44 protein-coding genes are annotated in these 57,671 nt (G+C 65.4%); 24 read left to right on the top strand and 20 right to left on the bottom strand.

The window, feature by feature from the left end; translation table 11 throughout:
- Window positions 1–398 precede the first annotated feature (398 nt).
- A complete protein-coding gene (locus tag ACODRW_RS04990; RefSeq protein WP_235089556.1) occupies window positions 399–2,207 on the top strand; it encodes a carbon starvation CstA family protein in 1,809 nt (602 codons plus the stop codon).
- A 242-nt stretch (window positions 2,208–2,449) separates the two neighbouring features.
- On the opposite strand, the gene ACODRW_RS04995 is transcribed toward ACODRW_RS04990, so the two are convergent.
- The 5 genes from ACODRW_RS04995 to zigA form a co-directional block, all read right to left on the bottom strand.
- Window positions 2,450–4,438: an exotoxin A binding domain-containing protein gene (locus ACODRW_RS04995; protein WP_488905282.1), complete on the bottom strand. Its 1,989-nt coding sequence runs from the start codon at window positions 4,436–4,438 to the stop codon at window positions 2,450–2,452.
- 1,577 nt (window positions 4,439–6,015) lie between these two features.
- Window positions 6,016–7,353, bottom strand: coding sequence for a dihydroorotase (locus ACODRW_RS05000; RefSeq protein WP_488905283.1), 1,338 nt, complete (start codon window positions 7,351–7,353; stop codon window positions 6,016–6,018).
- Complete coding sequence (locus tag ACODRW_RS05005) at window positions 7,354–7,914, bottom strand: LbetaH domain-containing protein (protein WP_488905284.1); 561 nt, start codon at window positions 7,912–7,914, stop codon at window positions 7,354–7,356.
- Window positions 7,915–8,065: 151 nt separating this feature from the next.
- The gene (folE2, locus tag ACODRW_RS05010; RefSeq protein ID WP_488905285.1) at window positions 8,066–8,950 is read right to left on the bottom strand and encodes a GTP cyclohydrolase FolE2; all 885 of its coding nucleotides are present in this window, start codon (window positions 8,948–8,950) and stop codon (window positions 8,066–8,068) included.
- The gene (gene zigA, locus ACODRW_RS05015; RefSeq protein ID WP_488905286.1) at window positions 8,947–10,188 is read right to left on the bottom strand and encodes a zinc metallochaperone GTPase ZigA; all 1,242 of its coding nucleotides are present in this window, start codon (window positions 10,186–10,188) and stop codon (window positions 8,947–8,949) included. The genes folE2 and zigA overlap by 4 nt, the downstream gene beginning before the upstream one ends.
- 314 nt (window positions 10,189–10,502) lie before the next feature.
- Between zigA and ACODRW_RS05020 the strand changes: the two genes are divergently transcribed.
- The 9 genes from ACODRW_RS05020 (at window position 10,503) to ACODRW_RS05060 (ending at window position 23,662) form a co-directional block, all read left to right on the top strand.
- On the top strand, window positions 10,503–14,204 hold the full coding sequence (locus tag ACODRW_RS05020) for a nitrate reductase subunit alpha (protein ID WP_488905287.1): 3,702 nt from the start codon (window positions 10,503–10,505) through the stop codon (window positions 14,202–14,204).
- Window positions 14,201–15,751 (top strand): nitrate reductase subunit beta, encoded by a 1,551-nt coding sequence (narH, locus tag ACODRW_RS05025; RefSeq protein WP_107798999.1) that lies wholly within the window; start codon window positions 14,201–14,203, stop codon window positions 15,749–15,751. The genes ACODRW_RS05020 and narH overlap by 4 nt, the downstream gene beginning before the upstream one ends.
- An 11-nt stretch (window positions 15,752–15,762) precedes the next feature.
- Complete coding sequence (narJ, locus tag ACODRW_RS05030; RefSeq protein WP_235089547.1) at window positions 15,763–16,404, top strand: nitrate reductase molybdenum cofactor assembly chaperone; 642 nt, start codon at window positions 15,763–15,765, stop codon at window positions 16,402–16,404.
- 22 nt (window positions 16,405–16,426) lie between these two features.
- A complete protein-coding gene (gene narI / locus ACODRW_RS05035) occupies window positions 16,427–17,113 on the top strand; it encodes a respiratory nitrate reductase subunit gamma (RefSeq protein WP_107799001.1) in 687 nt (228 codons plus the stop codon).
- Between the two features lie 204 nt (window positions 17,114–17,317).
- A complete protein-coding gene (locus ACODRW_RS05040; protein WP_107799002.1) occupies window positions 17,318–17,644 on the top strand; it encodes a YMGG-like glycine zipper-containing protein in 327 nt (108 codons plus the stop codon).
- Between the two features lie 143 nt (window positions 17,645–17,787).
- Window positions 17,788–19,767, top strand: a complete 1,980-nt coding sequence (locus ACODRW_RS05045; RefSeq protein WP_488905288.1) for a methyl-accepting chemotaxis protein — start codon at window positions 17,788–17,790, stop codon at window positions 19,765–19,767.
- Between the two features lie 237 nt (window positions 19,768–20,004).
- Window positions 20,005–20,979, top strand: coding sequence for a GTP 3',8-cyclase MoaA (gene moaA / locus ACODRW_RS05050; protein WP_235089544.1), 975 nt, complete (start codon window positions 20,005–20,007; stop codon window positions 20,977–20,979).
- Window positions 20,980–20,989: 10 nt separating this feature from the next.
- A complete protein-coding gene (locus ACODRW_RS05055; RefSeq protein WP_107799005.1) occupies window positions 20,990–22,924 on the top strand; it encodes a type IV pili methyl-accepting chemotaxis transducer N-terminal domain-containing protein in 1,935 nt (644 codons plus the stop codon).
- Window positions 22,925–22,993: 69 nt separating this feature from the next.
- The gene (locus tag ACODRW_RS05060) at window positions 22,994–23,662 is read left to right on the top strand and encodes a response regulator (protein WP_488905289.1); all 669 of its coding nucleotides are present in this window, start codon (window positions 22,994–22,996) and stop codon (window positions 23,660–23,662) included.
- A 52-nt stretch (window positions 23,663–23,714) separates the two neighbouring features.
- Here the strand turns inward: ACODRW_RS05060 and kdpE are convergent, their stop codons facing one another.
- The 7 genes from kdpE to ACODRW_RS05095 all read right to left on the bottom strand — a co-directional run bounded on the left by kdpE (window position 23,715) and on the right by ACODRW_RS05095 (window position 32,470).
- Window positions 23,715–24,416 (bottom strand): two-component system response regulator KdpE, encoded by a 702-nt coding sequence (gene kdpE / locus ACODRW_RS05065; RefSeq protein WP_488905290.1) that lies wholly within the window; start codon window positions 24,414–24,416, stop codon window positions 23,715–23,717.
- A gap of 14 nt (window positions 24,417–24,430) precedes the next feature.
- A complete protein-coding gene (locus ACODRW_RS05070) occupies window positions 24,431–27,121 on the bottom strand; it encodes a sensor histidine kinase (protein WP_107799006.1) in 2,691 nt (896 codons plus the stop codon).
- 53 nt (window positions 27,122–27,174) lie between these two features.
- A complete protein-coding gene (gene kdpC / locus ACODRW_RS05075) occupies window positions 27,175–27,747 on the bottom strand; it encodes a potassium-transporting ATPase subunit KdpC (RefSeq protein ID WP_253315319.1) in 573 nt (190 codons plus the stop codon).
- Window positions 27,748–27,767: 20 nt separating this feature from the next.
- The gene (gene kdpB, locus ACODRW_RS05080) at window positions 27,768–29,888 is read right to left on the bottom strand and encodes a potassium-transporting ATPase subunit KdpB (RefSeq protein WP_304502854.1); all 2,121 of its coding nucleotides are present in this window, start codon (window positions 29,886–29,888) and stop codon (window positions 27,768–27,770) included.
- Window positions 29,889–29,910: 22 nt separating this feature from the next.
- Window positions 29,911–31,734: a potassium-transporting ATPase subunit KdpA gene (gene kdpA / locus ACODRW_RS05085; protein ID WP_253315318.1), complete on the bottom strand. Its 1,824-nt coding sequence runs from the start codon at window positions 31,732–31,734 to the stop codon at window positions 29,911–29,913.
- Window positions 31,735–31,736: 2 nt separating this feature from the next.
- Window positions 31,737–31,826, bottom strand: a complete 90-nt coding sequence (gene kdpF / locus ACODRW_RS05090) for a K(+)-transporting ATPase subunit F (RefSeq protein WP_019103745.1) — start codon at window positions 31,824–31,826, stop codon at window positions 31,737–31,739.
- 452 nt (window positions 31,827–32,278) lie between these two features.
- Window positions 32,279–32,470, bottom strand: a complete 192-nt coding sequence (locus tag ACODRW_RS05095; RefSeq protein WP_146176613.1) for a hypothetical protein — start codon at window positions 32,468–32,470, stop codon at window positions 32,279–32,281.
- A gap of 307 nt (window positions 32,471–32,777) precedes the next feature.
- On the opposite strand from ACODRW_RS05095, the gene ACODRW_RS05100 reads away from it, so the two are divergent.
- Window positions 32,778–33,548 (top strand): sulfite exporter TauE/SafE family protein, encoded by a 771-nt coding sequence (locus tag ACODRW_RS05100; RefSeq protein WP_227107460.1) that lies wholly within the window; start codon window positions 32,778–32,780, stop codon window positions 33,546–33,548.
- A gap of 363 nt (window positions 33,549–33,911) precedes the next feature.
- On the opposite strand, the gene alaS is transcribed toward ACODRW_RS05100, so the two are convergent.
- The 4 genes from alaS to recA all read right to left on the bottom strand — a co-directional run bounded on the left by alaS (window position 33,912) and on the right by recA (window position 38,599).
- Window positions 33,912–36,545 (bottom strand): alanine--tRNA ligase, encoded by a 2,634-nt coding sequence (alaS, locus tag ACODRW_RS05105; RefSeq protein WP_488905291.1) that lies wholly within the window; start codon window positions 36,543–36,545, stop codon window positions 33,912–33,914.
- Window positions 36,546–36,621: 76 nt separating this feature from the next.
- Window positions 36,622–37,080, bottom strand: a complete 459-nt coding sequence (locus ACODRW_RS05110) for an SRPBCC domain-containing protein (protein WP_227107464.1) — start codon at window positions 37,078–37,080, stop codon at window positions 36,622–36,624.
- Between the two features lie 2 nt (window positions 37,081–37,082).
- Window positions 37,083–37,538: a recombination regulator RecX gene (gene recX, locus ACODRW_RS05115; RefSeq protein ID WP_235089538.1), complete on the bottom strand. Its 456-nt coding sequence runs from the start codon at window positions 37,536–37,538 to the stop codon at window positions 37,083–37,085.
- Window positions 37,539–37,546: 8 nt separating this feature from the next.
- Window positions 37,547–38,599 carry a recombinase RecA gene (recA, locus tag ACODRW_RS05120; RefSeq protein WP_043591738.1) on the bottom strand — a complete coding sequence of 351 codons (1,053 nt, stop codon included), beginning with the start codon at window positions 38,597–38,599 and terminating at the stop codon, window positions 37,547–37,549.
- Window positions 38,600–38,909: 310 nt separating this feature from the next.
- Here recA and hrcA point away from each other — a divergent pair, with 310 nt between their 5' ends.
- The 6 genes from hrcA (at window position 38,910) to recR (ending at window position 44,516) form a co-directional block, all read left to right on the top strand.
- Window positions 38,910–39,932 (top strand): heat-inducible transcriptional repressor HrcA, encoded by a 1,023-nt coding sequence (hrcA, locus tag ACODRW_RS05125; protein ID WP_107799013.1) that lies wholly within the window; start codon window positions 38,910–38,912, stop codon window positions 39,930–39,932.
- Window positions 39,933–40,062: 130 nt separating this feature from the next.
- Window positions 40,063–41,073, top strand: a complete 1,011-nt coding sequence (mltB, locus tag ACODRW_RS05130; protein ID WP_227107469.1) for a lytic murein transglycosylase B — start codon at window positions 40,063–40,065, stop codon at window positions 41,071–41,073.
- A 73-nt stretch (window positions 41,074–41,146) separates the two neighbouring features.
- Window positions 41,147–43,036: a DNA polymerase III subunit gamma/tau gene (gene dnaX, locus ACODRW_RS05135; RefSeq protein ID WP_235089537.1), complete on the top strand. Its 1,890-nt coding sequence runs from the start codon at window positions 41,147–41,149 to the stop codon at window positions 43,034–43,036.
- A gap of 7 nt (window positions 43,037–43,043) precedes the next feature.
- Window positions 43,044–43,382 (top strand): YbaB/EbfC family nucleoid-associated protein, encoded by a 339-nt coding sequence (locus tag ACODRW_RS05140; protein ID WP_081547734.1) that lies wholly within the window; start codon window positions 43,044–43,046, stop codon window positions 43,380–43,382.
- Window positions 43,383–43,452: 70 nt separating this feature from the next.
- Window positions 43,453–43,908, top strand: coding sequence for a hypothetical protein (locus ACODRW_RS05145; RefSeq protein WP_488905292.1), 456 nt, complete (start codon window positions 43,453–43,455; stop codon window positions 43,906–43,908).
- Window positions 43,909–43,913: 5 nt separating this feature from the next.
- Window positions 43,914–44,516: a recombination mediator RecR gene (gene recR / locus ACODRW_RS05150; protein WP_048412399.1), complete on the top strand. Its 603-nt coding sequence runs from the start codon at window positions 43,914–43,916 to the stop codon at window positions 44,514–44,516.
- A gap of 256 nt (window positions 44,517–44,772) precedes the next feature.
- Here the strand turns inward: recR and hcnC are convergent, their stop codons facing one another.
- From hcnC to ACODRW_RS05170, 4 genes are all read right to left on the bottom strand, one after another.
- Window positions 44,773–46,044, bottom strand: a complete 1,272-nt coding sequence (hcnC, locus tag ACODRW_RS05155) for a cyanide-forming glycine dehydrogenase subunit HcnC (protein WP_253315247.1) — start codon at window positions 46,042–46,044, stop codon at window positions 44,773–44,775.
- Between the two features lie 2 nt (window positions 46,045–46,046).
- The gene (locus ACODRW_RS05160; protein WP_107799019.1) at window positions 46,047–47,444 is read right to left on the bottom strand and encodes an FAD/NAD(P)-dependent oxidoreductase; all 1,398 of its coding nucleotides are present in this window, start codon (window positions 47,442–47,444) and stop codon (window positions 46,047–46,049) included.
- Window positions 47,441–47,719 (bottom strand): (2Fe-2S)-binding protein, encoded by a 279-nt coding sequence (locus ACODRW_RS05165; protein ID WP_304529379.1) that lies wholly within the window; start codon window positions 47,717–47,719, stop codon window positions 47,441–47,443. The genes ACODRW_RS05160 and ACODRW_RS05165 overlap by 4 nt, the downstream gene beginning before the upstream one ends.
- A 549-nt stretch (window positions 47,720–48,268) precedes the next feature.
- Window positions 48,269–48,964 (bottom strand): GntR family transcriptional regulator, encoded by a 696-nt coding sequence (locus tag ACODRW_RS05170; protein ID WP_107799021.1) that lies wholly within the window; start codon window positions 48,962–48,964, stop codon window positions 48,269–48,271.
- 353 nt (window positions 48,965–49,317) lie between these two features.
- Between ACODRW_RS05170 and ACODRW_RS05175 the strand changes: the two genes are divergently transcribed.
- The 7 genes from ACODRW_RS05175 (at window position 49,318) to ACODRW_RS05205 (ending at window position 57,627) form a co-directional block, all read left to right on the top strand.
- Complete coding sequence (locus ACODRW_RS05175; protein WP_227107477.1) at window positions 49,318–50,319, top strand: 4-hydroxyproline epimerase; 1,002 nt, start codon at window positions 49,318–49,320, stop codon at window positions 50,317–50,319.
- Between the two features lies 1 nt (window position 50,320).
- Window positions 50,321–51,565: an NAD(P)/FAD-dependent oxidoreductase gene (locus ACODRW_RS05180; RefSeq protein WP_235089533.1), complete on the top strand. Its 1,245-nt coding sequence runs from the start codon at window positions 50,321–50,323 to the stop codon at window positions 51,563–51,565.
- A 211-nt stretch (window positions 51,566–51,776) separates the two neighbouring features.
- Complete coding sequence (gene nhaC, locus ACODRW_RS05185; protein ID WP_107799024.1) at window positions 51,777–53,186, top strand: Na+/H+ antiporter NhaC; 1,410 nt, start codon at window positions 51,777–51,779, stop codon at window positions 53,184–53,186.
- A 43-nt stretch (window positions 53,187–53,229) separates the two neighbouring features.
- The gene (gene dapA, locus ACODRW_RS05190; protein ID WP_107799025.1) at window positions 53,230–54,105 is read left to right on the top strand and encodes a 4-hydroxy-tetrahydrodipicolinate synthase; all 876 of its coding nucleotides are present in this window, start codon (window positions 53,230–53,232) and stop codon (window positions 54,103–54,105) included.
- Between the two features lie 12 nt (window positions 54,106–54,117).
- The gene (locus ACODRW_RS05195; protein ID WP_488905293.1) at window positions 54,118–55,599 is read left to right on the top strand and encodes an aldehyde dehydrogenase; all 1,482 of its coding nucleotides are present in this window, start codon (window positions 54,118–54,120) and stop codon (window positions 55,597–55,599) included.
- 73 nt (window positions 55,600–55,672) lie between these two features.
- The gene (locus ACODRW_RS05200) at window positions 55,673–56,806 is read left to right on the top strand and encodes a branched-chain amino acid ABC transporter substrate-binding protein (protein WP_107799027.1); all 1,134 of its coding nucleotides are present in this window, start codon (window positions 55,673–55,675) and stop codon (window positions 56,804–56,806) included.
- Between the two features lie 20 nt (window positions 56,807–56,826).
- Entirely contained in the window at window positions 56,827–57,627 is an 801-nt protein-coding gene (locus ACODRW_RS05205; protein WP_107799028.1) for an inositol monophosphatase family protein, read from the top strand.
- Window positions 57,628–57,671 lie beyond the last annotated feature (44 nt).

Consider the following 57,671-nt stretch of genomic DNA (forward strand, 5'->3'; position numbering starts at 1 on the left):
CCTGTTTACGATCTGCTGCGCGTCGGCGATACGGCGTTAAAACCGCCTTCGAAATGCTCATGTACCATCCGTACATTCCGCTTCCTCAGCCGGTTTCGCCTTGTCTCGCCCTAGCTCGCGAGACTTTGAACAGGCCCTGAGGGCCTGTTTACGATCTGCTGCGCGTCGGCGATACGGCGTTAAAACCGCCTTCGAAATACTCATGTACCACGCGTACATTCCGCTTCCTCAGCCGGTTTCGCCTTGTCCCGCTCAAGATCGTCAGCACATTCCGGGAACCGCTCGCCCCGCTCTGGCCGCCGCTGGCGACGCCATGCGGCCGCTGAGCCGCTTTCCGCCCCACGAAGACCGCGCCCGCGCGTAAGTTCCGGGTGAGACTATCACCGGAGCTGACAAAAATGGATCACGCATTGACCTTCGTGATCGCCACCCTTTGCATACTTGCCATCTGCTACCGCCTGTACGGGGTGTTCTTCACGCGCAAGGTATTGGGTGTCGATGATAGCGCCGTGACCCCGGCGCATGAGTTAAAGGACGGCAAGGACTATGTGCCCACCAGCAAGTGGGTGGCGTTTGGCGGTCACTTCGCCGCCATTGCGGCGGCCGGCCCGCTGGTGGGACCGGTGCTGGCCGCCCAGTACGGCTATCTGCCCAGCATGTTGTGGCTGTTGATAGGCTGTGTGATCGGCGGCGCGGTGCACGACACCGTGGTGCTGTTCGCCTCGATGAAGCATCACGGCAAATCGCTGTCGGAAGTGGCCAAGACCGAGCTGGGCCCCTGGGCCGGCTGGTGCACCGGCCTGGCCATGCTGTTCATCATCACCATCACCATGGCCGGCCTGTCCATGGTGGTGGTGCACGCGCTGGAGCGCAATCCCTGGGGCGCGTTCGCGGTGAGCATGACCATTCCCATCGCCATCGCCGTCGGCTTGTGGGAGCGCGTCACCGGCAGCATGAAGAACGCCAGCTATGTCGGCGTCGCCGCCATCATGGCCTGTGTGTTCGCCGGTCCCTACATCCAGGGCACCGCGCTGGGCGAGCTGCTGACGCTGAAGGCGTCCACCGTGTCCCTGCTGCTGCCCGTCTACGCCTTCTTCGCCACCGCGTTGCCGGTGTGGATGCTGCTGACCCCGCGCGCTTGTCTGTCCAGCTTCATGAAGATAGGCGTGTTCGGTCTGTTGGTGGTGGGCGTGGTATTCATCAACCCGCAAATCCAGTTCCCGGCCGTTACCCAGTTCATCCACGGCGGCGGCCCGGTGCTGGCCGGCCCGGTATGGCCGTTCATCTCCATCACCATCGCCTGCGGCGCCATTTCCGGCTTCCACGCCTTCATCGGCTCCGGCACCACGCCCAAGCAGATAGACCGCTGGAGCGACATCCTGCCGGTGGGTTTCGGCGCGATGCTGGCCGAATGCGTGGTGGGGGTGATGGCCTTGATCGCCGCCACCGCCTTGCACCCGGCGGATTACTTCGCCATCAACTCCGCGCCGGACACCTTCGCCAAGCTGGGCATGCAGGTGGTGAACCTGCCGCAGCTGTCCCAGGAGATCGGCCTGGACCTGTACGGCCGCACCGGCGGCGCGGTGACGCTGGCGGTGGGCATGGCGGACATCTTCACCCGCATTCCCTGGTTCCATAATCTGGCGTCCTATTTCTTCCAGTTCATGGTGATGTTCGAAGCGGTGTTCATCCTCACCGCCATTGATTCCGGCACCCGCGTCGCCCGTTATCTGATCCAGGATTTCGTCGGCGACGCCTGGGCGCCGCTCAAGCGCACTGACTGGATGCCCGGCGCTATCGGCGCTTCGGTGGTGGCCTGCCTGCTGTGGGGCTATCTGCTGAACTCCGGCGACATCAACTCCGTGTGGGCCTTGTTTGGCGTGTCCAATCAGCTGATGGCGTCCATCGGCCTGATCATCGGCGCCACCATCATCCTGCGGCTGTCGCACAATCGCGCCTACATGATGACCTGCCTGCTGCCGCTGGCTTATCTCTACGTCACCGTCAATTACGCCGGTTACTGGATGATCAAGCACGTTTACCTGAACCCGGCGGCCAAGGGCTACAACCTGTTCAACGCCGCCATCTCTATCGCCATGCTGGCGCTGGGCCTGGTGATCCTGCTCTCCGCCTGCCGCAAGTGGATGGAGCTGCTGGCGCGGCCAGCGCCGGATGCGCGGCGCGAACTGGCCGCCACGGAGGCTTGAGCCGCTTGATTAAAATTGGGGTAAGACTTGGCCCGCTGGAAACAGCGGGCTTTTTTTGCGTCAGGGCCGTGAGAGTCTGTTTAGGTTCTTGCGAGCAAGAGCGAGACAAGGTGTTGCGGCTGAAGAAGCGGAATGTACATAGGGTACAGGAGCATTCTGAAGCGGTACTCACCGTGTAACGCTCCACGACGCACAGCAGATCGTAAACAGGCCCTGAGAGCTTTCCCAGGGCCTGATGGTGGTCAGCGCTTGGTGACGTAGTCAGGCAGGCCGCTGATCTTCTTCTCGTAGTCCGGCACATTGATGGGCCGCACGCTGTTGTTGCCCTGAATCATCGACGGAATCGCTACCGCGTGTTCCGCCAGATCCCAGCCCAGAATGGTTTCATCCGCTTCGCCGGGGTCTTGCGGCCCGGTGATCGACTCATAGCCCAAGAGGCTGTTCAAGGTGACGTTGCGGCCGAGCAAGCGGCTGATCTCTCTGAGCGCCGCGGCCTCGTCGCTGAGCGGCTGGCTGGTGCGGAACAGGCGGGAGAGGGCGGTTCTGGGCACGTAGACGCGCATCATGATGCCGGTGGCGCCGGAGTCGTTGTCCAGCGCGTAGCCGTAGGCGACGTTCGGATCGCCGGCGATATAGAGGCCGCGCCAGATCGGCTGCAGATCCTGGGAACGGCGGGTGATGCCGGCGGTGACGATGCTTGTGGCGGCGGCGCGGGAGCCGCCGTGATAGCCGGCGAAGACATAGCCCTGGTCCAGCAGCTGCTGATGGGTGGCCAGCAGGCGCTCCTGGCTCCAGTTGCTGGTGGTGCCGTTGGCGAGGAATTCCACCGGCTCGCCCGGCGCGAAGAAGCTTGAGCCGGGGTGGTACTCGCGGTTGACGTGGGCGCCGTCGGCGTTGGCGGCGGCGCAAGGCTCGCTGTCGGCCGGGCAAGTCAGGGACAGCACGTCCGCTCTTTGCGCGTCGTCGGCGCTGGCGCCGGCGTGGTTGGCGCGATAGGCGTTCAAGCGCGCTTCCGCCTCGGCCAGGCCTTCGCGGGCCAGTTCCGGCGTTTCGCGCACCGCGGTGCCCAATTGCTCCAGCGCCTCCGGATCTTGCGCGCCGCTGACCGGGCGGGAATGGATCAAGTCATCGACCACCTGGCGGAAACGGTCGAAGGACAGCCGGGTGGCGATGTACAGCCCGACGATGTTTTCCACCCGGAAGCCGCAAGCGGACAGCTCTTCCCATCCTCTGGGCTGGCGGCTGCGGGCCAGGGATTCCAGCGGGATGCCGCAGACGCGGTGGGCGGACAGCGCGCCCAAGGCGTTTTCCTTGCTGAAGTGCACCCGGTGCTGGATGGGCGCTTTGGCCAGCGGTTTGAATTCATTGATCTGCGGCTTGCCGGCCACCACCTGGTACAGCTTGCCTTCCCAGGTCTTGTTCAACTGGCAGCGGTTTTGGGTGACATAGTTGTAGATGGCGTCCAGCGGGTCCAGCCAGCACAGCAGGACGCCGCTATGCCATTCGCTCCAGCGCTTTTGCCGGTTGTGCTGCGTGGGCGCGGCGGTGTAGCCCACGCCCGGCCAAGACAGGATGATGTCGTTTCTTGGATTGGCGGAGCTGAACGCCAGCTTGGCCTTGTCCGGCCAGCGCGCCAGCGCGGCGTTGTCCAGGTCCACGCTGTACAGCGGCGAGTGATCGACGATCTTCTTATTGCTGTCCATGTCCATGATGAACAGCTTGATGCTGGTGGGCGCGTCTTTGCCGATGGGCACCACCCAATTCAGCGTGAACCATTCGGTGCGGCGCTTATGGGTGAATGTCTTGACCTTGCCGTCCGGGGCTGCCAGTTCAATGGTCAAAGTGCCCGGCGCGTGGCCGGTGCTTTGGCCGTCGTTGATCCGGACCTTGGCGAAGTTGTCGATCTTGATGGTGGCGCTATTATTGGCCGCGGCGATGAGACGGTCTTGCACGAACATCGAGTAATACAGCACGCCTTCGTCCGGCGACGGGGTGATTTGCAGCGGCAATGAGGTGCTGATGAATTTACCCGGTTCCGCCGGCGAGAGAATGCAGTTGTCCGCGCATTGCTTGAAGATTTCGAAATCGGTCTTGATGACGGAACTGGCGGCCTGCTTGAAACTGGCGGTCTGTACCGATCCGGTGGAAAAGGGGCTGGCTTCGTCGGTCTCGCACGCGGACAATAAGGGAATCAGGCCCGCGGCAAGGGCAAGGCTTTTATACAATCGCATATGGCGCTCCTAAGTGATGGAATGAAGCGAGCGAGCCATTGTTGTGATCATTTTTGTAAATGATTGAATTTTATATTTACAGTATTCCGGTGTTTGTTTTTTAAGGTCAATGGTAAATAATTACAGACCTATGTCATTGATTTTAATTGTTAAATTGCTTTATGGGAAAGTATTAAATAAAGATGGTTTTGTAAGGACTTTATTGTTGTTTCTATTTATATGATGTATAGATATTTAAATGTGGGTGGCATTTTATTGGCCGCGGGTTTTTATTGAGGGGAGGAGGCGGAATGGCGATGCGGTTTCAATTAGACCGCCTTGGCTTGACGTATTTGGCCGTTTAGCCAACCCTTTTCGCCATGCTATCGCGCGGCATGGTCGGTATCGGCATAAGTGTTAATGGCGGGCGCTGGCGGGGAGCCCTCACGGGCTGCCGGTTCCGATATGCCGGTCTGTCAACCCTGTTAGGCGTCTGCCGCCTCCATTCTGCGTTGTCTTGAGGTATCCGGCTGGCTTGCCAACCGATTCTGTCAGCCGTCGTGTGGCATCGTTCATGTCGGAGCACGAGTCAATGGCGGGCGCTGGCGGGGAGCCCTCGCGGGCTGCCGGTTCCAAGATGCCGGTCTGCTAACCCTGCCAGACGCCTGCCGCCCTTGTTTGAGGGGCCAAGATGGTGCCGGTGCGACAAATGCCCGAGACGGTCAGGCCGTGGGCCGCGCCGCCTTGACTTATCCTCCCCGCTCGCCAACAATCCCCGCGTGCCGTCGCAATCTCGGCACAAGTGGGTTTAGCAGCTCCTAAAAGCATATCGGCAGACAATGCCGCCTCCGCGCGGCATTGTCTGTGTCGGCGCACGCGTACATGGCAGGCGCTGGCGGGGAGCCCCCCGTGGGCTGCCGGTTCCGATATGCCGGTCTGCTAACCCTGTCAGGTGCCTGCCGCTTCCGTTTAGCAGCGGGAAGCAGGTGTAACCCATATCGGAGACGTCATCATGATTGATTCGAATCGCGTTCCGCGAACCTTGTTTTCCCCCGACCCTGACCAGATGAGCGTTGCTTATCGTCGCGCTTAAGACCCGCTAACAAAACCCCTGATCCTGCGTTGCGCCTCCTTGTCGTACGACTTGTACTGCCTGCGTCGGCGCGCCTTGGCTCAGGTTCTCTGCGAGGTTTTGTGAGCGGCGCTAAGCGCGGAGTCTCTTGCTGCGCCCCTCCGGCCTGTATGTCGCCGCGCCGCATGGCAAGACGGTGGCGGCGCCTTGGCCGGAGTATGCGGGCGTCTCAATAGCGCGCTGGCAGGGCATGGCAAGGCTAAGCGGCGGGTGATCCCCGCCGGGGAAAGCTTGAGCCGTCGTTTGGCGACAAACGGCGGCTTTTTGCGTTTTTGGCGTCGGTTGATGTCCTGCTCGTACATAGGATAGGGTTGTCGGCTTTTTCCGCGTGGGTATCGCTGCGCTCCACCCACCCTACCCAGGGGACGCAGCGTGAGGCGTCAGTCCGTAGGGTGGGTGGAGCCACCGGCGATACCCACCGGCAGTGGCTTCGGGAGCCCGCCGACAGCCGGTCTTGAACCGGCCCTCAGCGCATAAACCGCAGCGGCAGGCCCTGGCAGTCCGGCTGGATGCGGCCCTGGAACCAAGCCAATTGACCGGAAACGATGGTGGCGCTGACCGCGTGGCGGAAGGCCAGATGCGGGAAGGGGGTCCAGCCGCAATGAGCCAGCAGGGCGTCGCGGCAGACCGGACGCGGCGCGGGCAGGCGCTGCACCAGCGTCAGATCGGCCCAATAGCCTTCGCGCAGATAGCCGCGTTCGGCGATGGCGAAGCGGGTGGCCACCGCGTGGCTGGTCTTGTCCACCAGTTGCGGCAGCGTCAGTTCGCCGTCGGCCACCAATTCCAGCAGCGCCGGCAGCGCGTGCTGGACCAGCGGCAGGCCGGCCGGGGCCTGTGTGTAGGGCTGCTGTTTTTCCTCCCAGGCGTGCGGTGCGTGATCGGTGCCGATCAGATCGATGCGGCCGTCGCGCAGCGCCTGGCGCAGCGCGTCGCGGTCGGCGCGGCTTTTGATCGCCGGATTGCATTTGATCAGGTGGCCCAGACGGGCGTAGTCGCCGTCGTCCAGCAGCAGGTGGTGGACGCAGGCTTCGGCGGTGATGCGCTTGCCGGCGACGGGGCCGGGCCGGAACAGCTCCAGTTCGCGCGCGCTGCTCAGATGCAGCACGTGCAGTTGGCTGTCGTGGCGTTGCGCCAGCTCCACCGCCAGCCGGGTGGATTGGTAGCAGGCTTCGGCGTCGCGGATCAGCGGGTGCTGGTCCGGCGGGATGTCGTCGCCGAAGCGCAGCCGCCAGGCGGCTTCGCGCTCGCGGATGCGCGGCGTGTGTTCGCAGTGGGTGAGGATGGGCAGCGGGCAAGCGGCGAACAGCCGCTCCAGCGCGGCCGGGTCGTCCAGCAGCAGGTCGCCGGTGCTGGCGCCCATGAATACTTTGACGCCGGCGGCGCGGTTGGGCGGCAGCGCGGCGATCAGCGCCAGATTGTGGCGGGTGGCGCCCAGGTGGAAGCCGTAATTGGCCACGGAGTGGGCGGCGGCGCGGCTTTCCTTGTCCGCCAGCGCGTCCAGGCAGGTGGTGGCCGGCCGGGTGTTGGGCATGTCCATGAAGCTGGTGACGCCGCCGGCCACCGCGGCGCGGGATTCGCTGGCGATGCTGCCCTTGTGCGGCGCGCCGGGTTCGCGGAAGTGGACTTGGTCGTCGATCATGCCGGGCAGCAGCCATTGGCCGGCGGCGTCGATGTCGATGTCGCCGGGGCGGCCGGGCAGGCTGGCATCGATGCGGCGGATGCGGCCGTTGCCGACGCGCAGGTCGGCTTCCCACTCGCGGCCGTCGCTGACCAGGCGGGCGTTGCGGATCAGGATGTCGCTCATTCAGAACTCGTTTTGCAGCGCTTTGTAGCCGCGCACCAGTTCGCTGTTGGCGCGCAGCACGTCTTCGGAGAATTCGGCGGCGGACACGCTGGCCTTGGGCAGGCGCGCGGTGTCGCTGGCCGCGCCTATGCGTTCGGTGGAGGCCACGTAGCAGCCGGCCGGCAGTTCGCAGCCGTCCACCACCGCGTTGTGGCGCACCACGCAGCCGTCGCCGACGCGGCAGTTGAACAGCACGCTGTTGAAGCCGACGAAGACGCGTTCGCCCACGGCGCAGGGGCCGTGGATGATGGAGCGGTGGGCGATGGAGGTGTGCGCGCCGATGGTGACGGCGGCGCCGGCCTTGGAGTGGATGACCACGCCGTCCTGGATATTGGAGTGGGGGCCGATGACGATGGCTTCCATCTCGCCGTTGGCGTCCACTTCGTCGGCGCGGATCACCGCGTAGGGGCCGATGAAGACATGATCGTGGACGATGATCTTGCCGCAGAGGATGGCGGTCTTGTCGATGTAGGCGGATTCGGCGATCACCGGCAGGTGGCCGGAGGGGTTCTTGCGTATCAAGCGCTGCTCCCTGAGAGTGTGTTCACGATCTGCTGCGCTGCGGCGATACGGCGTTGAGAACATCTTCGAAATGCTCATGTACCGAATGTACATTCCGCTTTCTCCGCTGTTCTCGCCTTGTCTCGCTCTTGCTCGCGAGATCGTGGATTGCTTATGAGAGTTGGCTGGCCGCCACCGCGTCGTGCGGGTGCAGGCTTTCCTGGTGGCGGACGTCCACCCGGCTCAGGCCGTGGCCGGCCAGCGCCGCTTGCAGCCGGCGCGCGGCGTCTTCCACATACATCAGATTGGCGCCGTTGAGGGCGGCGAAAGCTTGTTCGTCGGCGCGCTTGACCGCGGTTTGCACCGGGGTGGCCAGCGCTTGTTCGGCCAGGTCTATGCGCATCGCCAGGTCCCAGCCGGCGGCGTCGGCGGGGATGTCGAAGCGCAGCCGCGCCTGGCTGCGCTGGCTGTGCGGGGTGGCCAGGGTGGCGTGTTCCAGCAGCCAGTCGTAGACCGCGTCCGGCGTGGCCGCGCGCTCCTGTTGGCGGAAGGCGTCGGCGATCAGCCTGCGCGCCAGCGCGGCGGAGCAGGGGCAGGTGGAGGAGTAGGCGATTTCCACTTCGGCCCACAGCCGGCAGCCGTCGCCGTCGAGTTCGGCTCCCAGCGCGGCGGGGTAGGCCTTCCAGCCGGACAGGCCCGGCGTGGCCAGCGCCGGGCGCTGGCGCAGCAGTTCGAAGCGGAATTCCGCGCGGGCGGTGTCGCTGCCGCAGTCGGCGTGGCTGTCCGCCATCGCCCGCAGCAGCCGGCTTAGGGCGTCCGGGCTGAGCGGCGCGGCGTCGGCGTGGGCTTGCAGCAGCCGGTAGAGCCGGGACATGTGTATGCCCTTGATCGCCGGCCGGGGCAGGTTGACTTGCACGCTGGCGCGGGCGGCGACGCAGCCGTGGGCGGCGTCCGCCAGCCGCAGCGGCAGCGCGATGCCGTCCATGCCCACCCAGTTCAAGGGCAGCAGCGCGGCCGCGGCGCCGCTGCGCGCGATATCGGGCAGCGGGGCGTTCATGCGGCGTCCTCGGCAAGGGTTTCCAGCGGCGGGAAGGGGTCCGGCAGCAGCGCCCAGGCGGCCGGGCCGGCGGCCATTTCGGCCTCGTCCAGCAGGCAGTCGTCCAATTGTCGGCGCAGCTCCGCTTCGTTTATGGCGATGCCGATCAGCACCAGTTCCTGGCGCGCGTCGCCGATGCCGTCCCGCCAGTGGCTTTCGATCTGGCGCAGGCTGTCTTCGTCCTGCGGCCAGTATTCGCGCGGGGTGGCGGCCCACCATTGGCCGGCCAGCTCGTGGCGGCACACCGCGCCGGCCTGCGACCACAGTTGGGCGTGAGCCGGGCGGCTGGCCAGCCAGAAATAGCCCTTGGAGCGCAGCACGCCCGGCCATTCCCGCTGCGCCAGTTCAAAGAAGCGCTGCGGGTGGAAGGGGCGGCGCGCGCGGTAGACGAAGCTGGCGATGCCGTATTCCTCGGTTTCCGGCGTGTGCTCGCCGCGCAGCTCGCTGAGCCAGCCGGGGGCGTCGGCGGCAGCGTCGAAGTCGAACAGGCCGGTGTCGAGCACCGCGTCCAGCGGCACCTGGCCGAAGCGGGCTTCGACGATGCGGGCGCGCGGGTTGAGCTGGCGCAGGATGCCGGCCAGCCGTTCCTTGTCCGCGGCGTCGATCAGATCGGTCTTGTTGAGCACGATCACGTCGCAGAACTCCACTTGTTCGATCAACAGGTCCGCCACCGTGCGCTCGTCGGCCTCGCCCAGGGATTCGCCGCGTTGCCGCAGTTGATCGCGCGAGGCGTAGTCGCGCAGGAAGTGACAGGCGTCCACCACGGTGACCATGGTGTCCAGCCGCGCGGAGTCGGCCAGGCTGCGGCCCTGCTCATCGGCGAAGGTGAAGGTTTCCGCCACCGGCAGCGGTTCGGCGATGCCGGTGGATTCGATCACCAGTTGGTCGAAGCGGCCTTCGCGCGCCAGCCGCGACACTTCCAGCAGCAGGTCTTCGCGCAGGGTGCAGCAGATGCAGCCATTGCTCATCTCCACCAGTTTTTCCTCGGTGCGCGACAGCGCGGCGCCGCCTTCGCGCACCAGGGCGGCGTCGATATTGACCTCGCTCATATCGTTGACGATCACCGCCACGCGGCGGCCTTCGCGGTTGTTGAGGATGTGGTTGAGCAAGGTGGTTTTGCCGGCGCCAAGGAAGCCGGACAGCACGGTGACCGGCAGTCTGGCGTCTAGCGCGGCGGAGGAGGAGGGCGTGGGCGTCATGGCATGGGGTCCGATTAGGTGAGGGCGATGCGAGTGGCGAAGGAAGGCCTTTGGCTGTTCGCGGTTTTTGTTATGTTATAACATTTTATTTTTCGACGGCAAGGGTCGAATATCGCCACTAGTTCTTTCTGGCTAGTCCGTCTCGCCAAAGTACTAACCGTGACTAGTGCCAATGCGCCGCCACGCGCCAACCTTCGGCGAATGTCGGCGCTTGCTGCCGCGTTCTAAGCTTGCAATCAAGTGAAAAGGTCCGTTTCCCCCGGTGGCTGGAGCCGCCGGCCCGTGCGGCGCGGACCCCGATATTTGGAGGCAAGATGAGTCACTTTCTCGACCGTTTGAATTTCCTGGGCAAGACCCGCTCCACCTTTGCCAATGGTCACGGCGCCGTCGTCAACGAGGATCGCGGTTGGGAAAACGCCTACCGCCAGCGCTGGCAGCACGACAAGGTGGTGCGTTCCACCCATGGCGTGAACTGCACCGGCTCCTGTAGCTGGAAGGTGTATGTGAAGAACGGCCTGATCACCTGGGAAACCCAGCAGACCGATTACCCGCGCACCCGGCCGGACCTGCCCAATCACGAACCGCGCGGCTGTCCGCGCGGCGCGTCCTATAGCTGGTACGTCTACTCCGCCCAGCGCGTCAAATACCCGATGATCCGCGGCCGGCTGGCCAAATTGTGGCGCGAGGTGCGCCAGACCCTGAGCCCGGTGGAGGCCTGGGAAAAGATCAGCCAGACGCCGGAACTGGCCAAGCAGTACAAGTCCAAGCGCGGCCAGGGCGGTTTCGTGCGCGCCAGCTGGGACGAGGCCAATGAGATCGTGGCCGCCGCCAACGCCTTCACCATCAAGCGATACGGTCCGGACCGCGTGGTGGGCTTCTCGCCGATTCCGGCGATGTCCATGGTGTCCTACGCCGCCGGCAGCCGTTACCTCAGCCTGATCGGCGGGGTGCCGCTGTCCTTCTACGACTGGTATTGCGATTTGCCGCCGGCCAGCCCGCAGACCTGGGGCGAGCAGACCGACGTGGCCGAATCCGCGGACTGGTACAACTCCACCTATCTGATGGTGTGGGGCTCCAATGTGCCGATGACCCGCACCCCGGACGCCCACTTTTACACCGAGGTGCGCTACAAGGGCACCAAGACGGTGGCGGTGTCCAGCGACTTTGGCGAAATGGCCAAGTTCGGCGACATCTGGATGGCCCCCAAACAGGGCACCGACGCCGCGATGGCAATGGCGATGGGCCATGTGATCTTCAAGGAATTCCACCTCGATAATCCGTCCGGCTACTTCACCGACTACATCCGCCGCTATACCGACATGCCGATGCTGGTGGCGCTGAAGCAAGACGGCGAGCGCTACATTCCGGACTACTTCCTGCGCGCCTCCCATCTGGAAGGCGGCTTGGGCGAAGACAACAACCCGGACTGGAAAACCCTGCTGATCGACGAGGCCAGCGGCGACATCGTCGCGCCCAACGGCTCCATCGGCTTCCGCTGGGGCCAGGCCGAGGGCAAGGCCGGCAAGTGGAACCTGGAGCAGAAGGACGGCGGCAACGGCCGCGAGGTGTCCGCCAAGCTGTCGCTGATCAAAGAAAGCGACGCGGTGGTGGGCGTGGGCTTCCCTTACTTCGGCGCCGAGCACGATGAACTGCTGACCCGCAATGTGCCGGCCAAGCGCATCCGTCTGGCCGACGGCAGCGAAACCCTGGTGGCCACGGTATTCGACCTGATGGCGGCCAACTACGGCATAGACCGCGGCCTGGGCGGCGGCAACGTCGCCGTCGACTATCTGGACGACGTGCCCTACACCCCGGCCTGGCAGCAGAAGCACACCGGCGTGAAGCCGGAATTGGTGATCCAGGTGGCGCGCGAGTTCGCCCAGAACGCCGATCAGACCCAGGGCAAATCCATGGTCATTGTCGGCGCGGCGCTGAACCACTGGTACCACATGGACATGACCTACCGCGGCATCATCAATATGTTGATGCTCTGCGGCTGCATCGGCCAGTCCGGCGGCGGCTGGTGCCACTATGTGGGCCAGGAAAAACTGCGTCCGCAAACCGGTTGGGCGCCGCTGGCCTTCGCCGGCGACTGGAACCGCCCGGCGCGGCAGATGAACGGCACCAGCTTCTTCTACGCCCACACCAGCCAGTGGCGGCATGAAAAACTGGGCGTCGGCGAAATCCTGGCGCCCACCGCCGACGGCCGCATGGCCGGCATGGCGCTGATCGATTACAACGCCAAGGCCGAGCGCATGGGCTGGCTGCCGTCCGCGCCGCAGCTGTCCGCCAACCCGCTGGAGGTGACCCGCGCCGCGGCCGCCGCCGGCCAGGACGCCGCCGCCTACGTGGTGGACGGCCTGAAGTCCGGCAAGCTGGACCTGGCCTGCAACGACCCGGACAACCCGCAGAACTTCCCGCGCAATATGTTCGTGTGGCGTTCCAACATCCTGGGCAGCTCCGGCAAGGGCCACGAATACTTCCTCAAATACCTGCTGGGCACCCAGAACGCGGTGTTGAATTCGGAAGACGACTGCATCAAGCCCACCGAAATCACCGTGCGGCCGGCGGCGGAAGGCAAGCTGGACCTGCTGGTGGTGCTGGACTTCCGCATGTCCACCACCTGCTTGTACGGCGACGTGGTGCTGCCCACCGCCACCTGGTACGAGAAGGACGACCTCAACACCTCGGACATGCACCCCTTCATCCACCCGCTGTCCGAAGCGGTGCAGCCCTTGTGGCAGTCCCGCACCGACTGGGAGATCTACAAGGGCTTCGCCAAGAAGCTGTCCGAGCTGGGCAAGGACTATCTGGGCGTGCAAAAGGACTTGGTGCTGACCCCGCTGATGCACGACACCCCGGAAGAACTGGGCCAGCCCTTCGATCCCAAGGACTGGAAAAAAGGCGAGTGCGAGCCGGTGCCGGGCAAGACCATGCCCAAGATGACGGTGGTGGAGCGCGACTACGGCGCGATCTACGACAAGTTCACCACCATCGGCCCCTTGCTGGAAAAAGCCGGCAACGGCGGCAAGGGCATCAACTGGAAAACCGGCCATGAGGTGGACATCCTGCGTGGCCTGAACCAGGTGGCGAGCCAGGGCGCCGGCAAGGGCCAGCCCAAGCTGGAAACCGCGATCGACGCCGCCGAGATGATTCTGACGCTGGCGCCGGAAACCAACGGCCACGTGGCGGTGAAAGCCTGGGACGCGCTGTCCAAGATCACCGGCCGCGACCACACCCATCTGGCCAAGCCGCGCGAGCATGACAGCATCCGCTTCCGCGACGTGCAGGCGCAGCCGCGCAAGATCATTTCCTCGCCCACCTGGTCCGGCCTGGAAAGCGAAGAAGTCAGCTACAACGCCGGCTACACCAATGTGCACGAGCTGATTCCCTGGCGCACCATCACCGGCCGCCAGCAGTTCTACCAGGATCACCAGTGGATGCGCGCCTTCGGCGAAGGCCTGTGCGTGTACAAGCCGGCGGTAGACCTGAAAACCACCCAGGCGGTGCTGGGCAAGCACGGCAACGGCAATCACGAGCTGGTGCTGAACTTCCTGACCCCGCACCAGAAATGGGGCATCCACAGCACGTACTCCGACAATCTGCGCATGCTGACGCTGAGCCGCGGCGGCCCGAACGTGTGGCTGTCCGAGGACGACGCCAAGAAGGCCGGCATCGTGGACAACGACTGGATCGAGGTGTTCAACGCCAACGGCACGCTGACCGCCCGCGCCGTGGTGTCGCAGCGGGTGCCGCAGGGCATGACGATGATGTACCACGCCCAGGAGAAGATCGTGAACGTGCCGGGCGCGGAAGTGTCCGGCAAGCGCGGCGGCATCCACAACTCGGTGACCCGCACGGTGACCAAGCCCACCCACATGATAGGCGGCTACGCGCAGCTGTCCTGGGGCTTCAACTACTACGGCACCGTGGGCGCCAACCGCGACGAGTTCGTGGTGGTGCGCAAGATGAACTCAGTGGACTGGATGGATAGTCCGGCAGGAGAGCAACAATGAAAATCCGCGCTCAAATCGGCATGGTGTTGAATCTGGACAAGTGCATCGGCTGCCACACTTGTTCGGTCACCTGCAAAAACGTCTGGACCAGCCGCGACGGCGTCGAATACGCCTGGTTCAACAATGTGGAAACCAAGCCTGGCATCGGTTATCCCAAGGAATGGGAAAACCAGGAAAAGTGGAAGGGCGGCTGGGTGCGCAAGCCCAACGGCAAGCTGGAGCCGCGTCAGGGCGGCCGGCTGAAAATCCTGGGCAATATCTTCGCCAACCCCAATATGCCGGCGATAGACGATTACTACGAGCCGTTCACCTACGACTACGAACATCTGCAGAACGCGCCGGAGATGAAGACGCCGCCCACCGCGCGGCCGGTGTCGGTGCTGACCGGCAAGAAGATGAACAAGATCGAATGGGGCCCGAACTGGGAGGACGATCTGGGCGGCGAATTCTCCAAGCGCAGCAAGGACGCCCTGTTTGAGGGCATCCAGAAGGAAATGTACTCGGCCTTCGAGAACACCTTCATGATGTATCTGCCGCGCCTGTGCGAACACTGCCTGAACCCGGCCTGCGTCGCCTCCTGTCCGTCCGGCTCCATCTATAAGCGCGAAGACGACGGCATCGTGCTGATAGACCAGGACAAATGCCGCGGCTGGCGCATGTGCGTGTCCGGCTGCCCGTACAAGAAGATTTATTACAACTGGACCTCCGGCAAGGCCGAGAAGTGCACCTTCTGCTACCCGCGCATCGAGGGCGGCCAGCCGACGGTGTGCTCGGAAACCTGCGTCGGCCGCATCCGCTACCTGGGCGTGCTCTTGTACGACGCCGACAAGATAGACGAAGCCGCCGCGGTGGAAGACCCGAAGAGCCTGTACGAGGCGCAGCTGGGCGTGTTCCTGGACCCGAACGCGCCGGAAGTGATCGCCGAGGCGCAGAAGCAGGGCATTCCGCAAAGCTGGATCGACGCCGCGCAGCGCTCCCCGGTCTACAAGATGGCGATGGAGTGGAAAGTGGCTTTCCCGCTGCACCCGGAATACCGGACCCTGCCCATGGTGTGGTACATCCCGCCGCTGTCTCCGATCCAGTCCGCGATGGAAAACGGCCTGATCGGCGAGAACGGCATCATCCCGGACGTCAAGGACCTGCGCATCCCCATCCAGTACCTGGCCAATCTGCTGACCGCCGGCAAGGAAGAACCGGTGGTGAAGGCGCTGGAAACCATGGTGGCGATGCGGCGCTATATGCGCAAGAAGAGCGTGGAGAAGGTGTCGGACCCCGCCACCCTCAAGGGCACGCATCTGAATCCGGCCCAGGTGGAGGAGATGTATCAGGTGATGGCCATCGCCAATTACGAAGACCGCTTCGTGATTCCGTCCAGCCACAAGGAACTGGTGGAAAACACCTTCGAGGACAAGGCGTCCTGCGGCTTCACCTTCGGCAACGGCTGCTCCGGCGGCGAGTCCGAGGCCAGCCTGTTCGGCAAGAAGAAGGCCACCCCCATCGTGTTCCACGACATGCGGCGCGACCGCAAGTCCAATTCCGGTCAGTGAAGGAGAACGCCATGCGCATCTATCAGGCCTTATCGGCGCTGCTGTGCTACCCGGAGCCGGATCTGATCGCGGCGGCGGATGATATCCGCGCCGAGGTGGCGGCCGAGCCGCGCATCGCCCGGCTGCTGGAGCCCTTGCTGCTGTCCTTGGAGGGCGAGGATCTGATCACGCTGCAAGAACGCTATGTGCAGACCTTCGATCGCAACCCCAGCCATTCGCTGCACCTGTTCGAGCATATCCACGGCGAGGACCGCGCCCGCGGCCAGGCCATGGTGGACCTGCTGGCCGAATACCAGGCCCAGGGCCTGGAGCCGGCGGCGAACGAGCTGCCGGACTATCTGCCGCTGTTCCTGGAGTTCCTGGCGCAGTGCCAGCCGGAGGAGGCCGCCCGGCTGCTCTCCGACGCGGTGCACGTGATCGCCCACGTGGCCGGCAAGCTGGCCGACAGCCATTCCCACTACGCCGGCGTGCTGCAGGGGCTGGTGCTGCTGTCGCCGGTGGAGCCGGAAGCGCTGACCGTGCCGCCGGTGCGCGACATGGACGAGATGCTGGAGACCTTCGGCCCCGGCGCGGACGGCGTGGAGCCGCTGCTGAAGCCGGCGCGGCCGGCCATCGCCCCGGTGAATTTTTACCCGCAGCGGCCGCAGGGCTGAATCCCGCTGCCAGGAGAGCAACATGAACTATCTGCACCAATTCGTATTCGGCATCTACCCCTACATCGCGCTGGCGGTGTTCCTGCTGGGCAGCCTGATCCGCTTCGACCGCGAGCAATACAGCTGGAAGAGCGAATCCTCGCAGCTGCTGTACCGCGGCCAGCTGCGGCTGGGCAACATCCTGTTCCACCTCGGCATCATCGGCCTGTTCTTCGGCCATCTGGTGGGCCTGTTGACGCCGGTGGCGGTATGGGACGCGCTGGGCGTCAGCCACAGCTTCAAGCAAGTGTTCGCGATGACGGCCGGCGGCATCATGGGCGGCCTGTGCCTGATCGGCATCCTGATCTTGCTGCACCGTCGCTTTACCTGTGACCGGCTGGCGGCCAACACCACCTGGCGCGACAAGCTGGTGTTGCTGTGGATTCTGGCCACCTTGCTGCTGGGCCTCAGCACCATCGCGGTGTCGGCGCAGCATCTGGACGGCCACGAGATGGTGTTGCTGATGAGCTGGGCCCAGCACATCGTCACCCTGCGCGGCGACGCGGCCATCTTCATCGTCGGCGCCTCGCCGGTGTTCAAGGCGCACTTGTTCATGGGCATGAGCTTGTTCGTGATCTTCCCGTTCACCCGTCTGGTGCACGTGTGGAGCGGCTTCGGCGCGGTGACTTATCTGGGCCGGGCCTGGCAGCTGGTGCGGCCGCGGGGTTGATCCGGCGGGTTTGCCAAGATTCAGCATGAGGTCGCGGCGGGGCATCCTTGGATGCTCCGCCGTTTTTCATGCCATCCGGCTACATATAAATTCGATAAGTTGTGAAGCGATAACAAGAGAGAACAATTCCTAACAATTCGAAACAGCCGGCTGTCAACCAAACGGTTAAGCTGCCTCATCCGTTTAAATTCAGGAGTTAGCCGCATGAAACGCGCACTTGTCATCTTATCGCTGAGCCTGGCCGGTTTGGCCTCCACCGCCCTGGCGGACACCTCCACCATCGTCGGCGGCGCGCTGGGCGGCGCGGCCGGCGCGGCGGTGGGCGAGGCGGTGGGCGGCCGCAACGGCGCCATCATCGGCGGCGCGGTGGGCGGCGCTTCAGGCGCGGCCATCGGCCACGACTACGGCAAGCCGGCGGCGTCGGAACGCCGCGACGACGACGGCCGCCGCTATCGCAAGCACCGCCATCGCCATCACCGCGACAAAGGCTATTTCTGCCCGCCGGGCCAGGCCAAGAAAGGCCGTTGCTGAGCCGCCGCGGCTGTCCAGCCGGCCATTGGCATTAAACCCATTGCAGTATTCAGCATGAACCGGGCTTGATCTATATTGATGGGTGTTGGTTTCCATTGTCATGGAAAATCAAGAGAAACAGTCGATAGAGATCGGAGCCCGCCATGCTGTCCAGGCTATCCCTCGCCAGCAAGCTGCTATTGCTGCTGCTGCCTTTTTCCGCCGCCCTGATCGGCCTGGCCTCGGTGCTGGCCGTCGATCGCTTCCAGACCCTGTCGGAACTGCAACGCTCGGATCGCCTGATCCAGGTGGCGGCGCGTTCCAGCCAGTTGATCCACGATTTGCAGACCGAACGCGGCCTGAGCAACGGCTTCCTCAGCGGCCAGGCCGCCGGCTTGCCGCCGCCCTTGCAGCAGGCGCGCGCGGTCAGCGACAAGGACCTGGCCGCCTTCCGCGACGAGGCGGTCAATCACGCCGCCAGCAGCCTGGCCGGCGATCTGTCCGCCCTGAGCAGTCAACTGGACGGCCTGTCCCAGCTGCGCGACAGCGTGGAAAAACGCGCGACGCCGGCGGCCGAGGCCTTCTCCGCCTATTCCGGCCGCATCGACGCCCTGATCGGCCTGATCGCCAAGCTGGCGCAGGCCAATAGCGACGGCGATCTGCTGCGCAGCACCGCGGCCTTGCTCAGCCTGCAATGCGAGAAGGAGTTCGCCGGCCGCGAGCGCGGCTACGTCAACGGCGTGCTCAACGGCGGCGCGTTCGATCAAAAAAGCTTTGCCCAGGCGGTGGGCCTCAAGGCCAAGCAGGACGCCTGCGCCGGACAGCTGCGGCTGATGGCGGACGATACGCTGCGCGCCCAGATGGACGCGGTGGAAGGCGGCGACGAGGCCAAGGCCTTGCAGGCGCTGCGCGATAAACTCTTGGGCCAGGCCCTGGGCCAGCCGGCCGGCGTGGTGCCGGCGGCGTGGTTTCAGGCGGCGACCCAGCGCATCGGCGCGTTGAAAACGCTGCAGGACAAGCTGCTGTCCGATCTGGCCGGCCTGGTGGCGGCCAAGGTGTCCCAGGCCCGCGTCGACCTGTGGGTGACGCTGGGCGGCTCCGCCCTGGTGATTCTGGCCCTGGGCGGCCTGGGTTTCGCCATCTATCGCGGCATCCATGTGCCGGTGCAGCGGCTGGAACTGCTGATGACCTCGATGAGCCGGGATTTCGACCTGAGGCCGCGCGCCGACATCCGCGGTCACGATGAAATCGCGCGCATGGGCAAGGCTTTCGACCACTTGGTGGAGGCCTTCGCCCGCACCCTGAACCAAGTCAATCACAACGCCCACAGCCTGGTGGAGGCGGCGCACGCGATGCTGGCGATTTCCCATCGCGCCGCCAAGGCTTCGGAAACCCAGAGCCAGTCGGCGGCCGGCATCGCCGCGGCGGTGGAGGAGATGAGCGCGGGCATCGAGTCGGTCAGCGCCAACACCCGGCTGTCGCTGAACGTGGCGCAGCAGATGCAGAGCAGCGTCAGCGACGGCCGCGAACGCATGCGCAGCACCACGCAGGCGATGAATCAGACCTCGACGGTGCTGGACGACGCCGGCGGCCGGATAGAATCCTTGCAGCAGAAGTCCGAAGACATCCGCTCCATCATCACCGCCATCCGCGAGATCGCCGACCAGACCAATCTCTTGGCCTTGAACGCGGCGATCGAGGCCGCGCGCGCCGGCGAGATGGGCCGCGGCTTCGCCGTGGTGGCGGACGAGGTGCGCAAACTGGCCGAGCGCACCGGCAAGGAGACGCTGGACATCACGTCGCTGATCGAGGATATCCGCGGCGAGACCCAGACCGCCGCCCACCACATGCAGGAGGCGCGTCAGCGCATGGAGTCCGGTCTGGAGCTGGTGGGCCAGACCGTGCACGACCTGGATGAAATCCACCAGGAAGCCAGCGAGGCCGCGGCCAAGAGCCAGGGCACCGCGGTGGCGATGGCGCAGCAGACCGCGGCCAGCGGCGAGGTGGCCAACAATATCAGCGTGATCGCTTCGCTGGCGGAGGAGAATTCCGGCCTGGTGCAAGAGGTGGCGGATTTGTCCGACCGCCTCAACGCCTCGGCCAGCGAGCTGGTGGGTCTGGTGGACAAGTTCAAACACGCCTGAGCGCCGATTTTCCACGGGGGCGCTCCTGATCGCCGGACGCGCCTGTTCCCTTCACCCTGCGCTCGCATTTCGCCGGCCGGCCCCTAGTCACAAGTGACTAGGGGCCGGCGTGCTTTGGTTGGACTGCGAATTGTTGGGCTAGCTAGTAAAATGGAATCAGGAAATATCAGATTGGCGGCGACAGCCGGGCCACTTGGTTGCGACTAAGCGGTATCATTGGCTGCCATGGAGGAACTCATGCTTACCGACCGCTTCGGGCGCTCCATCGAATACCTGCGTCTGTCCGTGACCGACCGTTGCGACTTGCGTTGCAATTACTGCCTGCCCAAAGGCTTCAAAGGCTTCGAAGAGCCGGCCAACTGGCTGACCTTCGACGAGATAGAACGCGTGGTGGCGGCTTTCGCGCGCCTGGGCACGCGGCGGCTGCGGCTGACCGGCGGCGAACCGCTGCTGCGCCGCAATCTGCCGGAGCTGGCGGCGCGCCTGTCCGCGCTGCCCGGCCTCAACGACCTGTCGCTGACCAGCAACGCCACTCAGTTGGCGCGCCACGCCCAGGCGCTGCGCGCCGCCGGAGTCAGCCGCGTCAACGTCAGCCTGGACTCGCTGCGCCGCGATTGCGTGCACGACATCACCGGCAGCGACAGCCTGCCGCGGGTGATGGAAGGGCTGATGGCGGCCAAGGAGGCCGGCTTTTCCCCGATCAAGATCAATATGGTGGCGATGAAGGACGTCAACGACGCCGACATCGGCGCCATGGTCGCCTTCTGTATCCAGCATGGCTTCGTGCTGCGGCTGATCGAAGCCATGCCCATGGGCGACACCGGCCGCGCCGCCAGTTACCTGGACTTGCAGCCGGTGCTGCGTCAGCTGCAAACCGAATTCGACCTGGTCGAACAGGCCGCCACCCTGGGGGGCGGCCCGGCCCGCTACTGGAAAACCCGGGACGGCGGTTTCTCGCTGGGCCTGATCACGCCCATTTCCCAACATTTCTGCGCCACCTGTAACCGGGTACGGCTGTCCGTGGACGGCACGCTCTACATGTGTCTGGGCCAGGAAGAAAGTTTCGAACTGCGCCCTCTGCTGCGCGCCGGCGTCAGCGACGCCGAACTGGAAGCGGCGATCCGCGCGGCGATAGAACTGAAACCGGAGCGACATGAATTCAGCGAGAAGCCGAAAAAGCTGGTGCGCTTCATGTCGATGACCGGTGGCTAGGGCGACGGCGATGCGGCTGAACGTGTCCCCGGTGCTGGGCGGCCCGCTGGGCCAGCGGCTCAGCGCCAAGATCGTCGGCGTGCTGGCGATTTTTCTCTTGGTGGCGCTGGGTTCCATCGGCGCCACGCTGTGGCTGTCCTGGCAGCAGGAGGGCGGCGCGGCGGCGATCAACGACGCCGGCAGCCTGCGCATGCGCGTCACCCGGCTGGCGCTGGATTTGCAGCTTAGCGGCCAGGACGGCGCGCGCGCCGACGCGCTGCGCCGCGACATGGTCAATTACGAAGCCATCTTGCAGCGGCTGCGCCGCGGCGACCCGGCGCGCCCGCTGCTGGTGCCGCGTCAGGCGGACATCCAGCAGGCGCTGACCCAGGTGGAAACGCAGTGGCGCGAGCAACTGAAACCGGTGTTGCAGGACGCGCTGACGCGGCCCGGCGACAACGCGGCGGAGGCCGCCCGTTTCGCCGAGCGCGTGGCGCTCTACGTGGCGGACATCAACACCTTCGTCAGCGGCATGGAGGCCTACAACGCGCGCAACACCGATTATCTGCGCCTGCTGCAGCTCTTGCTCGCCAGCATGGCGGTGGTGGGCACCGTCGCGCTGATTTATCTGATGCTGTTGATCGTGCTGCGGCCGCTGGACAAGCTGCACCAGGGCATACGCCGGCTGGCGGCCGGCGATTACAGCGTGCGGGTGCCGGTGGAGACCGACGACGAATTCGGCCAGGTCAGCACCGGCTTCAATCTGATGGCGGCCTGTCTGTCCGAATCCCACGCCACGCTGGAAGAGCGGGTGCGCGGCAAGACCGCCAGCCTGCAGCAGAAAAACCAGGAATTGGCGCTGTTGTACGAAATCACCTCCTTCTGCAATCAATCCCAGCCGCTGGAAGCGCTGTGCAAGGGCTTCCTCGCCCGGGTGATGCGCGCCTTCGACGCCGACGGCGGCGCGGTGCGCTTGACCGATCACGGCCAGGGCATGGTGTTCGTGGTGGCCGACGACGGCTTGCCGGAAGGGCTGCTGCGCGAAGAGCATTGCCTGAAAGTGGGCGACTGCCTGTGCGGCGAGGCCGCCGCCAAGGCCGAGAGCCGGGTGGAGAATATGCGCGGCCTGCCGGACAAACAGTGCAGCCGCGAAGGTTTCCGCGTGGTCAGCGCCTTCCCGGTGGCGACGCAAAACCGCACCTTGGGCATTTTCAATCTGCATTTCCGACAGGCGCGCATCCTGCCGCCGCAGCAGGTGCGGCAACTGGAGATGCTGGGCCAGCACCTGGCGGTGGCGATAGAAAACCTGAGGCTGGCGGCTAAGGAGCGCGAACTGGCGGTGCTGGAGGAGCGCAATCTGGTGGCCCAGGGCCTGCACGACAGCATCGCCCAGGGCCTGTCCTTCCTGAATCTGCAAACCCAGATCATGCGCCAGGCGCTGGACAGCGGCGACCCGGGCCTGGTGGACGACACGCTGGCCTTGTTCGAGGCCGGGGTCAAGGAAAGCTACGACGATGTGCGCGAGCTGCTCAACAACTTCCGTTCCAAATTGTCGGAAAGCCTGAGCCAGGCGGTGAGCAGCCTGCTGGACAAATTCCGCAAGCAGACCGGGATGCGGGTGGAGCTGCGCTCCACCGGAGCCGGCGCGCCGCTGATGCCGGAACAGCAATTGCAGATCCTGTTCATCTTGCAGGAGGCGCTGTCCAATGTGCGCAAGCACGCCGAGGCCAGCCAGGTCACGGTCAGCCTCAGCGACGACGGCGAGGTCTTCGTGCTCAGCGTGCTGGACAACGGCGTCGGTTTCGATCTGGATACCGTGCGCAACAAGGGCGACGGCCATTTCGGCCTGTCCATCATGCAGGAGCGCGCGCAGCGCGCCGGCCTGCAACTGGACATCGAATCCACTCCGGAGGCGGGCACCCTGGTCAGCCTGCTGCTGCCGCGCGCGCGGCGCATGGCCGCTTGAGCCACTGGCGCGGCGGCTAGACAGCTCTCATACTGTCTATATCTGAATTTGAAAGACCCGGACTCGATGATGTCTGAACAGACCATACGCATTTTGCTGGTGGACGATCACACCTTGTTCCGCAGCGGAATCAAGGCCTTGCTGGCGCGCCAGGCGGCTTTCGACGTTGTCGGCGAGGCGGCCGACGGCGCCGAGGGCGTCAAGCTCGCCAAGCAGCTGGACCCGGACGTGGTGTTGCTGGACCTGAACATGCCGGGCATTTCCGGCGTGGAGGCGCTGACCCTGATGCTGCAGGACCAGCCCAAACGGGCGGTGGTGATGCTGACGGTGTCCGAGGAGGCCGACGACCTGACCGCGGCCTTGAAGGCCGGCGCGCGCGGCTATCTATTGAAAAACATCGACGCCGACTTTCTGACCCAGGCGGTGGCGCGCGCCGCCGCCGGCGAATCGGTGATGAGCGATTCGATGACCGCCAAGCTGATGGCCCAGTTCCGCCACGGCGCGGCGCCGCCGGTGGAGCCGGCGGAACAGGAGCTGGACCGGCTGACCCCGCGCGAACGCGAAATCCTCGGCTTTCTGGCCCAGGGCAAGAGCAATAAGGAAATCGCGCGCAGCCTGGATCTGGCCGAGAGCACGGTCAAGATCCATGTGCAGAACATCCTGAAGAAGCTCAGCCTCAGCAGCCGGGTGCAGGCGGCGGTGTTCGCGGTGGAGAACGGGGTGGGGCGCAGCGCGTGAGCGGCTGCGCGCGGCCCTGGCCCCCATGAACAGCTTCTAAGCGGCGGTCCGCTCAGCCCTCCACCAGCCGATAGCCGACTCCGGTCTCGGTGAGGATGTGGCGCGGCATCGCCGGATTGTCTTCCAGCTTCTGCCGCAGATGGCCCATATAGACGCGCAGATACTGGTTGTGCTCCGAGAACGACGGCCCCCATACCGCCAGCAGCAGCTCGCGATGGGTGATCACCTTGCCGGCGCTGCGTATCAAGGTGGACAGCAGCCGATATTCTATCGGCGTCAGATGCACCGCCGTTTGCGCCTTGGCCACCTGCCGGTTGACCAGGTCCACCTTGATGTCGCCGAACTGGAACACCTGTTGCGCGGCGGCGCTGCCGTGGGTGCGGCGGCGCAGCAGCACGCGGACGCGCGCCAGGCATTCGGCCACGCCGAAGGGCTTGGTCAGATAGTCGTCGGCGCCGGCGTCCAGCGCGGCCACCTTCTCGGTTTCCTGGGTGCGCGCGGACAAGACCAGGATGGGCAGGTCGGTCCATTCGCGCAGCTGTTTGATGGTGTCCTGGCCGTTCATGTCCGGCAGGCCCAGGTCCAGGATCACCAGGTCCGGCTTGCGGGTGGCCACTTCGATCAGGCCTTGCTTGCCGGTTTCCGCCTCGTGGACGGTCAGGCCTTCTTCTTCCAGCGCCGCGCTCAGAAAGCGGCGTATCGGTTTCTCGTCTTCAATGACGACGATGCTGATCGGTGCGTCTTGCATGGTCATGGTTTTCTTTTGAGTTAGGGCGTCTCATCCGGCGGCAGCGCCGGCGCTTGACCGGCCGGCAGGCTGAAGCGGAATTCCGCGCCGTGCGGCGAGCGGTTGCGCGCGCTGATGCGGCCGCCGTGGATTTCCACGATGGAGCGGCAGATCGCCAGGCCCAGCCCCACGCCGGGGGTGCTGGACTCCGCCGCGCCGCGCGAGAATTTGTCGAAGGCGCGCTGTTCCATATTGGGCGGCAGGCCGGGGCCGTCGTCGCTGACCGACACCAGCACCTCCGCGCCTTCGCGCCGCGCCGCCAGCGTGATGCGGCTGCCCGGCGGCGTGTATTTGCCGGCGTTTTCCAGCAGGTTGACCAGCACCCGCTCCAGCAGCACGGCGTCGTATTCCAGCACCGGCAGGTCCGGGTCCAGCTCCAGCTTAAGTTCCCGGCCGCGCAGGCCGCGTTCGGCGGCGCGCAGCGCGCTGCCCACCACCTCGTCCAGCATCTGCCATTCCTTGTTCAGCTTGACGCCGGATTGCAGCCGCGCCATGTCCAGCAGATTGGTCACCAGCTTGTTCATGCGCAGCGCCTCGTCCTGGATGGCGGCGGCGATCTCGGCGCGCTGATCGTCGTCCACATTGGGCGAGCACAGCCGCTCGGACAGGCCGGCCATGGTGGTCAGCGGGGTGCGCAGATCGTGGGACACCACGGACAGCACGCTGTTGCGCAGCCGCTCGGATTCCATCGCCACGATGGCGTCCTGCGCCACTTCCACGTAATGCACGCGCTCCAGCGCCAGCGCGATCTGGGCGGCGCAGGTTTCCAGCAGTCTTTGCTGTTCCGGCAGAAAGGCCTGATCGGTGACTTCCGGCAGCAGCGCGATCACGCCGCGGTTGCGCATCGGCGCGCGCAGCGGCACGTAGAGCGCGGCGTTGGCGGGCAGGGTGTTGGTGCCGAGGCCGGCCGGCTGCTGATGATCGTAAACCCATTGCGCGACGCCGATGTCGGCATGGCCGCGGTCTTCGCCGGCCAGGCGCAGTTCGTCGCCGCTATTGGGCAGGAACAGGTTGACCTTGGCGGCGAACAGCGGCTCCAGCCGGCCGACGGCGGTGTCCACGATCTGGGCGGCGGTCAGCGCGCCGGCCAGTTCGCGGCCCAGATCGTACAGCGCGCGGGTGCGGCGTTCGCGATAGGTGGAGATATTGGCGGCGAAGCGCAGCCGGGCGGTGAGCTGGCTGATGATGGCGGCCACCAGCAACATCACCACGAAGGTCATCAGGTACTGGGTGTCGGTGACGGCGAAGGACATCTGCGGCGGCACGAAGAAAAAGTCGAAGGCCGCCACCGACAGCAGCGAGGCCAGCATGCCGGGGCCGCGGCCGTAGCGCACCGACACCAGCACCACCACCAACAGGTAGATCATGATGTCGTTGGCCAGCGCCACATGGGGAATCAGCAGGCCGGCCAGCAGCGTGGTCAGCAGGCAGGCGACGGCGGCGGCGATGTAGCCGGCGCGGGAGCGCGGGCTGTCCTGCTCTTCAAACAACAGGCTGGCGCCGGTCTTGGCGGCGCCGGCGTCCTCCGCTTCCAAGTCGTGGGCCACCACGTAGAGATCGATGTCGCCGGAGCGGCGGCTCAGCTCGTTGACCAGGGTAGGGCGCCACAGCCGCGACCAGCGGCCGCGGACGGATTTGCCCACCACCAGCTTGGAGACGTTGCGGCTGCGGGCGTAGGCCAGCAGCGTGGGCGCCAGTTCGTTGCCGCCCAGCACCGTGGTTTCCGCGCCCAATTCCTGCGCCAGCCTCAGGCCCTTGAGCACGCGGGCGCGTTGCTCCTCGGATAGTTTTTGCTGGCGCGGCGTTTCCACGTAGACGGCGATCCAGTCCGCGTCCAGATTGGCGGCCAGACGCTTGGCGCTGCGGATCAGCTTGTCGATGCCGGCGCTGGCGCCGACGCACACTAGCAAGCGCTCGCGCGCGTGCCAGACGGGGTTGATGGACTGGTCGGCGCGGTAGGCGCGCATCTGAGCGTCCACGCGGTCGGCGGTGCGGCGCAGCGCCAGTTCGCGCAAGGCCAGCAGGTTGCCCTTGCGGAAGAAGTTCTTCACCGCGCGCTCGGCCTGCTGCGGCAGATAGACCTTGCCGGCGGCCAGCCGGCCCAGCAGCTCGTCCGGCGGCAGGTCCACCAGCGCCACTTCGTCGGCGCGGTCGAACACGTGGTCGGGCAGGGTTTCGCGCACCACGATGCCGGTGATCTGTCCGACCACGTCGTTCAGGCTTTCCAGATGCTGGACATTGAGGGTGGTGTAGACGTCGATGCCGGCGGCCAGCAGCTCCTCCACGTCCTGCCAGCGCTTGGGGTGGCGCGAGCCGGGCGCGTTGGAGTGGGCGAATTCGTCCATCAGGATCAGCTGCGGCCGGCGCGCCAGCGCCGCGTCCAGATCGAACTCGGACAGTTCGTGGCCCTTGTAGGCGATCCGCCGCGGCGGCAGCAATTCCAGGTCCGCCAGTTGCGCCTGGGTTTCCTTGCGGCCGTGGGTTTCCACCACGCCCACCAGCACTTGCACGCCTTCCTGGCGCCGGGCGCGGGCCGCCGCCAGCATGGCGTAGGTCTTGCCGACCCCGGCGCAGGCGCCGAAGAATATCTTCAGCCGGCCACGTTGGGCGTCCAGTTCTTCGCGTTTCAGTTCATCCAGCAGCGCGTCCGGATCGGGACGGATGTCGGGCATGGCTTGTCCTGTTTTTTAGCCGCGGAAACCGGGGATTCCGCAGCTCGTTCTTATCAGCCGCGCCGCTGGTCCAGCGCCAGGTTCAATTCCAGCACATTGACGCGCGGCTCGCCAAGCAGGCCGAAGGTTTCGCCTATCACCCGGCTCTCCACCAGCTTGCGCAGCGCGGCCGGCTCCATCTTGCGGGCGGCGGCGACGCGCTCCAACTGGTAGAAAGCCGCGGCGGCGGAAATTTCAGGGTCCAGGCCGCTGGCCGAGGCGGTGACCAGGTCCACCGGCACCGGGCCGGTCTGCCCCGGATGGGCGGCGCGGATGCGTTCCACATTGGCCTTCACCGCGTCCAGCTGCGCCGGGTTGGTGGGGCCCAGGTTGGAGCCGCCGGACCCGCCGGCATTGTACGGCATTGGGCTGGTGGCGGACGGGCGGCCCCAGAAATATTGCGGGCCGGTGAAGTTCTGGCCTATCAGCCGCGAGCCGACGATCTTGCCGTCGCGTTCGATCAGGCTGCCGTTGGCCTGGAAAGGGAACAGCGCCTGGGCGGCCCCGGTGGTGAGCAAGGGGTAGGCGAGGCCGGTGATCAGGGTCAGGCCGCCGAACACCACCAGCAGCGGGCGTAACAGTTTCATTTGCTTTGTCCTTTCAGTGCTTATGCCAGGCTCAGCGCGCCCAGCAGCATGTCGATCAGCTTGATGCCGGCGAAGGGCACCAGCAGGCCGCCCAGGCCGTAGATCAGCAGGTTGCCGCGCAGCAGCTCCGCCGCGCTCTTGGCTTGATACTTGACCCCCTTCAGCGCCAGCGGGATCAGGAACACGATGATGACGGCGTTGAAGATCACCGCCGACATGATGGCCGAGGCCGGGCTGTTCAGGCCCATCACGTTCAGCGCGTTCAATTGCGGATAGGTGCTGGCGAAGGCGGCCGGAATGATGGCGAAGTATTTGGCCACGTCGTTGGCGATGGAGAAGGTGGTCAAGGAGCCGCGCGTCATCAGCATCTGCTTGCCGATTTCCACGATCTCGATCAGCTTGGTGGGATTGGAATCCAAGTCCACCATATTGCCGGCTTCCTTGGCCGCCTGGGTGCCGGTGTTCATCGCCACCGCCACGTCGGCCTGGGCCAGCGCCGGCGCGTCGTTGGTGCCGTCGCCGGTCATCGCCACCAGCTTGCCCTCGGCCTGATGGCTGCGGATCAGCTTGAGCTTGGCTTCCGGCGTGGCTTCGGCCAGGTAGTCGTCCACGCCGGCCTCGGCGGCGATGGCGGCGGCGGTCAGCGGGTTGTCGCCGGTGATCATCACCGTCTTGATGCCCATCTGGCGCAGCTCGGCGAAACGCTCCTTGATGCCGCCCTTGACGATGTCCTTCAGTTCGATCACGCCCAAGGCGCGATTGCCTTCCGCCACCAAGAGCGGGGTGGAGCCGCGGCGGGCCACTTCATCGGCGCTTTTCGCCAGCGCGTCCGGGAACTGGCCGCCCAGTTCGGCGATGTGGCGGCGGATGGCGTCGATGGCGCCCTTGCGGATCCGGCGGCCGTCGTAGTCTATGCCGCTCATCCGGGTTTGCGCGGTGAAGGGGATGAACGCGGCTTCATGGCTGGCCAGCTCGCGCTGGCGCAGATTGAACTGCTTCTTGGCCAGCACCACGATGCTGCGGCCTTCCGGGGTTTCGTCGGCCAGCGAGGCCAGCTGGGCGGCGTCGGCCAAAGCCTGTTCGCTGACGCCGGGCGCCGGAATGAAGGCCGAGGCCTGGCGATTGCCCAGGGTGATGGTGCCGGTCTTGTCCAAGAGCAGCACGTCCACGTCGCCGGCGGCTTCCACCGCGCGGCCGGAGGTGGCGATCACGTTGGCGCCCATCATCCGGCTCATGCCGGCCACGCCGATGGCGGACAAGAGGCCGCCGATGGTGGTGGGGATCAGGCATACCAGCAAGGCCACCAGGGTGGTGATGCCGATGGGCGAGCCGGCCTTGGCCGCTTCCACGCTGAACAGCGAGAAGGGCAGCAGGGTGACGGTGACCACCAGGAAGACGATGGTCAGCGCCACCAGCAGGATGGTCAGCGCGATCTCGTTCGGCGTTTTCTGGCGCTTGGCGCCTTCCACCATGGCGATCATGCGGTCGAGGAAGGTTTCGCCCGGGTTGACGGAAATCCGCACCACGATCCAGTCGGACAGCACGCGGGTGCCGCCGGTGACCGAGGAGAAATCGCCGCCGGCCTCGCGGATCACCGGCGCGGATTCGCCGGTGATCGCGGACTCGTCCACCGAGGCCACGCCTTCGATCACCTCGCCGTCCACCGGGATCACGTCGCCGGCTTCCACCAGCACATAGTCTCCCTTGCGCAGGCTGCTGCCGTCGATCACGGTCTTGCCGGCGTCGTGGCTGGGGCCGGACAGCTTCTTGGCCACCACGTTTTTCTTGGCCGAGCGCAAGCTGGCCGCCTGGGCCTTGCTGCGGCCCTCGGCCAGCGCTTCGGCGAAGTTGGCGAACAAGACGGTGAACCACAGCCACAGCGCCACCGCCAGGATGAAGCCGGACGGCGCCTCGCCCTGGCCGGCCAGGGACTGAACCCACAGCGCGCTGGTCAGGATGCTGCCGATGTAGACGACGAACATCACCGGGTTGCGCCACTGGGCGCGCGGCGACAGCTTCTTGAAGGAGTCGACGATGGCCGGTTTCACCAGGCTGGGGTCCAGCATGGATTTGGCCGCGCTCCTGTGGCCCGCTTGAACGGGCTGGGCGGCCGGCAGTTTGGAATGATTGATATCGTTCATTTTATGAGTCCTCCCGCAAGGTTCAGCGACCGCTGATCATCTGCAATTGCTCGACGACCGGGCCCAGCGCCAGCGCGGGAACATAGTTGAGCGCGCCCACCAGCAAGACGGTGCCTATCAGCAGCACCACGAACAGCGGGCCATGGGTGGGCAGGGTGCCGCCGGTGACGGCCAGCCGCTTCTTGGCGGCCAAGGAACCGGCGATGGCCAGGATGGGCACGATCATGAAGAAGCGGCCGAAGAACATGGCCACCGCGGTGGCGACGTTGTAGAAGGGCGTGTTGGCGGACAGGCCGGCGAAGGCGCTGCCGTTGTTGTTGGCGGCCGAGGTAAAGGCGTACAACACCTCGCTGAAGCCGTGGGCGCCGGGGTTGAGGACGCCGGCCTTGCCGGAGGCGGCCAGCACCGCGATGGCGGTCAGCGTCAGCACCAGAACCGGGGTGACCAGAATGGTGATCGCCGTCATCTTCATCTCATGGATTTCTATCTTCTTGCCCAGGTATTCCGGGGTGCGGCCCACCATCAGGCCGGAGATGAACACCGCCAGGATGGCGAAGATCAGCATGCCGTACAGGCCGGAGCCGACGCCGCCGAACACCACCTCGCCCAATTGCATCAGGAAGGTGGGCACCAGGCCGCCGATCGGGGTCAGCGAATCGTGCATGGCGTTGACTGCGCCGCAGGAGGCGGAGGTGGTCACCGCGATGAACAGCGAGGTGTCGATGACGCCGAAGCGGGTTTCCTTGCCTTCCATATTGCCGCCGGCCTGCAAATGGCTGGCCTGCTGATCCACGCCCATTGCGCTCAGCTGCGGCACGCCGGCCTGTTCCGCGCCGGTGGCCGTTACGACCGCGCAGACGAACATCACCGTCATCGCGGCGATGATGGCCCAGCCCTGGCGCTGGTCGCCCACCATGCGGCCGAACACGAAGCACAGCGCCGCCGGGATCAGGAAGATGGCCAGGCTTTGCAGGAAGTTGCTCAGCGGGGTGGGGTTTTCAAACGGGTGCGCCGAGTTGGCGTTGAAGAAGCCGCCGCCGTTGGTGCCCAGCAGCTTGATCGCTTCTTGCGAGGCCACCGGCCCCATGGGCAGCGTTTGCTGCTGGGTGCTGGCGTCCGCCATCACCGGCTTGCCGTCGGCGCCCAGGACCGCGTTGCCCTGAGCATCGGTCTTGGCCTGCTGATAATGGGTGGTTTCCACCGTCTGCGCGTTTTTATAGGCGGACAGGTTCTGGATCATGCCTTGCTGGCTGAAGGCCAGCGCGAACACGAAGGACAGCGGCAGCAATACGTAGAGAGTGAAGCGGGTGACGTCCACCCAGAAGTTGCCGATCTTGGCCGAGCCGTGACGGACAAAGCCGCGCACCAGGGCCAGCACCACCGCCGCGCCGGTGGCGGCGGACAGGAAGTTCTGCACCGTCAGGCCCAGCATCTGCACCAGATAGCCCATGGTGGATTCGCCGCCATAGCCTTGCCAGTTGGTGTTGGTGACAAAGGAGATCGCGGTGTTGAACGCGGAATCCGGCGCCACCGCGCCCATGCCTTGCGGGTTGAACGGCAGCCAGCCCTGCAAGCGTTGCAGCAGATACAAGGCCAGCGCGCCCAGCACATTGAACAACAGCAAGGCGACGGCGTAGCCGCGCCAGCCCATGTCTTCGTCCGGCTTGACGCCGGCCAGCCGGTAAAAGCCGCGCTCCAGCGGCGCGAACAGGCGCAGGGGGCCGACATTGTCGCCCTGCATCACGCGGGCGATATAGGCGCCCAGCGGCCAGGCCAGCGCCAGCAGCACCAGCAGGAACAAGCCCAGCTGCAAGGGTGCGGCCGAGCCGATGAAATTGGCGAACATGATTAAAAATTCTCCGGCTTAAGCAGTGCGTAGATCAGATAGCCAAGCAGGCCCAGCGCGATCAGCGCGCTGAGCAGATACCAGACGCTCATTCCTTTTCTCCCAGTTTCCGGCAGCCGGCGACGAAGCCGCAGGCCAGCGCGCCGAACAACAGGACGAGTCCCAGATAGACGACATCCATCATGAAAATCTCCATTTGAATCAGTAATGGAAAGGTACTGAAGCCGGCGTCAAAAACCCGATAAAAGCCGTTGGATAGAGATAAAAATCGCGTAAAAATCGATGGGAAATCGCCGTTTGGCGCAAATTCGGACGGATTTCGGCGGGAAAAGGAATTTTCTTTATGCGCGCGGAGGCGGAGACGCAGGGGACAACGGGCGAACGGCCGGCGTCGCTGGACGCGGGCGCGGCGGCGGGAAACGAAACGGGCGGCTCGGCACAGGCGGCAAGCGCGCTGTCCGCTTCAAGGCAGGGAGGTTGCGGCGTGGCGTATGGCTGGGCCGCTAACCGTCAACAGGCGGCAAGCCGCCAGTGGGCAAGGTGTTCAGAACAGGTCGTCGCAGCGGTCGGCCAGGAATCGGGCATCGTCCCGATCGTGCGCGCGCTGGCGCACTTTCTGCTGGCGCGACCTCTCAGCATCACTCAACTGAGGCTTGGCGACCGCATAGAGAAAACTCTCGTGCTGGTCTCTAGCCTGCTTTCTGCGAACACTCAGAGGAATACGGGAAGTCATCATCCTTGCACCTCTCGGTCACGTACTTGTGTGAGGCCAGGGCAAACCCTGACCCTTTGACATTGACGCTATTTTCGCGATTTGTAAAGCCCTGTTTGCTTGTGATTAGGAGCAAATCGGACTTGGGCATTCCAGCGGACTCCGCCCACGCTACCGGCGCGATGTTACCGCAGCATGATGGAGCGGGCGTCCGGGGCAAGTCTTTGAGGTAAATAACTTTTCGAATAATGTTGTTTCGAAACGGTATAAATCGTTATATGAAACTGGCGTAGCATGCCGCTATCGAATGGCGCGGCCAAGGAGCGGTTTTATGGAGTGGGGGTATGCGATCGCGGGTTTGGCGGTGGGCTTCATCGTTGGTCTGACCGGCGTGGGCGGCGGTTCGCTGATGACGCCCATCTTGCTGTGGTTCGGCATCTCTCCGGCCACCGCGGTGGGCACGGATCTCTTATACGCGGCCTTGACCAAGATGGGCGGAGTGACGGTGCATCATCGCCAAGGCCATGTCGATTGGCGCATCGCCGGCTGGCTGACCGCCGGCAGCGTGCCGGCGGCCCTGCTGGTGCTGGCCGGTCTGTCCTATCTGCATCTGCCGGAAAAAATGTTGGACACCCTGTTCAAGCTGGTGCTGGGCGTCGCCTTGCTGCTGACCGCCGCGGCCATCCTGGGCAAACCCTTGCTCTTGCGCTGGCTGGGCCGCGCCGGCGCGGCCAGCCCGTCGTTCGAGCCGCGGATAGGCTTGACCGTGGCCACCGGCGTGGTGTTGGGCGTTTTGGTGACGCTCAGTTCCATCGGCGCCGGGGCCCTGGGCACCCTGGCCTTGTTCCTGCTGTATCCGGCCTTGCCGACTTCGCGGCTGGTGGGCACCGAAATCGCCCACGCGGTGCCCTTGACCCTGGTGGCCGGTCTGGGACACGCCGGGCTCGGCAATGTGGATTTTACGCTCTTGCTCAATCTGCTGGCGGGCTCCCTGCCCGGCATCTGGCTGGGCAGCAAGCTGACGCGGCGGCTGGCGGAGGGCTGGTTGCGGCCGGCGCTGGCGGTGATGCTGGCGGTGATAGGCGGCAAGCTGGTGTTGTGAGCCGCGGCGCGGCATGACGGGACAGGGCGGCTCAGGCCGCCTTTTTTCATGGCCGCGCGCAAAAAAAACGCCCTGATCGGAGAGGCGAGCAGGGCTGAAATGCAAACAACAAAAGGAGAAGCCATCATTAAGCCTCTCAATATTAGTATTTCGTAATCCTGATGCCCTTGACCTGGAGCAAGAAAGCGGCGGCAGCCAAGGCCGACGGCGTGGAAGACAAAAAAAGACCGCGCAGCAGGCGCGGTCTGTTGACGAGAGTTGGGAGGCTTAGAACCTGTTTCCGATCTGCTGCGCGTCGGCGATACGGCGTTGAAAACGTTTTCGCCTTGTCTTGCCTTAGCCCGCGAGATCGCAAACACGTTCTTACAGCTTAGCCGCCACCCAGGCCTGCACGCCGGCCAAGGCCGCCGCCAGGTTTTCCGGCTGGGTGCCGCCGGCCTGGGCCATGTCCGGACGGCCGCCGCCCTTGCCGCCCACTTGCTGGGCGACGAAGTTGACCAGTTCGCCCGCCTTGAGCTTGGAGGTGAGGTCGGCGGTGACGCCGGCCACCAGCGCCACCTTGCCGTCGCCCTTGGCGGCCAGCACGATGGCGGCGGAGCCCAGCTTGTCCTTCAGCTTGTCCAGGGTTTCGCGCAGCGCGTTGTTGTCCGCGCCCGGCAGTTCCACCGCCAGCACCTTGACGCCGTTGACGTCGGCCGCGCCGTCGGCCAGGCTGTCGCCGGCGGAGGCGGCCAGTTGGCCCTTGAGTTTGGCCAGCTCTTTTTCCAGGGTCTTGACGTTGTCCTGCAAGCTGCCGATCTTGGCGGCCACTTCGTCCAGCGTCTGCGCTTTCAGCGCGCCGGCCGCTTCTTTGAGCAGGGCGTCCTGAGCCTGGATGTGGGCGATGGCGCCTTCGCCGGTGACGGCTTCGACGCGGCGCACGCCGGCGGCGACGCCGCTTTCCGCCACGATCTTGAACAGGCCGATGTCGCCGGTGCGCTGCACATGGGTGCCGCCGCACAGTTCGGCGGAGAAGTCGCCCATGGTTAGCACGCGCACTTCATCGCCGTATTTTTCGCCGAACAGCATCATCGCGCCGGATTTCTGCGCGGCTTCCATGCTCATCACTTCGGCCTTGACCGGCAAGTTGTGGCTGATCACGCGGTTGACCACGCGCTCCAGCTCGGCGATCTGTTCTGCGCTGACCGGTTCGCCGTGGGCGAAGTCGAAGCGGGTGCGCTCCGGATTCACCAGCGAGCCCTTCTGCGCGACATGGTCGCCCAGCACGTGGCGCAGCGCCGCGTGCAAGAGGTGGGTGGCGGAGTGGTTGCGGGCGCTGGCGGCGCGCGCGTGCAGATCGATGGTGGCGGTCACGCTGTCGCCGACGGCCAGGCGGCCGCGGGCCAGCTTGCCTTTGTGGCCGAACACCGCGGCCTGGATCTTCTGGGTGTCGTTGACGTCGAACAGCGCGCCGATGCCGCCTTGCAGCGAAATCTCGCCCACGTCGCCGACCTGGCCGCCGCCTTCGGCGTAGAAGGGGGTGTCGTCCAGCACCACGATGCCTTCTTCGCCGGCTTCCAGCGCGGCGACGGCCTCGGTGCCCTTGAACAGCGCCAGGACCTTGGCGTCGGTGCTGGCGGAATCATAGCCGTGGAAGCAGGTGTCGGCGCCGCTGTAGCTGACCTTGCCGGTCATCTTGAAGCTGGAGCCGGCGCGGCCGCGCTCGCGCTGCGCTTCCATCGCGCGCTCGAAGCCTTCCAGATCGGCGTGGATGTCGCGTTCGCGGCAGATGTCGGCGGTCAGGTCCACCGGGAAGCCGAAGGTGTCGTAGAGCTTGAAGATGGTGTCGCCGTCAAGCTTGGTCTTGCCGCCTTCCAGCGCGGAGTCCACCAGGCCCATGCCGATTTCCAGCGTCTCGGCGAACTTGATCTCCTCGGCGCGCAGCGCGTCTTCGATATGCGCCTGCTTCTCGCGCAGTTCCGGATAGGCGTCGCCCATCTCGGCCACCAGGTCGGCGACGATCTTGTGGAAGAACAGGCCTTTCTGGCCCAGCTTGTAGCCGTGGCGGATGGCGCGGCGGGCGATGCGGCGCAGCACGTAGCCGCGGCCTTCGTTGGACGGCAAGATGCCGTCGGCGACCATGAAGCAACAGGCGCGGATGTGGTCGGCGATCACTTTGAGCGACGGCACGTCCTGGCTGTAGGCCATGCCGGTTTCGCGCGCGGCGGCGCGCACCAGGCAGGCCAGCGCGTCGGTCTCGTAGTTGGACTTGACGTGTTGCAGCACGGTGGACAGGCGTTCCAGACCCATGCCGGTGTCGACCGACGGCTTGGGCAGCGGATGCAGGGTGCCGGACTCGTCGCGGTTGAACTGCATGAACACGTTGTTCCAGATTTCCATGAAGCGGTCGCCGTCTTCGTCCGGGCTGCCCGGAGGGCCGCCGGCCACGCTCGGGCCGTGGTCGTAGAAGATCTCGGTGCAGGGGCCGCAGGGGCCGGTGTCGCCCATGGTCCAGAAGTTGTCGGAGGCGTACGGCGCGCCCTTGTTGTCGCCGATGCGGATGATCTTGTCGGCCGGCAGGCCCACGCTCTTGTGCCAGATGTCGTAGGCTTCGTCGTCGGAGGCGTAGACGGTGACCAGCAGCTTGTCCTCGGGCAGGTTCAGCCATTGCTCGCCGGTCAGGAATTCCCAGGCGAAGGTGATGGCGTCCTGCTTGAAGTAATCGCCGAAGCTGAAGTTGCCCAGCATTTCGAAGAAGGTGTGGTGGCGCGCGGTGTAGCCGACGTTTTCCAGGTCGTTGTGCTTGCCGCCGGCGCGCAGACATTTCTGGCTGGTGGTGGCGCGGCTGTAATCGCGTTTTTCAAAGCCCAGGAACACGTCCTTGAACTGCACCATGCCGGCGACGGTGAACATCAGCGTGGGGTCGTTGCCGGGGATCAGGCTGCTGGAGGGCACTACCTGATGGTTTTTGCCGGCAAAGAAATCCAGGAATTTCTGGCGAATTTCAGAGGTTTTCATGTTTGATTTCGTAAGATTGCGAATTCTGGGCCGCTTTGGGGGCTTGAACCCAGAGCGGCGCGGACAGCTGATTGTGTCAAGCCGCGCCGGCGCTGGCAAGGGTTTCGGCGCGGCGCTTGAGCGCCTGGTTCATCAATTCGAAACCCTTGCGCGTGTCGGCCAGCAGCGTCTGGCCGAACAGCGGCAGCAAGAGGCCGCTGAAAGTTTCGCCGTGATGCAGGCGGGTGCCGCCGTTTTCCAGCGCTTCCAGGCGAAAACTGTGGCGGCCGTCCAGCAGGCCGGGCAGCAGCGCGCGCCCCAGCCAGACCAGCTCCTCCGCCGTTTGCAAGACTTCCAGCCGCGGGCGGAAGGTCAGCCGCGGCCGGCCGGGCGGATGGACGCTGACCACCAGGCGAGACCCTATCTGCTGGCGGCCGTGCAGGCCGACGATGAAGGGGTTCCACTCCGGGTAGGCTGCCCAGTCGCACAGCACGCGCCAGACCGCGGACGGCGCGGCGTCTATGTCGATATGGGTGGCGATGCCGCGCGTTTGCATGCTCAGTCCTCGTCGGCGGGAAAGTCGTCGTCGGCGGCGCCGCTGAGCACCTTCCCGATCACGGACATCGGGAAGCCGCGTCCGGCCAGGAAGCGGATCTGGCGCGCGCGCTCCTGCGGCGTGTCCGGCAGCTGGCCGAACTTCTTCCGCCATTGCGCCTGGGCGGCGGCAAGGTCGTCGCGGCCTTGCAAGGCGTCGCGGATCAGTTCGGCGTCCACGCCGCGTTGACGCATTTCCTGTTGCAGGCGGCGGCTGCCGTAGCGCTGGCCCTTGCTGTCGGCGAACTGCTGGGCGAAACGCTGATCGGACTGCCAGCTGTGTTCGGCCAGATCATCCAGCAAGGCCGTCAATTGTTCCGGGCTCTCCGCAAACGGAGCGAGCCGCCGCTCCAGTTCCCGCCGCGTGTATTCGCGGCGGGACAGGAGATCGACGGCTCGCGCCCTCAGGCTTTTTTCCATTCAGGGAATCAGGCGTCGAGCGCGTCGTCGGCGAACTCTTCGTCCGGCTGGCCTTCGGTGATTTCCACTTTGATGCCCACCGCGTCGCGGATCTTGCGTTCCACTTCAGCGGCGATTTCCGGGTTGGACTTCAGCCATTCGCGGGTGTTGTCCTTGCCCTGGCCGATCTTCTGGCCGTTGTAGGCGTACCAGGCGCCGGATTTGTCGATGAAGCCGTGCTTGACGCCCAGTTCGATGATCTCGCCCTGACGGGAGATGCCCTCGCCGTACAGGATTTCGAAATCGGCCTGGCGGAACGGCGGCGACACCTTGTTCTTCACCACTTTGACGCGGGTGTCGTTGCCGATCACTTCCTCGCCCTTCTTGATGCCGCCGGTGCGGCGGATGTCCAGGCGCACGGAGGCGTAGAATTTCAGCGCGTTGCCGCCGGTGGTGGTTTCCGGGTTGCCGAACATCACGCCGATCTTCATGCGGATCTGGTTGATGAAGATCACCAGGGTGTTGGTGCGTTTGATGTTGCCGGTCAGCTTGCGCAGCGCCTGGCTCATCAGGCGGGCTTGCAGGCCCACGTGGCTGTCGCCCATCTCGCCTTCGATTTCAGCCTTGGGCACCAAGGCGGCGACGGAGTCGATCACGATCAGATCGACGCCGCTGGAGCGCACCAGCATGTCGCAGATTTCCAGCGCCTGCTCGCCGGTGTCCGGCTGCGAGATCAGCAGGTCGTCGACCTTGACGCCCAGCTTTTGCGCATATTGCGGGTCCAGCGCGTTTTCCGCGTCGATGTAGGCGCAGGTGCCGCCCAATTTTTGCATCTCGGCCACCGCTTGCAGACACAGGGTGGTTTTACCGGACGACTCCGGGCCGTAGATTTCCACCACGCGGCCGCGCGGCAGGCCGCCGACGCCCAGCGCCAGGTCCAGACTCAGCGAGCCGGTGGAGACCACTTGCAGGTTTTCGTTGATCTGGTTGTCGCTCATGCGCATGATCGAACCCTTGCCAAACTGTTTTTCAATTTGGGCAAGGGCCGCGGCCAACGCTTTGCTCTTGTCTTCGGATGCCATGCTGTCTCCAGTGTGGGGGGCGCTAAACAAAATGAATGCTCGGCCAGCGGCGGGCCGTGTCCATGGCGGCGGGGAAAACCCGATGCCGGACAGGGGTTTGCGCGGCGCCGGCGGGCTTGCCCCGTCGCGCTCGCGCTTGCCGCGCCGATAGCCGAAAAGATGCCGTCGATTATCTCATAAAGCCTTGGCCAACGGCAGAGCCGCTTGCCGGCGATACCGTCCTTCGGGACGGGAAACCGCGATCTCGCTTGAAAAAGTTGTGATTGCGACCACTTTTACAAGTGTCCACCCTGTGTACAATGAAGCCATCATGATGAACGAACGCGCGCAACACCTGCTCAAGGTCCTGATCGAACGCTACATCGTCGACGGCCAGCCGGTGGGGTCCAAAACCCTGTCCATGCTGCCCGGCGTCGAGCTGTCGTCCGCGTCCATCCGCAATGTGCTGGCGGAGCTGGAGGCGATGGGGCTGATCGCGGCGCCGCACACCTCGGCCGGCCGGGTGCCCACCGCGCGCGGCTACCGCATGTTCGTCGATCGTCTGCTCACCATCCGGCCTTTGGAAGAGGCGGCGCTGCACGAGCTGGAGCTGAATCTGCAGCCGGACAGCCCGCAGCGCATCGCCCAGTCCGCGTCCTCCTTGCTGTCCGAGCTGACGCATTTCGCCGGCGTGATCGTCACGCCGCAGCGCTCCGACATCGCTTTTCGCCAGATCGAATTCCTGCGCCTGTCCGAGCGGCGGGTGCTGATGATCTTGGTGACGTTGGACGGGGACGTGCAGAACCATCTGCTGACCACCGAACGCGATTACACGCCGTCGGAATTGATAGAGGCCGGCAATTTCATCAACCAGCATTACGCCGGCCAGGGGCTGGATCGCATCGCCAGCCGGGTGGCGGACGAGTTGCGCCAGCTGCAGGGCGACATCGCCGAACTGATGTCGGCGGCGATCCGCCTGGGGCAGAGCTCGATGGCGGCCAGCAGCGCCGCGGTGGTGGTGGCCGGCGGCAGCCGGCTGCTGGAGGTGAGCGACCTGTCCGAGGACTTGTCGCGGCTGCGTCAGTTGTTCAGCGTGTTCGAACGCAAGACCGAGCTGCTAAAGCTGCTGAACCAGGGGCGGGAAGCGCAAGGCGTGAACATTTTCATCGGCGAGGAGTCTGGCGTGATGACGCTGGACGAATGCTCGGTGGTGACCGCGCCTTACCGGATCAACGGCCAGGTGGTCGGCGCGCTGGGCGTGGTCGGTCCCACCCGGATGGCTTACGAGCGGGTGATCCCTATCGTCGACATTACCGCGCGCCTGGTGTCCAGCGCCTTGTCGTTCCGGGCCTAGCGCCCGTGCGCCGGCCGTGCGCCGGTTTTGGCCGCCGCAAGGCTTGACGCGAGGTCTGCGGCTATAGTTTTCGCGCCGCGTTCTTCGAGGAGCGCGGCTAAGTCAAAAACGCTTATTCAGAAACCAGCCCATGAAATCTTTGCTTAAACTGGCCCCGTTGGCGGCTCTGTTCTCCTTCCAGCTGGCGCAGGCCGACGCGGCCTTTCTGGCGCGTCCGGACGTGCAGCGCTACATCGACGAGCAAGTGGCCGGCGGCCAGTTCAACCGCCCGGAGCTGGAGGCGGTGTTCGCCAATGTCGAACTCAAGCCCAACATCATCAAGATTCTGGACAAGCCGTCCACCTCGCGCCCCTGGTATCAGTTCCGCAATTCCACGGTGGGGGAAAAGACCATTGCCGACGGCGTGGCGTTCTGGCGCGCCAACGCGGCCGCGCTGACGCGGGCCGAGCAGCAATACGGCGTGGCGCCCGAGCTCATCGTCGCCATCCTGGGCGTGGAGTCCCATTACGGCCGCAACACCGGATCGTTCCGCCTGGTGGACGCCTTGTCCACCATAGGCTTTGATTACCCGCGCCGCGCGGAATTCTTCCGCAAGGAGCTGACCGAGTTCCTGCTGCTGGCCAAGGAGGAGGGCAAGGACCCGCTGACGCTGAAGGGCTCCTACGCCGGCGCGATGGGCTGGCCGCAGTTCATGCCGTCCAGCTTCCGCAAATGGGCGGTGGATTTCGACGGCAGCGGCCACCGCGACATCTGGAGCGATCCGGACGACGCGATCGGCAGCGTGGCCAATTACTTCCAGCGCCACGGCTGGCGCCACGGCGACGACGTGATCCTGCCGGCCAGCGTGCAGCCGGGGCCGCAGATCGATCAGCTGATCGCCGACAAATTCAATCTGCACTACACCGTGGGCGAGCTGAAGAAAATGGGCGTGACGCCGCAGTCGCCGGTGGCCGACGACGTGCCGGCGGTGCTGGTGCCTCTGGAAACGGCGCCCGGCGTCACCGAATACTGGCTGGGCCTCAACAACTTCTTCGTGATCACCCGCTACAACCGCAGCACGCTGTACGCCAAGGCGGTGCAGGAAATCGCGGATCAGCTGCGCCAGCGCTATCTGGCGGGCCAGGCCGCGGCCCAGCCGTGACGCCGCGCGCCGCCCGCCGCGGCGGCGCGAAACCTGTCGCCACGCGCGGCAATTGCCATTAAAATCCGCCCCCATGAGCTATCAAGTCCTTGCCCGTAAGTGGCGTCCCAAGCGCTTTGCCGATCTGGTCGGCCAGGAGCACGTGGTGCGCGCCTTGACCAACGCCCTCAAAGAACAGCGTCTGCATCACGCTTATCTGCTGACGGGGACGCGCGGGGTGGGCAAGACCACCATCGCCCGGATTCTGGCCAAGAGCCTGAACTGCGAAACCGGCACCACCGCCGAACCCTGCGGCGAATGTTCGGCCTGTCGTCAGATCGACACCGGCCGCTTCGTCGATCTGCTGGAGATCGACGCCGCGTCCAACACCGGCATCGACAATATCCGCGAAGTGCTGGAAAACGCCCAGTACGCGCCGACGTCCGGCCGCTTCAAGGTCTACATCATCGACGAAGTGCACATGCTGTCCAAGAGCGCCTTCAACGCGATGCTGAAGACGCTGGAGGAGCCGCCGGCCCACGTCAAATTCATTCTGGCCACCACCGATCCGCAGAAAGTGCCGGTCACGGTGTTGAGCCGCTGTCTGCAGTTCTCCTTGCGCAATATGACGCCGCAACAAGTGGCCGGCCATCTGGCCCACATGCTGGACGTGGAGGGCATCGCCTACGAGACGCCGGCGCTGGCCTTGCTGGGCCGCGCCGCCTCCGGTTCGATGCGCGACGCGCAGTCGCTGCTGGACCAGGCCATCGCCTACGGTCTGGGCGAGGTGAAGGAAGACGGCGTGCGCGCGATGCTGGGCGCGGTGGACCGCCGCTATCTGTTCGCCTTGCTGCAGGCCTTGGCCGCCGGCGACGGCCCGCAGCTGATGGCCGAGGCCGACGGCCTGGCCGAGCGCGGGGTCAGCTTCGAAGGCGCTTTGAGCGAACTGGCGGTCTTGTTGCAGCAGCTGGCGCTGATGCAGACCGTGCCGCAGGCGGTTGCCCAGGACGAGCCGGAGCGCGACGCGCTGCAGGCGCTGGCGGACGCCATCGCGCCGCAGGACGTGCAGCTGTATTACCAGATCGCCATCCACGGCCGCAAAGACCTGGCGCTGGCGCCGGACGAGCACGCCGGCTTCAATATGACCCTGCTGCGCATGCTGGCCTTCCATCCGGCCAACGCCCGGGCCGAAGCCGCGCCTCCGCGCCCGGCCGCCGGCGCGCCGGCTCGCCCGCAGCCGCCGCAAGCGCAGCCGGTCCCGGCCGCGCCGGGAGGCATTTCGCCGGCCGCGCGGGCCTTGCAGGCCGCCGGCCTGAGTTCGCCGGCGCCGCGACAATCCGCGCCGCAGCCGGTTCAGGACAGCGCGCCGGCGGCGGAACCCGAACCCGAGCCTGCCGCGCCCGAAGCCAGGCCGCCTGCGCCGGCCGCGCCGGTCCGTCAGGCCGCGCCGCCGCCCGAGCCGGAGCCCGAGGAGGAAGACGCGTCGGACGACGGCGACGTCAGTCCCGACGAGGTGCCCTGGGATCAGGGCGCGGCGGCGGACGAGGAGATGCCGTCCTATTTGCAGGCGCCGCCGGAGGAGCCGGCCGACTATCGCTTCGACGGCGACTGGCAGGCGCTGGTGACCGAACTGGGCGTCAAGCTGGGCGCGGCGCGCATGCTGGCCCATAATGCGGTATTGAAGGACTGGGACCAGGAACGCCTGGCGCTGGCGGTGCCGGAGAGCTTCCGCCACATGACCAGCCGCGATTACCAGGACAAGCTCAAGCTCGCCTTGAGCGAGCGCTTCGGCCGGCCGGTGGAATTGGCGGTGACGGTGGAAGAGCTGGGCCTGGAGACGCCGGCGATGAAAGACGCCCGCCATCGGCAGGAGCAGTTGGACATCGCGCGCGAGAATATGAAAAACGATCCGGTGGTGCAGCAAATGGTGCGCGAATTCGACGCGACGCTGCTCATCGAAACCATTCAACCCGTGAAGGAGTGAAACGATTATGTTTGGCAAAGGTGGTATCGCCGGCCTGATGAAGCAGGCCCAGCAAATGCAGGACAATATGAAGAAGGCGCAGGAAGAACTGGCCACGGTGGAAGTGGAAGGCCAATCCGGCGCCGGCATGGTCAAGGTGGTGATGACCTGCTCTCACGACGTCAAGCGCGTCAGCCTGGACGACAGCCTGCTGGACGACGCCAAGGAAGACAAGGAAATGCTGGAAGACCTGATCGCCGCCGCGTTCAACGACGCGGTGCGCAAGGTGGAAGCCACCACTCAGGAAAAGATGTCCGGTTTTTCCGCCGGCCTGAACCTGCCGGCCGGCATGAAGCTGCCGTTCTGATCGCATCGGTTTCGGCATCCGGATGGCTCGGCGCGCGCCGGGCCATTTTTACGTTGTTTCCGAGGTCGCCATGCGCGGATTCGCCCATTTCACCGTGCGCAGCCGGCTGCGCGCCGACGCCGACAGGGTGTGGGCGCACGCCGCCAGCGCCGCCGACATCAACGACGAGCTCGGGCCCTGGCTCCGCATGCGCTTGCCGGGCGGCGAGCTGCCCGACGGCTTGAGGCCGCCGGCGCGCATCGGACCGTGCCGGATTCTGCTGTTCGGCCTGTTGCCGGTGGAATGCGACGACTTGGAGCTGACGCGGCTGGAGCCGGGCGCCTTCGACGAGCGCTCCACCATGCTGACCCAGCGGCGCTGGCTGCACCGGCGGCGGGTGCGCGCCTTGTCCGGCGGCTGCGAAGTGGTGGACCGCATCGGCTTCGCGCCGCGCGCGCCCTGCTTGTTGACACTGCATTACGGCATTTTCCGCCTGGTTTTCGCCTGGCGGCACGCGCGTCTGCGCCGCCGTTTTTCCCGATTGTGAAAGCGATGAAGAATCCTCCCGCTCTAGACCATCTGATTTCCGCCCTGAAAGTGTTGCCGGGGGTCGGACCCAAGACCGCGCAACGGATGGCCTTCCACCTGTTGCAGCGCGACAAGAAGGGCGCGGACAAGCTGGCGCGCGCGCTGGACCGCGCGCTGACCCAATTGACCCACTGCGAACGCTGCAACACCTTCAGCGAAACGCCGCTATGTCCGATCTGCGCCGACGAGGAGCGCCGGCAGGATTTGCTGTGCGTGGTGGAGATGCCGGCGGATCTGCTGACGCTGGAGCAGGCCAAATGCTTCGACGGCCTGTATTTCGTGCTGATGGGCCGCATCTCGCCGCTGGACAATGTCGGCCCGCGCGACATCAATCTGGACAAGCTGCTGGTGAGGGCGGCGGACGGCGCGGTGGAGGAGGTGATCATCGCCACCAATTTCACCGCCGAGGGCGAGGTCACCGCGCATATGATCGCCGAGCTGTTGAAGGAGCGCGGCCTCAAAGTGACGCGCATCGCGCGCGGCATGCCGGTGGGCGGCGAGCTGGAGTACGTCGACCTGGGCACCTTGGCGCAGGCGGTGTACGAGCGCCGCGGCGTAGGCCAGTAAGAAGCTGTTTACGATCTGCTGCGCGTTGTGAAATGTGACACGGTGAGTACCGCTTCGAAATGCTCATGTACCCTCTGTACATTCCGCTTTCTCAGCTGTTTTCGCCTTGTCTCGCTCTAGCTCGCGAGATCGTAAACAGGTTCTAAGAGGGTGGCGCGGCGGGGCAAAAAAAGCAGGCCGGACTAGCCGGCCTGTAACAGAGGAACATCTGAATCAGTGGGACGGCCCGCCGCGGGAGCGACGGGCCGTCGCTGGTTTAGGAGAGCGCCAGTTCGACGGCTTCCTGCACCGTCGGCTTGGCGGCCGGGGCGTTGAAGCGGTCGGCCAGGAAGGGCGTCACGTCCAGCGGCGGCGTTTCGCCGCGCACCAGCGCGTCCAGCATCACGCCGGTGATGGCCGAGGTCAGAATGCCGGTGCGGAAGTGACCGCAGGCGTTCAGATAGCCGTCCACGCCCTGCATCGGCCCGAGGATGGGCAGCTCGTCCGGGGAGCCGGGGCGCAAGCCGGCCCAGCAACGCTTGATGTTGATGTTCTTCATCTCCGGCAGGCAGCGGATCGCGCCTTTGACCAGGCCGGCGATTTCCGGATAGGTGTTGCTGACGTCGAAGCCCTTGTCCTCCGTGGTGCTGCCGATCAGGATTTCGCCGTTGTCCTTCTGCGCGATATAGCAATCGCTGGTGGTGATGCAGCCGCGCAACAGCTTGGGCATCTTTTCCGACAGCACGATCTGGCCCTTGACCGGTTTGACCGGAATATCGATGCCGGTCGCCCATTGGCTCAACTCGGCGGCCCAGGAGCCGGCCGCGTTGATCAGGGTGTGGCAGTGGAATTCGCCGGCTTCCAGCGTCCGCACGCCGGTGACGCGCGAGCCTTGCTTGAGCACGCCGGTGACATTGGTGTTGAAGAACACGTCGACGCCGTTCTGGCGCGCGGCCTCGGTATAGGCGTCGGTCAGGCGGAAGGGGCTGACCTGGTGGTCGCACAGGAATTCCAGCGCGCCGGTGGCCTCGTGGCTGATGTAGGGCTCGTTTTCACGCAGTTGGGCCTGGTCCACCCAGCGCACCTGATCGGACAGGTGGGGAATCTGCGCGGCGATGTGTTCGGCGTAGAGCTGGTCTTCCTCGTCGTAAATCACGAATTTCAGCCCGGTTTCCTCGAACTTGAAATCCATGCCGTGGTTTTCGATCAACTCCTGATGCAGGGCCGGATACAGCGCGTTGGAGGCCAGCGCGAAATTGAAGAAGGACTCCGGCAGGATGTGGGGGGTGCTGGCGTCCACGGCGATGGCGGCGCCGGCCGCCTCGCGCTTGTTCTTGGCCGAGGTCATGCGGAAGAAGATCACGCCGCAGCCCAGGCCCACCGATTCGCCGATCGCCCACAGGCCGCCGGCCGAGGCGCGCGAGGCGTTGCCGGGGCGCTTGGCGTCGATCAGCGCGATTTTCAGGTCTTTGCGTTTGGACAGCTGGTAGGCGCAAGAGGCGCCGATCACGCCGCCGCCGGCGATCACGATGTCGTATTGTCTGCTCATGGTCAGGCCTCTTCGGTTTCGGTTTGGAAGGCGGAGAACGGCAAGGGGTCCAGCGGGAAGCGCGGGCGGATCCAGCCCACGTCCGCCTTGCCGGTGTGCTCGCGCAGGCGGTCGCTGCAATAGCCGACGCACATCTTGCCCTGGCAATCGCCCATGCTGACGCGGGTGCGCATCTTCAGGCTGATCAAGTCCTGCACGCCTTGTTCCAGCGCGGCGTCGATATCCTTGCGCAGCGCGTTCTCGCAGCGGCAGATCACCGTGTCTTCCTGCGGCAGCGTCAGCTGTCCGCTGCCGCGTTGGGTGAAGCTGTCTATGCCCACGCGGAAGCGCAGCACCGTTTTCAGTTCCGTCAGGTAGCGCTGGCGGTTTTTCTCGGCCAGTTCGGCGCTGATCGCGCCGCGTTGCTTGAGGATGGACTGGGCGGCGATGCGGCCGCTCAGCATGGCGGCCTCGCCGCCGCGCAGGCCGCCGATGTCGCCGGCCAGGTGGATGTGGGCTTCGCTGCTTTGCTGCCAGCCGTTGATTTCCGGCTTGAGGAAGCCGTCGGCGTCGTAAGCGTGGCGCAGGCCCATTTGCTGGGTCAGCTGGGTGCGCGGAATGAAGCCGTAGCCCACCGCCAGGGTTTCCGTGGCCAGGCTGACCGCGCGGTTCAGGTCCGGCGTCCAGTTGTCGTCGTAAGGCGCGACGGTGACTTCCTGCACCTCTTGCTGGCCGCTCGCCTCCACCACGCCCCAGCCGTAGTGCAGCGGCACGCCGTGGCGTTTCAGGTAGGCCAGCATGCTCAGGCCGTCCAGGAACAGCTGCGGCTTGTTCAGCATGGCCAGGGTTTCCTTGGCGATGCGGCCGAAGGAACTGGCTTCGTAGACGCCCTGAACGTCGGCGCCGGCGCGGTGCAGTTGACAGGCCACCAGCGGCAGCAAGGGACCGGTGCCGACGATGGTGGTGCGGCCCAGCGGCTTGACCACGCCGCTCTTGATCTGCAATTGCAGGCCGCCCAGCATGATCACGCCGGGCAGGGTCCAGCCGGGGAAGGGCACGCTGCGTTCGTGGCAGCCGGCGGACAGCAGCAATTGTTCAAAGTCGATCTTTTCGACTTTTTCCTGTTCATTCAGCGCGTACAGCCACTGGCCGGCTTCGCCGCCGACGACGCGGGTGTTCAGCTTGATCTCCACCGCGTGGCTGACTTCGGCGAACTGCGCGTGCAGCGCCTGCATGGCGTCGCGGTAGCGCTCGCCCAAATAGTCCAGGGTCACGCCCTGGCGCAGCGGGCCGCGGTAAACCACGCCGCCCAGGCGCGAGGCTTCGTCTATCAGCGTGCAGGGCAGGCCGTGCTTGACCAGCTCGATGGCCGCGGCCATGCCGGCGGGGCCGCCGCCGACGATGATGGGACGCGCGCTCATTGCAGGCCCTCCAGTTCGATGCGATTGGCCGCGGTTTCCACGGTCATGCCGGGCTGCACCACGGTCTGGCAGGCGCGGCGCTTGTAGCGGCCGTCGATGCGCACCAGGCAGCAATGGCAGACGCCCATGCCGCAATAGGAACCCATGCTTTGCTGGCTGTCGTTGCGGCTGACGCGGCGCAAGCCGACGGCGTTGAGCACGCTGAGCACGGTCTCGCCCTGCGCGGCGGCGACGGTATTGCCATTGATGTTGATGGCGATTTGATCTTCATTCAATTTCTGAATGTCATATTTTCTGTCTAAATTTGGCATCGAAATAGCTCGTTTTGGTTCTACTGACACGATAAGGGAGCGCCGGATGGAGCGCGGAGTGGACAGTCGCTTCCGGCGGCGAGCGATTTGGTCACGCCTGACTATGGTCAGACAATCAGGCTATTTGGCGATTGCCGTAGCCTAATTATGATGAATCGCTTTTTAATTGTCGCAAGCATTGTTATCGCATTGTATGGGTACAGGCAATGTACAGATTACTGTGATCAGATGTATACAGATTGGCGGGCGCAGCAGGGGATCGGCGGGCGTTTGTGTTGTATTTGTTTTTGAAAAACAGTGAGTTGCTTGGTTTTTGCGCGTGACTAGACCGTTGGAATAATGTATTTTTCTGTTATTTTAATGCGTATAGCATTTTCAAAACTGTGCATTATTTGATTATGATCAAATGGCTAGAAAGGTGATGTCATCATCATTATTTTAGCCATTGGATATAGTGTGTCTAAAGACTTTTCTGTTTGAAACCAAGTGCTTGCCGCGCTTGGCGGGCGGTATTCAAGCCGGCTTGCGCGCGCCGCGGCCGTTTTCGCCTTGATGCTCCTGGTGCCAGGCCTCCAGGGCTTCTTCCGCGTTCAGGATGTGTTGTCTCAGGAAGGCGGCGGCGCTGACCGCGTCCTTGCGGCGGCACAGTTCGAGCATTTCGCTGTGCTCGCGATGGGCGCGGTCGCTGAAATTGGTCAGCAGAATCTGCATCCGGGTGTAGCGATCGGTGCGATTGTGCAACTGCTCGATCAGCGCCAGGGTTTGAGGCCGGTCGGCCGCCTGGTACAGCGCCAGGTGGAAGCGCGAATTCAGAATGCCCCAGGCGCCGACATCCCGTCGGCGCAGCGCCTCCTCGAACTGCGCCAGCAGCGCGCCGGCCGCGTCCAGATCCGCCTGGGTCTGCCGCGGCACCGCCTCCAGCAACATATCGCATTCCAGCAGCACTCTCACCCGCAGCAATTCCAGCACTTCCGGCAGCGACAGCTGGGCGATCACCGCGCCGCGCCGTTCGGTGATGGCCACCAATCCTTCCGCCTCCAGTTGACGCAGCGCCTCTCGCAGCGGCACCCGGCTGACGCCCAGTTCCTTGGACAGCGCCTCCTGGCGCAGTTGGGTGCCGGCCGGCCACTCTCCCAGCAGGATGCGCTGGCGCAGCGTGTCGGTGGTGGTGGCGGTGAGGGTTTGGCGCGGAGCGGTGGTTTGGGGCATGGCGAAATCGGCGGTTGGAGTTTTCAAATTATCACAGGCGCGGGGAGGGCGGGCAATGGCCGCGTCCAGTCTTTGTTTTGGCATGGATTATGGGTGTGTCTGCTGTAATTTTGTATTCAATTATTCGCGGTTTCATCCCTTTTTTAAGGTGTTTTTGAGTTGGTAGCGATGCTGCAATGCAAGGTGATTAAAAAACAACACGCAATAACATGTTGATTTTATTGTGAAATTAATTATTTCACATGTGAGATAACGCAATATTCTCGCAAGCGCTTGTCTGCTGCGCGCCTCAAAAATTGTATTCAAAAAAGAGCGCGGTTAGAGTGGCCCCATCACAAGCGAGGAGCAAGAACATGGCGGTGCGCGAATTCGAATGTCTCGATGGCCATACCTGCGGCAATCCGGTGCGGCTGGTGGTGAACGGCGGTCCGCGGCTGGAAGGGGAAACCCAGGCGGAGCGGCGGCTGGATTTCATCCGCCGCTACGACTGGATCCGCACCGGGCTGATGTTCGAGCCGCGCGGTCATGCGCAGATGTCCGGCGCCTTTCTGTATCCGTCGACGCGGGAGGATTGCGACATCGCGGTGCTTTACATCGAGACCAGCGGCTGCCTGCCGATGTGCGGCCACGGCACCATAGGCGTGGTCACCATGGCGCTGGAGCACGGTCTGGTGACGCCGGCCGCGCCCGGGGTGCTGAATCTGGACACGCCGGCGGGCAAGGTGGCGGCAGAGTACCGGATGGAGGGCGACAAGGTCGCCGCGGTGACCTTGACCAATGTGCCGTCCTTCCTCTACCTGCGCGATGTGGAAGCCGAGGTGTCCGCGTTGGGGCGCTTGCGGGTGGACATCGCCTACGGCGGCAATTTCTATCCCATCGTCGAGGCGCAGCCGGGCTATCGCGATATGGCGGATTACTCGCCGGCGCAGCTGGTGGCGATGGGGCGCGAACTGCGCGAATACCTGAACCGGCATTACGACATCGTCCACCCGCTGGACCCCAATATCCGCGGCGTCCGTCATTGCCAGTGGACCGGCGCGGCCAAGAACGCCGGCTCCAGCGCCGCCAACGCGGTGTTGTACGGCGAGTCCGCGCTGGACCGCTCGCCTTGCGGCACCGGCACTTCGGCGCGGCTGGCTCAGCGTCACGCGCGCGGCCTGCTCGCCGTCGGCGAGGATTTCATCCACGAGAGCCTGATCGGCAGCCAGTTCGTCGGCCGCGTGCTGGCGGAAACGCGGGTGGGCGATTACCCGGCCATCGTGCCCTCGGTGCGGGGCTGGGCGCGCTTCACCGGCTACAACCGCATCCTGCTGGACGACGCCGATCCCTATGTCCACGGCTTCGAGGTGGCCTGAGATGAGCGCGCGCGTCATTGTCGTCGGCGCCGGCGTGGTGGGCATCGCCGCGGCGCTGCAACTGCGGCAAGCCGGGCTGGAGGTGTTGCTGCTGGACCGCGGCGAACCGGCGCGGGAAACCAGCTACGGCAACGCCGGCGCGCTGGCGGTCAGCGATGTGATTCCCTTGGCCGAGCCCGGCGTCTGGCGCCGCCTGCCCGGCTGGCTGCTGGACCCGCTGGGGCCGCTGGCGGTGCGCTGGCGCTATCTGCCGACGCTGGCGCCGTGGCTGGCGCGTTTCGCGCTGGCCAGCCGGCCGGCGCGGGTGGCTGCCCTGACCCGCGCGCTGGCGGCTTTGCTGAACCGGGCCGCCGCCGATTACGCGCCGCTGGTGGAGCTGGCCGGGCTGGAGGGCATGTGGCGGCGGCACGGCGCGCTGACCTTGTACCGCGACGCGGCCGAGCTGGAGCGGGCCTTGCCGGCCTGGCGGCGGAAGTCCGAGCACGGCGTGGGCTGGCAGGCGCTGGATCAGGCGGCGGCCCAGGCTTGCGAGCCGGCGCTGCTGGACGGCTGGGCGCGCGCGGTCAAGGTGGCGTCCTGGTCCCATGTCGATGATCCCTATCTGTTCTGCCGGGGCCTGTTCGACGCCTTCGTCGCCGCCGGCGGCGGCTTCGAACAAGCGGAGGCGGCGGCCCTGAGCGAAGGCGAGGGCAAGGTCGACGGCGTGGTCTGCGCCGATGGCCGCACGCTGGCCGCCGCCCAGGTGGTGGTGACCGCCGGCATCTGGAGCGATCGCTTCACCCGGCAGTGCCGCTACCGGGTGCCGCTGGAAAGCGAGCGCGGCTATCACGTCAACCTGCCCAAGGCCGGCGTGGCTTTGCGCCATTTCATTCAGTGCGCCAGCGAAAGCTTCGTGATCCTGCCGCTGGCCGACGGCGGCCTGCGGCTGGCCGGCACCGTGGAACTGGCCCACCGCGACGCGGCGCCGGACTGGCGGCGCGCCGAGATCCTGCTGGACAAGGCGCGGCGCATCGTCGGCGATTTTTCCACCGAAGGCATGACGCTGTGGATGGGCAACCGGCCGTCGCTGCCGGACACCGTGCCGGTGATCGGCCCGGCCCCGGATCGCCAGGGCCTGTATTTCGCTTTCGGCCACGGCCATTTGGGCCTGACGCTGGCCGCCACCACCGGCGCGCTGCTGCGCGACATGGTGTTGCGGCGTCCGCCGGATCTGGATTTGCATCCTTACCGCCTGGCGCGCTTTTAGAACGTGTTTTCGATCTCGCGAGTTAGAGCGAGACAAGGCGAAAACGGCCGAGGAAGCGGAATGTACCCGTGGTGCATGAGCATGTCGAAGTCGTTTTCAATGCGGTATCGCAGCAGCGCAGCAGACCGTAAACAGGTTCTGAGCGCCGCGGCCCCTCCGCGCCGGCAGCCTCGACGCCGCCGGCCGCCCACCCGAGCAGAGGAGAAACGCCATGCAACAAAGATCGCCGCGCTTGCCGAGCGCAACCCAGGTTGTCGCGGTGATGGCCGGTTTCATCGCCATCATGTTTCTATTCCTTAACGTGCTGGACCTGCCCATCCAGCTGGCGCTGTTCAGCAGCTGGTTCCTGGTGATAGGGCTGGGCAACTGGCTGGGCCGCAGTTACGACGATATGCAGCAAGGCCTGATCCAGGGCATCCACAACGGCATGGTGGCGGTGCTGGTGCTGATTACCGTGGGCGCGCTGATCGGCACCTGGATCGCCGGCGGCGTGGTGCCGGCCATCATCTACTACGGCCTGGCCATCATGAGCCCGCAGATCTTTCTGTGCGCGGCCTTCATCATCTGCATGCTGACCTCGCTGGCCACCGGCACCTCCTTCGGCACCGCCGGCACGGCGGGCATCGCGATGATGGGCATAGGCTACAGCTTCGGAATGCCTTTGCCGCTGGTGGCCGGCGCGGTGATTTCCGGCGCCTATGTCGGCGACAAGATGTCGCCGCTGTCGGACACCACGGTGATGACCGCCTCGCTGTGCAAGGTGGATCTGATCGACCACATCCGCTCGATGATGTGGGTCAGCGTGCCGGCCACCTTGCTGACCGCGCTGTTGTTCCTCGGCGTCGGTTTCTTCTATGTCGACGCCGGCCTGGACACCGGCCGCGCCGATCTGGCGATGCAGGCCTTGGGCTCGCATTTCACCGTCAACGGCTGGCTGCTGCTGCCGGCGGCGGCGGTGATCACGATGTTGACGATGCGGCTGCCGTCCATCCCGGTGATCTGCTCGGGGGCGGTGATGGGCATCGTCTGCGCCTGGTGGGCGCAGGACATGCCCGTGCTGGACGCGGTGCGCACCGCGTACTTCGGCAACCGCACCGCGTCCGACGTGGAGTTTCTCAACACCTTGCTCAACCGCGGCGGCATCGAATCCATGCTCAGCGTGATCGCGCTGATCCTGTTCGCCCTGGGTCTGGGCGGCCTGATGGAGCGCGCCGGCATCCTGGAGGTGATCAGCGCCAACTTCCTGCGCTGGGCCAATAATCCGGGCCGTTTGACCGTTTCGACGATTCTGGGCGGCTTCTTCGGCAACTTCTTCGGCGGCGCCGCCTATGTGTCGCTGATCACCGCCAGCACCATCACCGAGCGCAATTACGATCTGCAGGGCATAGAGCGCCGGGTGCTGTCGCGCAATGTCGAAGCCGGCGGCACGGTGACCGCGCCCATGGTGCCCTGGAGCGACGGCGGCGTGTTCATGGCGGCGACGCTGGGCGTGTCCACGCTGCAGTATCTGCCCTTTCTCTGGTACCACCTGCTGGTGATCGCCATCAGCGTGTTCTACGGCTACGCCGACATCGCGATCTGGCGCGTCCGCTCCGCGCCCGCCGCCGCCGCGCCGGCTTGAGCCGCGCGACCTTCTTCCACCCGTAAGTACAAAGGAAACTCCCATGCAAGAACAAGGCATTCTGGTTCCCATCGTCACGCCGTTCGACCGCGACGGCCGCCTGGACCTGGCGGCGCTGCGGCAGCTGATCGAGCGTTTCATCGAGCAAGGCGTCGCCGGCGTCGTCGCCTGCGGCACCACCGGCGAATACTACGCGCTGGACGAGGGCGAGCGCCGCCAAGTGCTGGAGTGCGTGGCCCAGGCGGGCAAGGGCCGGCTGCGGCTGATCGCCGGCGCCAACGACCTGTCCACCCGCGGCGCGATCGCGCGCGCGCGCCAGGCGGCGGAGCTGGGCTACGAGGCGCTGATGCTGGCGCCGCCGGCCTACAGCCTGCCGGACCAGGCCGGCATCGTCGCCCATTTCAAGGCGGTGGCCGCCGCCAGCGCGCTGCCCATCATCCTCTACAACTTCCCGGCGCGCGCCGGGGTCGGCATCGACATCGACAGCGTGGCGGAGCTGAGCCGCGAGCCCAATATCGTCGGCATCAAGGAAAGCAGCGGCGATTTCAGCCGCGCGCTGGCGCTGATCCAGGCGAACTTGCCGGATTTCGAGGTGATCTGCGGCTGCGACGACCAGGCGGCGGATTTTCTGTTCTGGGGCGTGCGCAGCTGGATCAGCGGCGCGGCCAACGTCTTTCCCGGCGAACAGGTGGCGATGCTGAACGCCGCCAAGGTTGAGGACTGGGCGCGGGTGCGCGCGCTGATGGCGGCGATGTATCCGGCGATCCAGGCGATGGAATCCGGCGGCTACAACCAGAAGGCCAAGCTGGGCGTGCGTCGCCACGGCGTCGAGGCCGGCGATGTGCGCCTGCCGCTGCTGCCCTTGCCGGGCGCGGAAGCCAAGGCCTTCCTCGACGCGCTGGCCGCGTTCGATCGTTAACAGGAGACTGAGATGCCATTAAGCAAGGAAACGGTATTCGAGCAGGCCCGCGCCGGGCAATTATGGGCCGGCCTGCTGATCCCCGGCCATGAGGGCAAGGGCGCGCGGCTGGACAATCGGACGCCGATGGACAACAGCCTGATCGGCCATGTCGCCGCCGGCGACGCCGCCGACGTCGACGCCGCGGTGGCGGCGGCGCGCGCCGGCTTCGAGTCCGGCGAATGGTCGCGCCGGCCGCCGGCCGAGCGCAAGCAGACGATGCAGCGCTGGGTGGCGCTATTGCAAGAACACGTCGAGGAGTTGGCGGCGCTGGACTGCATCGACGCCGGCAAACCCATCACCGAATGTCTGAACACCGATCTGCCGGCCACGCTGGACACCTTCGGCTGGTACGCGGAGGCGATAGACAAGTGCTACGGCAAGGTGGCGCCCACCGGGCCGGAGGCGCTGGGCTTCATCGTCAAGGAGCCGATAGGCGTGGTGGGCGCGGTGCTGCCGTGGAACTTCCCGGCGCAGATGTACGCGTGGAAAGTGGCTCCGGCGCTGGCCGCCGGCAACTCGGTGGTGGTGAAGCCGGCCAAGCAGACCTCGCTCAGCGCCTATCGCATCACCCAGCTGGCGCATCAGGCCGGCATTCCCGCCGCGGCGCTGACCCTGGTCACCGGCTCCGGCCAGTCGGTGGGCGAGGCGTTGGGCCGGCATCCGGACGTGGACATGGTGTCCTTCACCGGCTCCACCGAAGTGGGGCGTTTGTTCCTGCAGTATTCCGCCGAGAGCAATCTGAAGGAAGTGGTGCTGGAGCTGGGCGGCAAGAGTCCGCAGCTGGTGTTCGAGGATGCCGAGCTGGACGAGATCGTCGACGACGTATTGGCCGCGGCCTTCTGGAATATGAGCGAGAACTGCAGCTGCGGCTCGCGCTTGATCGTCGCCGCCGGCGTCAAGGACGCCTTGCTGGAGAAGCTCAAGCGGCGGCTGGCCGGCTGGAAGCTGGGCCTGCCCACCGACCCGACGGTGCAGGTGGGGCCGCTGGTGGAACAAGCCCACTTCGAGCGGGTGAAAGCCTATCTGGACGCGGCCAAGGCCGAGGGCGCGCGGCTGGTGCACGGCGGCCGCATCCACGCCGAGCTGGGCAGCGGCTGGTATATCGAACCCACCATTTTCGACCAGGTCGACGCCAAGATGCGCGTCTTCCAGGAGGAAATCTTCGGCCCGATCCTGGCGGTGAGCACCTTCGACAGCGAGGAAGAGGCGGTGCGCCTGGCCAACGACAGCGTCTACGGCCTGGCCGCCTCGCTGTACACCCGCGACGTCAGGCGCGCGCAGCGCGTGGCCGCCGCCTTGCGCGCCGGCACGGTGTCGGTCAACGGCTTCTCCGAGGGCGACATCACCACGCCCTTCGGCGGCTTCAAACAATCCGGCTTCGGCGGGCGCGACAAAGGCCTTGAGGCGCTGGAGCAATACCAGCAGACCAAGACCATCTGGTACGTGAACTAGCTTGAGGCCCGGCGCCGCCGGCGCGGCGCCGGGCGTTTTGCGCAGCACCCATCCAAAACAAAGGAGAGACGAGATGAAAACCATTTTCCCCCTGCGGGCGGCGCTCGCCGGCGCCGCGCTGCTGATCGGCGCCTGGCCGGCGGCCGCCGAAACCCTGGTCAAGATAGGCTTCGCCTCGCCCTTGTCCGGCCCGCAAGCCCATTACGGCAAGGACAATGAAAACGCCGCGCGGCTGGCGGTGGACGAATTGAACGCGCGCAAGCCGCAGATAGGCGGCCAGCCGGTGCGCTTCCAGTTGCTGGCGGAAGACGACCAGGCCGATCCGCGCATCGGCACCCAGGTGGCGCAACGCTTCGTCGACTCCGGCGTCAAGGCGGTGCTCGGCCATTTCAATTCCGGAGTGTCGATTCCGGCTGCGCGTCTTTACGCCGCCGCCGGCATTCCGCAGCTATCGGTGTCCACCAACCCGGCCTATACCCGGCAGGGCTACCGCACCGCCTTCCGGCTGGTGGGCAGCGACAGCCAGGTGGGCGCCGCGCTGGGCCGCTTCGCGGTGCAGACGCTGAAGGCGAGCAGCATCGTGGTGATAGACGACCGCACCGCCTACGGCCAGGGCATCGCCGACGAGTTCGCCAAGGCGGTGCAGGCCAGCGGCGGCAAGATCGCCCGCCGCGAGTACACCAACGACAAGGCCAGCGATTTTTCCGCCATCCTGACCGCGGTCAAGCCGCTGCGGCCGCAGGTGATCTTCTACGGCGGCGCCGACGCCCAGGCCGCGCCCATGGCCAAGCAGATGAAGCGGCTGGGTCTGGACGCGCGCCTGCTGGGCGGCGACATGCTGCAAACGCCCACCTTCCTCAGCCTGGCCGGCGACAGCGCCGGCGGCCACTTCGCCGGCATTCCCGGCGGCCAGTTGAACGACAGGCCGGCGGGCAAGGCTTTCCGCCAGCGCTATCAGGCGCGTTTCAAGCAGGATGTGGTGAGGCTGGGGCCGCAGTTCTACGACGGCATGATGATGGTGGCGGCCGCCATGCAGCAGGCGGGTTCGGTGGAGCCGGCGCGATTCATGCCGGTATTGGCCAAGCTCAGCTACGCCGGAGTCAGCACCGATTTTTCCTTTGACGCCAAGGGCGATCTCAACAAGGCGGCGGTGACGATTTCCGAAGTCAAGAACGGCCAGTGGACGACACGGGCGGTGATGCAGTGAGGCAGTGAAAGGAGGGTGGGATGAGGCGGTATGCCCAAGGACAATTGGATGAATGGCTGACATTCGCGCGGGAGCTGGTGGCGGACAGCCGCGGCTTGCTGGCTTCCCGTACCGACTGGAGTTCGCAGTTCAAGCCGGACCGCACTCTGGTGACTCAACTGGATCTGGAGATTGAGCAAAAGCTGCGCGAGCGCATCCTGCGGCGTTATCCGGACCACGGCGTGCTGGGCGAGGAGTTCGGCGCCAGGGAGCGGGACGCGGAATGGCTGTGGGTGCTGGACCCCATCGACGGCACCGCCTCCTTCATGGCCGGCATGCCGGTCTACGGCAGCCTGATCGCGCTCTTGCATCAGGGCGTGCCGGTGCTGGGCGTGATCGACCAGCCGGCCACCGACGACTGCTGGATAGGCCGTCGCGGCCTGCCCACCTTATTGTTCAAGCGCGACGGCGGCCGCGAATGCCGGACCCGAGCCTGCGCCAGCCTGGAGCGGGCCTTCGTCTCGGTCAGCAGCCCGGATTTTTTCCTGCCGGAAGAAAGGCCGGTATGGCAGGGCTTTTGCGAGCGCACGGGCTGGCGGGTCTACGGCGGCGCTTGCCGCAGCTACGGCCTGCTGGCTTCCGGGCGCACCGACCTGGCGCTGGACGCCGGCCTCAAGCTCTACGACTACGCGGCGATGCGGCCGGTGATCGAGGGCGCCGGCGGCGTGATCAGCGATTGGGAGGGTCGGGCGATCACGCTGGACAGCGGCAGCCGGGTAGTGGCGGCCGGCGATCCGGCCCGCCACCGCGAGGCGCTGGAGCTGATTCAGCGGCTGGCTTGAGGCAAGGCGCGCAAAGACGCGCCGGTCACAACGGCGCCGCCGTC

This window comes from Chromobacterium sp. FG89 (genome assembly GCF_057808735.1).

Bases quoted from the DNA above. Each gene is read 5' to 3' on its own strand.
- ACODRW_RS05020 (WP_488905287.1), top strand. From the start codon at position 10,503: ATGAGTCACTTTCTCGACCGTTTGAATTTCCTGGGCAAGACCCGCTCC.
- narJ (WP_235089547.1), top strand. From the start codon at position 15,763: ATGCGCATCTATCAGGCCTTATCGGCGCTGCTGTGCTACCCGGAGCCG.
- folE2 (WP_488905285.1), bottom strand. From the start codon at position 8,950: ATGAACGCCCCGCTGCCCGATATCGCGCGCAGCGGCGCCGCGGCCGCG.
- ACODRW_RS05145 (WP_488905292.1), top strand. From the start codon at position 43,453: ATGCGCGGATTCGCCCATTTCACCGTGCGCAGCCGGCTGCGCGCCGAC.
- recR (WP_048412399.1), top strand. From the start codon at position 43,914: ATGAAGAATCCTCCCGCTCTAGACCATCTGATTTCCGCCCTGAAAGTG.
- narH (WP_107798999.1), top strand. From the start codon at position 14,201: ATGAAAATCCGCGCTCAAATCGGCATGGTGTTGAATCTGGACAAGTGC.
- recA (WP_043591738.1), bottom strand. From the start codon at position 38,599: ATGGCATCCGAAGACAAGAGCAAAGCGTTGGCCGCGGCCCTTGCCCAA.
- kdpC (WP_253315319.1), bottom strand. From the start codon at position 27,747: ATGAAACTGTTACGCCCGCTGCTGGTGGTGTTCGGCGGCCTGACCCTG.
- ACODRW_RS05180 (WP_235089533.1), top strand. From the start codon at position 50,321: ATGAGCGCGCGCGTCATTGTCGTCGGCGCCGGCGTGGTGGGCATCGCC.
- narI (WP_107799001.1), top strand. From the start codon at position 16,427: ATGAACTATCTGCACCAATTCGTATTCGGCATCTACCCCTACATCGCG.
- hrcA (WP_107799013.1), top strand. From the start codon at position 38,910: ATGATGAACGAACGCGCGCAACACCTGCTCAAGGTCCTGATCGAACGC.
- ACODRW_RS05100 (WP_227107460.1), top strand. From the start codon at position 32,778: ATGGAGTGGGGGTATGCGATCGCGGGTTTGGCGGTGGGCTTCATCGTT.
- ACODRW_RS05195 (WP_488905293.1), top strand. From the start codon at position 54,118: ATGCCATTAAGCAAGGAAACGGTATTCGAGCAGGCCCGCGCCGGGCAA.
- ACODRW_RS05175 (WP_227107477.1), top strand. From the start codon at position 49,318: ATGGCGGTGCGCGAATTCGAATGTCTCGATGGCCATACCTGCGGCAAT.
- hcnC (WP_253315247.1), bottom strand. From the start codon at position 46,044: ATGAGCAGACAATACGACATCGTGATCGCCGGCGGCGGCGTGATCGGC.
- alaS (WP_488905291.1), bottom strand. From the start codon at position 36,545: ATGAAAACCTCTGAAATTCGCCAGAAATTCCTGGATTTCTTTGCCGGC.
- zigA (WP_488905286.1), bottom strand. From the start codon at position 10,188: ATGACGCCCACGCCCTCCTCCTCCGCCGCGCTAGACGCCAGACTGCCG.
- kdpA (WP_253315318.1), bottom strand. From the start codon at position 31,734: ATGTTCGCCAATTTCATCGGCTCGGCCGCACCCTTGCAGCTGGGCTTG.
- nhaC (WP_107799024.1), top strand. From the start codon at position 51,777: ATGCAACAAAGATCGCCGCGCTTGCCGAGCGCAACCCAGGTTGTCGCG.
- ACODRW_RS05040 (WP_107799002.1), top strand. From the start codon at position 17,318: ATGAAACGCGCACTTGTCATCTTATCGCTGAGCCTGGCCGGTTTGGCC.
- mltB (WP_227107469.1), top strand. From the start codon at position 40,063: ATGAAATCTTTGCTTAAACTGGCCCCGTTGGCGGCTCTGTTCTCCTTC.
- ACODRW_RS05045 (WP_488905288.1), top strand. From the start codon at position 17,788: ATGCTGTCCAGGCTATCCCTCGCCAGCAAGCTGCTATTGCTGCTGCTG.
- ACODRW_RS05000 (WP_488905283.1), bottom strand. From the start codon at position 7,353: ATGAGCGACATCCTGATCCGCAACGCCCGCCTGGTCAGCGACGGCCGC.
- ACODRW_RS04995 (WP_488905282.1), bottom strand. From the start codon at position 4,438: ATGCGATTGTATAAAAGCCTTGCCCTTGCCGCGGGCCTGATTCCCTTA.
- ACODRW_RS05070 (WP_107799006.1), bottom strand. From the start codon at position 27,121: ATGCCCGACATCCGTCCCGATCCGGACGCGCTGCTGGATGAACTGAAA.
- ACODRW_RS05140 (WP_081547734.1), top strand. From the start codon at position 43,044: ATGTTTGGCAAAGGTGGTATCGCCGGCCTGATGAAGCAGGCCCAGCAA.
- kdpF (WP_019103745.1), bottom strand. From the start codon at position 31,826: ATGAGCGTCTGGTATCTGCTCAGCGCGCTGATCGCGCTGGGCCTGCTT.
- dapA (WP_107799025.1), top strand. From the start codon at position 53,230: ATGCAAGAACAAGGCATTCTGGTTCCCATCGTCACGCCGTTCGACCGC.
- recX (WP_235089538.1), bottom strand. From the start codon at position 37,538: ATGGAAAAAAGCCTGAGGGCGCGAGCCGTCGATCTCCTGTCCCGCCGC.
- ACODRW_RS05095 (WP_146176613.1), bottom strand. From the start codon at position 32,470: ATGATGACTTCCCGTATTCCTCTGAGTGTTCGCAGAAAGCAGGCTAGA.
- ACODRW_RS05055 (WP_107799005.1), top strand. From the start codon at position 20,990: ATGCGGCTGAACGTGTCCCCGGTGCTGGGCGGCCCGCTGGGCCAGCGG.
- ACODRW_RS05205 (WP_107799028.1), top strand. From the start codon at position 56,827: ATGAGGCGGTATGCCCAAGGACAATTGGATGAATGGCTGACATTCGCG.
- ACODRW_RS05060 (WP_488905289.1), top strand. From the start codon at position 22,994: ATGTCTGAACAGACCATACGCATTTTGCTGGTGGACGATCACACCTTG.
- kdpB (WP_304502854.1), bottom strand. From the start codon at position 29,888: ATGAACGATATCAATCATTCCAAACTGCCGGCCGCCCAGCCCGTTCAA.
- moaA (WP_235089544.1), top strand. From the start codon at position 20,005: ATGCTTACCGACCGCTTCGGGCGCTCCATCGAATACCTGCGTCTGTCC.
- ACODRW_RS04990 (WP_235089556.1), top strand. From the start codon at position 399: ATGGATCACGCATTGACCTTCGTGATCGCCACCCTTTGCATACTTGCC.
- ACODRW_RS05170 (WP_107799021.1), bottom strand. From the start codon at position 48,964: ATGCCCCAAACCACCGCTCCGCGCCAAACCCTCACCGCCACCACCACC.
- ACODRW_RS05200 (WP_107799027.1), top strand. From the start codon at position 55,673: ATGAAAACCATTTTCCCCCTGCGGGCGGCGCTCGCCGGCGCCGCGCTG.
- ACODRW_RS05110 (WP_227107464.1), bottom strand. From the start codon at position 37,080: ATGCAAACGCGCGGCATCGCCACCCATATCGACATAGACGCCGCGCCG.
- dnaX (WP_235089537.1), top strand. From the start codon at position 41,147: ATGAGCTATCAAGTCCTTGCCCGTAAGTGGCGTCCCAAGCGCTTTGCC.
- ACODRW_RS05160 (WP_107799019.1), bottom strand. From the start codon at position 47,444: ATGAGCGCGCGTCCCATCATCGTCGGCGGCGGCCCCGCCGGCATGGCC.
- kdpE (WP_488905290.1), bottom strand. From the start codon at position 24,416: ATGACCATGCAAGACGCACCGATCAGCATCGTCGTCATTGAAGACGAG.